Source organism: Mesorhizobium qingshengii, assembly GCF_900103325.1.
Classification (GTDB): domain Bacteria; phylum Pseudomonadota; class Alphaproteobacteria; order Rhizobiales; family Rhizobiaceae; genus Mesorhizobium; species Mesorhizobium qingshengii.
In genome coordinates this window covers 112,839-168,653 of record NZ_FMXM01000014.1, presented here as the reverse complement: position 1 = coordinate 168,653, position 55,815 = coordinate 112,839, and the positions used below count along the sequence as shown (strand labels likewise).

Genomic DNA, 55,815 nt, shown 5'->3' with positions numbered 1-55,815 from the left:
GTACGCCGATCGAACAGGCTTGCGGCCGGGCCCTCGAAAAATCTGAGCGCCTCTGTCGGACTGGTCAAGCCTCGTTCGTCCTTGGGGCATCGAACAGGCATCATGAAAGGACAGGATATGCCCGGCACCGTACGTTTGCACCGTGTTCTGACGACCACCCCGGAGAAGGTCTATCGCGCCTTCGTTGAGGCTGACGCGCTGGCGAAGTGGCTTCCGCCGAACGGCTTCACCTGCACGGTGCATCACCTCGAGGCGGAGGTCGGTGGCACCTTCAAGATGTCCTTCCGCAACTTCACGACAGGCGGCAGCCATGCCTTCGGCGGCGAGTATCTCGAACTCATTCCCAATGAGCGCCTGCGCTACACCGACAGGTTCGACGATCCCAACCTGCCCGGCGAGATCCAGGTGACCGTGATCCTGAAAAAAGTATCGGTCGGCACCGAAATCGACATCACCCAGGCCGGCATTCCGGACGTCATCCCGGTCGAGGCCTGCTATCTCGGCTGGCAGGAATCGCTCCGGAACCTGGCAAAGCTGGTCGAGCCCGAGATCAATCAGTAAAGCTGGTCAAGGAAAAGTGCGCAGCGCTTTTCCGTCCGGAACTGCGTCAAAACAAATAGCTGCGGCGATGGATGCGGCGGCCGGAGGACCGGCCGTCGATTGCCGTCCACGCCAAAGGCAAGCTCCCCGCTCGTTCTTGTCCCTTCAGCGCAGGTCGGCGCGCAAGTCGCGCACGCCGCATGCCGGGCGTTGGCGCAGCAGCGTGCGCGGCAACCTGTCGGTTTTCACCACTTGGTCCGGAAGCCGAGCGTGCCCGTCAGCGCGTAACTGTCACCGAAATCTTTCAGGCCTGTGCGGGCGACGGCTTCGCCAAAGACCGAGAATTTGTCGTCGGCCCAATTTATCGTGCCGCCGATGCCGAGACCGCCCCACAGCTGCTCGTTCCGGCTTGAGAGGCTGCTGCCGGCGAGGTCGACCGACGAGCCATCCTCGAAATCGTAGTAAAGGTTGGCGAGGCCGTAGACATTCGTGCGGCCGCCGCGACCGGTCCGGTCCTGCCACTGCGTCTGGTGGTCGAGCGAGAGGCCGAGGCGGCCGAGCAGGCTGTCGCCACTGCCCAAGGCAACTCTTGCGCCGAAGGCGTCGGTGAAGGAGTCGAAATCGACGGACGACCAAGCAAGCTGCGCTTGCGGCGTCAGTGACCAGCTCGGGTCGAGCATGATGCGCTTGCCCGCTTCGACACCAAGCGCGTAGCCGACGCCGTTGTTGCCGTCGGCAAGCCGCTGTCCGGCGGTCGCCGAGTCGAGATTGCTGTCGTACCAGATCACCTGCGCCTGGCCGTCGAGGTAGAAGCCTTCCGCGCCGTACCAGGTCAGCGAGCCGGAAACACCGGTGCCGGTGGTATCGATCGACCCGCTGCCGAACACCGACGAGACGTCGGCGGACACCGTGCCATACTGGAAGGCGACGCCGCCGATGAGCTGACCGGCCGTGCTGTCGGAGAGGAGCATGTCGGCGCCGGTCTGCAGCCTCCAGGTCGAGGTGTCGTAAGTCGTTGCGGTGGCGGAGCTTTCCGGATCGTAAGAGCCGCTGGTGCCTTCGATCCTGCCCCACAGCCCGATGCCAGCCTCGGCCTTTACCTCATCGGAGATCCCATCGGCGCCTTGCGCTTCGACGGTCCAGGATCGGTTGCCGAGCCGCTGGTCCAGCGTGCCCAGCTGGTTGAAGGTCTGCAATACGCCCGCATAGGCTTCGTAGAGCGGTGCGCCGGCCTGATAGAGTGGAGTTTCGGGTCCGACGTCATCGATCAGGGCGGAGCGCAAATACCAGTCGCCGTCGGCGGGCGTGCTCGTGCCGCCCTGGTACAGCCTGTAGGCATAGGCGCCGCCGACGACCGCCGCATCGCCTTCGAAAGTGTAGTCGCCCTTCAGCGAAAAGGTGCCGTTGGAGACGCCACCGACGTCGACGATCTTGATGCCCTCGGCCGTTTGGCCTCCCGCGCCGCCGAAATTCACAACCTGGAGCGTGCCCGTGCCGGATGTGTCGCCGGCGATGACCAGCATGTCGGTCGCCGAACCGTCGCCACCGAGCGCGGTGTTGAGGATGACGGTGCCGCCATTGCCGGCATAATCACCGCTGATGGTCAGCGTGTTGCCGAGGCCGCCGCCGGCGATGCGCACCGTTCCGGCGTTGGTCAGCCCGGCAAGCGTCTGGGAGGTGCCGGCGAGATCGAGCGTGGCGCCCGAGGCGACGGAAAACTGCGAGGAGGAACTGAACGCGTTCGCCGCGCCCGCGGCAAGCGTGCCGCCGTTGACCGGCGTGGCGCCCGTGAAGGCGGAATTATCCGATGCGAGCACCAGAATACCCAGGCCGTCCTTGACGAAGGTGCCGGCGCCCGAGAGCACGCCGGCATAGCTGGCGTCGGCGACCTGGTCGAAGGTGAAGGAGGCGCCCGCGCCGATCGCGACATCGCCGCCGAAGCGCTCGGCCGCCGAGACGAGGCCACCCTGGTCGATGGTCCAGTCGAGCACGGAGATGCCGGTTAGCGTCAGCGTGCCGGCGCCGTCCTTCACCATCGTGCCGGTGCCGGAGATATCGCCGGCAAAGCTGGCGTCCCCCGTCTGGTCGAACACGACGATGCCGGCATTGCCGATATCGCCACGGATCGAAGCCGCATCGCCGATCAGCGTGCCGGCGGTGATCGTTGTGCCGCCAGCGTAGGTGTTGGCGCCTGTCAAAACCAGCGTGCCGTCGCCGGCTTTCATGAGGCCGCCTGCGCCGGAGATGACATTGGTAAGCGTGAGGGTCGTGCTCGGATCGGTCAGGAACGTTCCGCCTCCCGCCAGCGCGATGGTCCGGGCACTGGTGATGTCGGCGGTGGTTTCCAGCGTGCCGCCATTGAAGGTCAAGCCTCCCGAGGGGGCGCCCAAATTGTTGTCGCTCGAGATCTGCAGAATACCGCCGGTCAATGTCCAGGGCGTGACGGCGGTCGTCGTCCCCGTCAGCGTCCAGGTGCTGTTCCCGGTCTTCTCGTAAAACCCGAACCCGTCATATTTGGCGCCAGCGCCGATCTGGGACACATCGAAACTGGCGTTGCTATCGCCGCCCAGCTTGAAAGTATCGGCAGCGCCGAAAGCGACCACATTGCCCGCGATGATCGAGCCGGCCTGAATTTCCAGCGAATTGACCCCGCCGGTGAACTCGATAGCTTTACCGGCTACCGGCGTTCCACCACCCGCACCGACGGCGCCGCCGCTGATCGTGCCCGCATTGATGATGGCGATGTTGGCGCCCTTGATCCCCGCGCCGCCATCGCCGGCCGTTCCGGCCGCCCCGGCCTGACCGCCAGTTCCGCCAGTGATCGTCGCCCCCGTCCCGTTGATGACCGTTCCGCCCGAAAGCAACAGAACGCCGGCTCCGCCGTCGCCGCCGCCCGCCGCCGCGAGGGTCCTTCCGCCAGTTCCACCAACCAGATTTCCGCTGTTCTGGACTGTCCCGCCGCCGGTCAGGACGACAGCAGCTGCGCCACCACCGCCGCCGCTCTGCGAACTTCCGCGGCCGCCAACGCCACCCGTGACGCTGCCGCCGGCTTCCACGGTAACATTGGCCGATGAAAACACGCCGACGCCACCGCCACCGCCGCCACCATTGGAGTTGGAGCCTCCAAGGCCGCCAGTGCCGCCTGTGACCGATCCGCTGCCGGTAACGACAGTGTCCGCCGTGGCACTGACGCCGACACCGCCACCGCCGCCGCCGCCGCCCCTGACCACGCCACTCACGCCATTGGAGCCCGGGCCGCCAGTCCCACCGCTGACGCTGGTTGAGATTGTTCCGCTTGTCGAAATGACCTGGCCCGTGGCGCCGGTCGCACCGGCAACGCCGTTTGGGGCGTTAAATGTTATTGCTGTCCCACCCGAACCGCCCGGCGCGCCGTTGCCGGTCGTGAGGTCAACGCCGCCACCGCCACCACCGGCTGTCGCGCCGTTGGCGGCATCCTGACCCGTGGCGGTTGAGAGTGCGCCGTCAACGCCACCTTGTCCGGCACCTGCGCCGGCGCCATTGCCGCCATCAGCCCAAGCGGGCGCAACGCTCAGCGCTAGGGCGGCAGCAAGGGTCGTAATGGTGGTAGGCCCGTCGCTCCTCAAAAACCGCCGCGTCATGCCCTGGTCCCCTGATTCCCCGAAGAGCCGAACGCAGCATGAAAATTACTGCCCCCGCAAGGCGCTTATAGCCGGAAGGACTACTAAAAAGCTAACACAGGGGAGTAACGGCAAGTCTGTGACGTTTGCGCGACAGAACAACATCTAAAATTAGTTTGTTTTTATAAATCTAAATTAGAGTCTTCTTAAAAGAGGAAGGGACAACACAAGGATCGTTTGCACGCCGAAACTGAACCGGAATTGCACCCTCTCACCCACGTCATCTCGCCGCCCGAGATCGCCCGCGGAGCACTCGAATGATGGATTCCTGACCTGGTCCGCGCCTTCCCTGGCGCAGAGCGGAATGACCGGTCCTGGCCGGTCCACCCCTCTCAACCATGGCGGCAGTCAGATGGTCGAGTTTTGACAGTGCCCTCAGGCCGTCCGCGCCCTGCCCCCAAAGTCCGCATCAGCCCCTTCGGCAGGAACAGCATCGCCAGGAGGTCCGCGGTTTCCACCCCGTTGACACATCTCGACGGTGGGAATGCGATTGATCGGAATAATTCGGACGGAGGTCTCGTTAATTCCTCAGACGATGCCAGGTTAAGGCAAAGTAGGAACATACTTCATTGAAGCCGCCAGACGGGCTGCGGCTTGCTCTGGCTCAACTCGAAGGAAACCAGAGAGATGAAAACGGCTGTTTCGACCTCTTTCACAAGACGAAGCGTCGTCGCAGGGCTGGCGGTTGCGGCCACATCGACGGCTGTATTGGCCGCAGACAACGCGCAAGCGCAGGCCAAGCAAACCACACCTGAGAAAAGTCTGTACGAGCGGCTGGGAGGCGTGTTCGCCATCGCAGCGGTTGTGGATCACTTCAGCGATGCAGTCGTGAAGAACCCCATCGTCGGCCAGAAGTCCAAGAACCCGCAGCTGCGGAAATGGCACACCAAGAACCTTGGCAGGTTGCCCGGCTTGAAGTTCATGCGCACGCTGTGGGTCTGCGACGTTTCCGGTGGCCCCTTCAAGTTCGTGGCCACCAAGCCCGGAACGACGCCGCTCGGGCTTGAAGAGGCCCACCGGAACCTGCGGATCTCTCCCACAGAATTCGATGAGGTCGCAGCGGAACTCGGGCGGACCCTGGACCACTTCAAGGTTCCGAAGCCCGAGAAGGCCGAGGTCCTGGCAGCCTTCGCCGCCCACAAAGACGAGGTTACCGCCGGCTACGTCAAACAGGGCTGAAACCCAGCCCGCCAGGTGAAGCGAATCGCGGGTAGATGCGGACAGCCGATTATGAGCCCGGCTCGTCTTCCCTGAAATCCTGAAGTGAAGTGTGGCGTAGATCTTCCTCGCCGCGCAGGTGTTTCACGCGGCCCATCACCCCGGCTTGACCCATTGCGTCGCCGGCCGCTTCGGCGCCAGCCCGTGTGCGAGAGGTGGATGGAGAGTGCCGTGCCGACCATGCCTTCCGGCCTGAACATCAGAACTGCCAATAACACGCCATAGGCGATCCCATTGGTCCAGCCGCCGCTGATGAAATACTGCACATAGGCCCGGATGAGACCGCCCGCGAGCGCGCCTGCGTCCGCGATGCCTCGATCAAGCCGCGGCTGACCAACGGCGACACCAACACGCGCCGGTGATCATGGTCGCCGACCGCTGCGCCTCATCCCCGGCGCGCGCGATCGACCGGTATCGACCGGCTGGTCGCGGCCCCTGGATCAATCGACATTCATGGATCGGCGTGAGTCATGATTGGCCCTAAAGGTCGAGAGCGACCGTCATGCCGCGAACCTCGGCCATTTCCAGCAGCAGGTCTTGCAGGCTTTCGTCCAGCACGACGCCGGTCCGCTCCAGAAGTTCCGTGACAATTTCTTTCATCGATATGACCGCGGCGCCGGTTTTCTCGGCAAGCAGCCGTCCGATGGCCGCGCGGATCAGGTCGTCATGACCAGACATTGTCTCACCTCCCAACGCTCCACGTCCTCCCTTGCTCCCGGTATGTTCCTTGACGCGGTGTCCGCCGGTTCACGCAAGCAGGTCATCAGAGCGGCGTCGTCTTCATTAGTTCGCCGGCCAGTGACGGCGGCAAAATCGAGAACGTGCTTGCTGACTGCTCCGGGACGCTCCATCGCAAACCACCCCCAAACGCCGATGCTCGCCGGAAGGTTCCCTCGGTCTGGCATTTCTTCGCGTCGTGGTTGTAGCGCACCATGCTGCTTCTGTCATTTCGGCGGGCCAGCCAAGGCCGCGACGCACAACAACCAAATCACTGCGCATCAATCCGGAAATTGATGCATGTCAAAATTTTCCAAAACATGTGGAAATGCAGGCAAGGCGTCGGCCGGCGCTCCGGCAGGAGCAAATGCCTGACACGAAAGGCGCCTGGACCAGGATTGCGACTCATGGCCCCTGCAATCGGCTTACGCTTGGTCGGGCGGCATCACCAGCAAAAATCACTGCGCACCATTTTAAATCTTGACGCATGTCAATTTTTTCTAAAACATGCGGAAATGCTGGCAGGGCATCCGCCAGCGCTCTGGGAGGAGCAATGCCTGACATGAAAAAGCGCCCGGACCGGGAGCTGCGACCCGCACCATCCGCGGCAGGCATTCGCCGGAAAACTGATGCAACACATCAAACAATCAGGAGGAGGAACAACATGCGCGTGTTCAATTGCCTAAAGCTCGGCACGGGTCTGCTTGGCGCAGGCATGCTTGCAGCGATCGTTTCGGTACCGGCCCACGCCGGGGACGCGGCGAAGGTCGCGGCCATCGTCAAGGGTCTCGACAACCCGTTCTTCCAGACCATGCAGAAGGGTATCGAGGAACAGGGCAAGGCCAATGGCGTCAATGTCAGTGTCCAGGCCGCCGCCAACATGGGTGACGCCACCGGACAGGCCGACCGCCTGACCGCCATGGCTATGCAGGATTTCGATTGCTACCTGGTCAACCCGATCAGCGTCTCCAACCTCGTCCAGGCGCTGGTGCCGGTCGCCCAGAAGAAGAAGCCGATCGTCAACATCGACTCGACCATCGACGCCGAGCAGGCCAAGGCCGCGGGCTTCGCCGTCTCGACCTATATCGGCACCGACAATGTCGCCGCAGGGGCGCTGGCCGGTGAGGAAATGCTGAAGCTGGTGCCTAAGGGCGCCAAGGTCGCGCTGGTTGCCGGCATCGTCGGCGATGTCGGCTCCAATGCCCGCATCAAGGGGTTCAAGCAGGCCGTCGAAGGCAAGCTTGAAGTCGTGGTCATGGTCAGCGCCGACTGGGACCGCGAGAAGGCGTTGACCGCCGCCACCGACATCCTCGCCGCGCATCCTGATCTCGCCGGCTTCTTCGCCGCCAACGACATCATGGCGCTTGGCGTCGAACGCGCCGTGCAGACCTCGGGCAAGGACGTCAAGGTGATCGGCCTCGACGGCATCGTCGACGCGCTGAAGTCGATCGCGGCAGGCGAACTCACGGCCACCGTCGCCCAGTATCCCTATGTCGTCGGCGCCATGGGCGTCGAAGCCTGTGCGTTGGCCGCCAAGGGCAAGGAACTGCCCGCCAACGTGCCGGCGCCGGTGCTGCTGATCAACAAGGACAATGCCGAGGCCTCGCTGAAGAACTTCCCGCGTCCGGGCGGCGACTATCCCGATCCCTTCCGCGAGATGCTGAAGTGAGCAATTCCGTGAACAACGCGCCCGCCGCCCATTCGGCGGGCGCGGAGGAGAGCCGTCCCTCCCTGGCGGCTCTCCTCCTCGATCCGTCCTTCTGGGCCGACTGGGCATCCATCGTCGGCCTGGTCGGCCTGGTCATCGTCTTCGGCATCGCCCAGCCGGTCTTTCTCAGCGTCGCCAATTTGCAGGCGCTGTTGCTGGCGGCGGCGATCCTGGTCGTGCTGTCGATCGGCCAGACTTTCGTCGTCGCGACCTCGGGCATCGATCTGTCGCTGGCGGCCGCCGTCATGCTCGGCGCCATCATCCTTGGCCTCGTCAATGCGGCCGGCCATGGCATCTTCATCGCCTGCGTGCTCGCGCTCCTGGCCACCAGCGCCATCGGCTTCCTCAACGGCCTCATCATCACCGCCGGCAAGATCCCCGACTTCGTGGTGACGCTCGGCACGTTGTCGGGCATCACCGGCCTTGGCCTCATCCTGTCGGGCGGCGAACCAACCATGGTCGGCTCGACCTTCCTGCTCAGGCTCGCCTCAGGCTCCTTCGGGCCGTTCGGCTATCCGGTCTGGGTGGCGATCGCGGCCGTCATCGTGGCGCATGTCGCGCTCTATCACACACGCTTCGGCGTGCATCTGCTGGCGACCGGCGGCCAGGTCGAAAGTGCCGGCGCCCTCGGCATCCGCACCAACCGGGTCAAGATCGCCGCCTACACCATCTCGGGCTTCTGCGCCGGCATCGCGGCGATCCTTCTGGTGGCGCGCATCGGTTCGGCCGAGCCGCAGATCAACACCAGCCTGCTGCTCAATTCGGTTGCGGCGGTGGTTCTGGGTGGCGTCAGCCTGTTCGGCGGCCGCGCCAGCATCCTGGGTCCGGCCATTGGCGCCTTGATGCTCACCGCCCTCGTCAACGGGCTGACGCTGCTCAACGTGTCGGCCTTCTATCAACCGCTCGCCGTGGGCGCCATTGTGGTGCTGGCGGCGCTGATCATGCGGTACCAGAAATGAGTGCCGCCTCCTCCGACGCGATCATCGCCTGCGAAGGCCTGAGCAAGCATTTCGGCGGTGTCCGCGCCTTCACCGATGTCGCCTTCCAGGCACGCCGCGGCGAGGTCACCGCCGTCATCGGCGACAACGGCGCCGGCAAGTCGACCCTCATCCGCTGCCTGGTCGGCGTGCATGTGCCGGATGCCGGTTCCATCGTCTTCGACGGCCGCCAGCACCCCTTCTCCAATCCCGACGGCGCACGCAAGGCCGGCATCGAGACCGTGCACCAGAACCTGGCGCTGATCGACGAACTGACGGTGGCGCAGAACCTGTTCCTCAACCGCGAGCTCGTGCGCCGCATTGGCCCCTTCGCTTTCCTCGACCGCAAGGCGATGAGACGCGAGGCGCGCGCCATGCTGTCGCGCCTGTCGATCAACGTGCCGTCGATCAACCAGCGGGTGCGGCGCCTGTCGGGCGGCCAGCGCCAGGCGATCTCGATCTGCCGCGCCGTCGGCTCTGGCGCCAAGCTGGTGGTGATGGACGAGCCGACCGCCGCGCTCGGCGTGCAGGAGACGGCCAATGTCGAGGCGCTGATCCGGCGCCTGCGCGACCAGTCGGTCAGCGTCATCCTGGTCAGCCACAATTTCGATCAGGTCCGCCGTCTGTCCGACCAGATCTGGGTGATGCGGGCGGGCAAGATGGCGGCGACGGTGCGCGCTTCCGAAACCACCGGCAACGAGCTCGTCGCGCTGGTCACCGGCGCGGCCTGACCGGCCGATCGTGAAATCAGTGCTGGCCGCCAGCTCGGCCGGCATCAGGCTTGAAATCAAGGGGAGTTTGAGAGTGGCACCACTTCGTGTCGGACTTGTGGGTCTTGGAGAGGTCGCGCAGTCGATCCATCTGCCTGTTCTGGCCGACCAGCGCGACCGCTGGCGGATCGCGGGCGTGTACGACGTCTCGCCAAGTCTGGTGTCGCTCATCACCTCCGAATATGCGACGGCAAAAACCTTCGACACGGCCGAGGCGTTGATCAATTCGCCCGACATCGACGTGGTGTTCGTGCTGTCGTCCGACGACACCCACAGCCGCTTCGTGCGCGCGGCCATGAAGGCCAACAAGCATATCCTTCTGGAAAAGCCCGCCTGCCTGACGGTGCGCGAGATCGACGACCTGCTGGCGCTGATGCCGACCTACGACAAGACCCTTTTCGTCGGCTACATGCGCCGCTACGCCCCGGCCTATCTGGCGGCCAGGGATGAACTGCCCGATCACGCCGATATCACCCATGTCCGCATCTTTGACCTTATTTCGGAGGGCCGGCATTTCCTCAAGAAGAGCCAGAACGTCCTCTATCCCAACGACATCGATCCTGCCCTTTTGGCGCGTGGCGCCAAGGAGCGGGACGCGCTGATCCGCGAGGTGGTTGGCGCCGACGCTCCCGCCGACCTGGTGCGTGCCTATCGCGGGCTGACGGCGCTGTCCTCGCATCATATTTCGGCGATGCGCGGGCTGATCGGCGAGCCCGTGGGTGTGGTCGCCGCGCACCGCACCAATGGCGGCGCCAACACCAGCATTACCTTCGACTACGGCCATTTCGCTTGTCTGTATGACGCGGTGGTCGATGATCTCGGCCTGTTCGACGCCATGATCGAGGTGCGCTCCAACACCAGGCGGGTGCGCATCATTTACGACACGCCCTATATCCGCAGCCTGCCGACCCGCCTGGAGGTGACCGACGCCGGCCCGCTCGGCCCGGTGACGAAAACCTTCGGACCGCTCTATGGCGACGCCTTCTCCAACGAGCTGGAGATCTTCCACCGCCACATCACCGAAGGCACGAAGCCGGTGACCGACCTTGCCGATTCCCGCCGCGACCTGGCCCTGATGGCTGACATCATCGAGCGCATGAAGGAGAGCGGCCGGCGCTGAGCGCCGGCCTGGAAGGCCTTTGTAGGCGGCCCGAGGCCGCGGCCTACTTCCCGCAGTGGTGATCGTTGATCTTGTTCAACGCATTCGCGTCAGGACCGACGCGATGGTACGAGCACGCGCCAGCCGCCGTCGTGACCAGCTGCTGATCATAGTAGCGCGGGCCGCCGAACAGGATGTCGATGAGATCGCCATCGGCGGGGACGTAGCGTTCGGATTGGATCCGGTGGCCATGATGCCGCTCGCCGGCGAGCGCCGAGGCGCAAAGGCTTGAGCCCATTGCGAAAGCGAGAGCTAGGATCGCAAAGCGTTTTGTCGTCATCTGGAACCCCTTCTGGCCATCCGGAATCACACCATACATCCAAAATCGCCAGCCCGACAAAAGTTCCCGACGGGGCAGGTTCGCGCGCCGCGCCAGGCCCGGCCGCAAGAACACCAGGTTGCAACAAGGACCGCCGGCAAATCGCGATTGGCTCTTGCCGTCGGCGGCGGCCTCGCCCATCCATGATTTGCAAACGACAGCCTGGGACCAGCAATGACCGATGCCAGCCTTCACCTCGTCGAAGCGACGATCGAACAATTGCGCCGCGCGCTCGACGGGGGCATCGTCACCAGTGTCGAGCTGGTCGGCGCGTATCTGCGGCGCATCGCGCATTTCGACCGCCACGGCATCAGCCTCAACGCTGTCCCCGTGCTCAACCCTGGCATGTTCGAGGAGGCGGCCGCCTCCGACCAGCGGCGCCGCGACGGCGCTGTGCTCGGGCCGCTCGATGGCATCCCCTACACCGCCAAGGACAGCTACAAGGTCGCCGGCCTGACGGTGGCCGCCGGCTCGCCGGCCTTCGAGCATCTCGTCGCCAAGGAGGACGCCTTCACCATCGCCCGGCTGCGGGCCGGCGGCGCCGTGCTGATCGGCCTCACCAACATGCCACCGATGGCCAATGGCGGCATGCAGCGCGGTGTCTATGGCCGCGCCGAAAGCCCCTACAATGGCGACTACTTGACCGCCGCCTTCGCGTCGGGCTCCTCCAATGGCTCCGGCACCGCGACATCAGCCAGCTTCTGCGCCTTCGGGCTCGGCGAGGAAACCTGGTCGTCCGGCCGCGCGCCTGCCACCAACAATGCGCTGGTCGCCTACACGCCGTCGCGCGGCGTCATCTCGGTGCGCGGCAACTGGCCGCTGGTGCCGACCATGGATGTCGTGGTGCCGCACACGCGGACCATGCCCGACATGCTCGAACTGCTCGACATCATCGTCGCCGACGACACCGAGACACGTGGCGATTTCTGGCGCGCGCAGTCCTGGGTCGATCTGCCGAAAAGGTCCGACATGCGGCCGCCGCGCTACACCGGTCTCGCGCTGGCGGGATCGCTCAGAGGTATGCGGCTCGGCGTGCCCGGAATGTATATCGGCCGCGATAGCGAGGCCGATAAGCCTATCGAAACCCGCGCTTCGGTGCTTGCCCTGTGGGAGCAGGCGGCGGCGGACCTCGAGCGGCTTGGCGCCGAGGTGGTGGAAGTCGATTTCCCCGTCGTCTCCAACTATGAGCGCGACCGCCCCGGCGCGCGCACCATGGTCGAGCGCGGGCTGGTGCCAGAAGAGTTCGCCGAGCGCGAAATCTGGGATCTCTGCATCTGGGGCTGGGACGATTTCCTGCGCGCCAATGCCGACCCGGCCCTTCCCGATCTCGCCTCGGTCGACGGCCCGAAGATCTTCCCGCAGCCGCCAGGCACGCTGCCCGACCGCTATGACGGCGGCTTCGACCTGGCGGAGTATGTCGAGCGGGCGAGGTCCGGCGTCACGCCGGTGGCGGATATTCCAACGCTGGAGGACGGCCTGAAAGGGCTGGAAGCGACAAGGCGGATCGATTTCGAGGACTGGCTGGACGCGCGGGGCATCGACGCCGTGGTGCTGCCGGCCGCCGCCGATGTCGGGCCGGCCGATGCCGATGTCAACGAGGCGTCGGCGGAGCTGGCCTGGCGCAACGGCACCTGGGTCGCCAACGGCAATCTGGTCTGGCGCCATTTCGGCATCCCCACCGTCACCGTGCCGATGGGAACCATGGCCGACATCGGCATGCCCGTCGGCCTGACCTTCGCCGGCAAGGCCTATGACGACGAAAGGCTGCTGCGCATGGCCGGCGACTACGAGCGCGCCACACAGCGCCGCACGAGCCCGCCACGCACGCCTGAACTGGCTGATGACGTGTTTTCAGGTCGTCCCAGCCAAGCCGGCAATGGCAAGGCACTACCGCTCGCGATCGCGCTTTCAGCAGAAACGCGCACTTTGGGCGATCAGGACGAGATCACCATCATGCTAGACCTGCCTGTCGGGTCGGCCGAAGCCGAGAACGCCAGCCTCAAGGTGCATGTCAACGGAGAGCCTGTCGCCATGCAACGGAGCGGCGCGCGCTTCAGCGGACGGGCGCTGGTTCCCGCAGCCGAGCATAGGCGGTTCCACAGTGTCTGGCGTGGCCCGTACGGCTCGATCGTCACGGCCGAGGTACGGCTGAAGGATGGCCGCACCGCCGGCGCCTATGCGGTTACCGGCGGGATCGGGTGAGTGCCGGCCGCTAAGACGGCAGCGAAGCCAGCCATTCTTCCCAAAATTGCTGTTGCATATGGACGAAAACCGGAACCACGTCGACGCCATCATCAAATATGTCGACCAGATCGGTCTCCTGGGGAAATTGGCCCGTCTTCACTTTGCAGGCTATCAACCCGCGACTTTTCTCCATCACGGTATTCTCGGGATAAACATTGGCACTTGCCCCGTAACAGAAGGGCAGCAAGCCATCGGCTTCGAGCTCCTGACGGATCTGGAACAGAGCCTCGAAAAAGTCTTCCTCGTCGGCCTTGATAACCTTATCGCGGTAGGCACATGCAAGGCTGCAGACAGCGCCGTCAACATGCAGTGTAAACACGGCTTCCTCGTCTCCGCCCGTGCCCCTCCGACCAAAAATACAGTTCGCTGATGATCCATTCCACCCCCCTTCGCCTGGTAGTTCGCCAGCGGCCGGCTTTCCAGCCATTGCTGGAATGCGGACCGCTACCGCCCACGGTTCCGGCTTGCCTTTGCAATTTGTGACCGACAGAGGCTAGCCCCGCGCCGCCCACACCAACCCGCGCTCGACAATCAGCGCCATTTCCGGCACCGCGAACTCATCCGCTGTGTGTCCAAGGGAACTGTAAAACACCTTCCCCAACCCATAACGCCGCTTCCAGACCACCGGCATCACCACGCCGCCTATCCCCGGGAAATGCGCGTCGGTGAAAGTCGTCGTCGCGAGCACCTCGTTGCTCGGATCGACGTGCATGTAATACTGCTCCGATCGGTAGGCGAAATCGCCGATGCCCCTTGTGATCGGATCGTCCGGCCGGGTGATCACCACCGTGTAGTCGATGATGTCGCCGGGATGCGCGACCCATTGGCCGCCGGTCATGAACTGATAGTCGGGCTCGTTGCGGAAGCTGTCGCCCATGGTGCCGTGAAAGCCGCCGAGCCCGGTTCCCTGGCGAACGGCAAGCGTCAGGTTCTGAAGTTCGGCCTTCTCGATCGTCGACATCGTGATCACGGGTACGATGAGATCGAAGGAGGCAAGCTCCGGGTCGGCGAACATCGCCGTCCCCTCGCCCAGCGTGACCGCGAATCCGTTCCGTTCAAGCAGCGCGCGGATGACGTTGGCACTGCGCTCCGGCGTATGGCCTTCCCAGCCACCCCAGGCGATCAAGGCTTTCTTCGGCATGGTGTACCTCCCTGGAGCTATCCGCCGTGATCGATCCGGCGCGAGCCTCAGCGCCAGCCCAGCGCTGGCGCGACATGGGTCAGGATCGCCTCGATGACATGCGCGTTGTAGTCGACACCAAGCTGGTTGGGCACGGTGAGCAGCAGCGTGTCGGCTTCGGCGATCGCCTCGTCCTGCGCCAATTCCTTGATCAGCACGTCCGGCTCGGCGGCATAGCTGCGCCCGAAGATCGCCCTCGTGTTCTCCTCGATGAAGCCGATCTGGTCGCGGCTCTCATTGCCGCGCCCGAAATAGGCGCGGTCGCGATCGTCGACCAGCGCGAAGATGCTGCGGCTGACCGAGACGCGCGGCTCGCGCTCGTGGCCGGCCGCTTTCCAGGCTTCGCGATAGACGCGGATCTGCTCGGCCTGCTGGATGTGGAACGGCTTGCCGTTCTCGTCGAATTTGAGCGTCGAGCTCTGCAGGTTCATGCCCAGCTTTGCCGCCCATTCCGAAGTGGCGTTGGTGGCGGCGCCCCACCAGATCCGCTCGCGCAGGCCCTCCGAATGCGGCTCGAGCCGCAGCAGGCCTGGCGGATTGGGAAACATCGGCCGTGGATTGGGCTGTGCGAACTCCTCGCCCCGCAGCGTATCGAGGAAGACCTCGGCGTGGTGCCGCGCCATGTCGGCATCACTCTGCCCTTCCTGTGGCGCGTAGCCGAAATAACGCCAGCCGTCGATCACCTGCTCGGGCGAGCCACGGCTGATGCCAAGCTGCAGGCGCCCGCCGGCGATGATGTCGGCTGCGCCCGCGTCCTCGGCCATGTAGAGCGGATTCTCGTAGCGCATGTCGATGACGGCGGTGCCGATCTCGATGCGGTTGGTCTTCGCGCCGACGGCGGCCAGCAGCGGGAACGGCGAAGCGAGCTGGCGGGCGAAGTGATGCACGCGGAAATAGGCGCCATCCGCACCCAGTTGCTCGGCGGCGACGGCGAGGTCGATGGACTGCAGCAGCGCGTCCGATGCCGACCGCGTCTGCGACTGTGTCGAGGGCGTCCAGTGCCCGAATGAGAGGAACCCGATTTTCTTCATGGAAATGCGATATAAGGATGCGGGCCAGGCTTCAATGCAAAAGCGATGGCGCGCGCGCCCGGATCACACTCATCCATCGGCATTTTCATCCGACTTGCATGAAACCCGCGTCCTTGCCCAAGACACGAACGAACACCGGAGGCATGTTGCGCCAGCGAGAAATAGGTCCATTAAGCGAGGTCCGAAACCATCGCCCCGCGTCGCACTCGGATAGCGACTTCCCGCACCTTCGACCATTCGGCGAAGGTGGCTTATTCACCGAGCACGCGTCGGCGCTCTTCGAACTCGTCCTTGTCGATCTCCCCGCGCGCAAAGCGTTCCTTGAGAATGTCGAGTGATGTGCGGCCCGGGGGCGTGTGATGTGGGAGCACTGTTCCCTGCCATGGACCGCCTATCCAACGCAGGAGAACGACTACGGCGGCGATCAGCACCGCAAGCATCAGGATCATGAACAGTGGACCGAAAATCATGGCGTACCAGCCTCCACCCCACCACATCATATGCGGGCCATAAGCGTATCTATCCGTGTCAGCCGGTGCCTGTGCCCATGCTGAACCAGGCAAGAGGACAAGAACCGCAATCGCCGCGGCGAAGTTCCTGGTTGGAAATGTCTCCATTGGCTTGCTCCGTGATGACCGACACTGGCAAATTGCTTCCTTCACAAGTCATGTTGCTATCTTACACCGCCTGGTGGCTCGGTATCTTGCGCGAGATCAAGAAGGCCACCCGAACGCTCGCGCATGATGAGCGCGACGATGGCTCCAGAGACGAACGTCAATGCGGCGATCGATGTGATCGCCCATGAGAGCCCGAAGCGATCAGCGATGAGACCTGCGGAGAGCGCGCCGATCGCGTAGCCGAGATCGCGCCAGAATCGATAAACGCTGAGCGAGCGGGCGCGCCAGGTTGGATGCGAGGCGTCGGAAACGGCCGCGATCAGACTTGGATAGACCATTGCGGTTCCAAGGCCGAGAAGAAGGCTGCCGACAAGCCACCATTCGAACCGGCTCGTGGCGGCGGTGAGAAACAGGCCGCCGGCCTGGGTCCACATTCCGGCAACGATCAGGCCTTTGCGACCCCAGCGATCGCTCAACGGGCCGGTGACGATCTGCAGGATTCCCCATGTCGCGGGATAGATCGCCTTCAGGATGCCGATGCGCTCGACGCCAAGTCCGAAGGACACGAAGAACAGCGGGAAGATACCCCAGCTCATCCCGTCGTTGAGGTTGTTGACGAGGCCGGCTTGCGAGGCCGCGAACAGATTGCGATCCCGGAACGAGGTCAGCGCGAAAACCTCCCGGAAGCTTATCGGCGCGGATTGCTGTGCGTGAGTGGATGCCTCCAGCCGCAGGTGGTCACGCGTGTCGCGGACCAGCAGGATCGATAGCACGGCGCCGATGACCGCGTAGCCGATGCCGAGATAGATCGGCACCGGCCGCAATCCGTATCGCGAAGCAAGATAGCCGGTGAGGAACGCCGTTACGCCGACGGCGAGATAGCCGGCAAATTCATTGAGGCCTACGGCAAGGCCGCGCGACTTCGGACCAACGAGATCGACCTTCATGATCACCGTCATCGACCAGGCCAGTCCCTGGTTGATGCCGAGCAATGCGTTGGCCGCAATCACCCATCCCCAGCTCGGGGCCCAGATGATCATGAAAGGGACCGGCAAGCCGACAAGCCAGCCGAGGACGAGAACGCGCTTGCGCCCCCAGCTATCGGCGAGCTGGCCCGAGACGAGATTGGCAAGCGCCTTGACCACGCCGAAGCTGACGATGAAGGAGACGACGAGTGTCGTTGACGTGATGCCGAACTCTTCCGACCCGATGAGCGGCACGACCGTGCGTTCGATCCCGACCATGCCGCCGACAAAGGCATTCACCAGCATCAGGAGAGCAAATTGCCGCCAGTTTTCCTTGAACCCAAGCCTGACCGTCGAGCCTGCTGACCGCGAAACCGATGCCGCATTGCTCACCGGTCAGGCCGCAGCGGCGGCCAGGCCGGCATTGGCGGCGCGGTTGCGCGCCGCATCCGGCGGCGGGGGCGGTATGTCCGCGATCATCGTCGCAACGAAAGCGTCCTCGTCCTCGATGCGGAATGCCTTGTTGAAGCGCTTTTCGAAGCCAATCGTCGATGTCGGCTTACCGCTGAGCGAGCGCCCGCAGACCGAGCCGGAATAGGCGCCTGGCAGAACCTCGACGTAATCCGGCAGTTGCTTGAGACGGCGTATGCTGGAAAACAGCGTCCGCGCACCGGCCTCGGCGCTGGTTGCAAGTTCGGTTCTTCCAAGATCGCCAACCATGAGCGTGTGACCTGTCAGCACGAACCATGGCTCGGCCGCGCGTGTCCTGTCGGTGACCAGGATCGAGATGTGCTCCGGCGTGTGCCCGGGCGTGTGCATGACGGTCATGGTCACGTTACCCAGCTCGAGCACCTCGCCGTCCTTGGCGCCCCGAAACGGGAAGCCGGCTTCCACGCCTTCGAAGAGCACATATTGCGCGCCGGAAGCTTCGGCGAGTGAGCGCCCGGCGGAAATGTGGTCGGCATGGATGTGCGTGTCGACCACAAAGAGGATGCGCATGCCGGTTGCCTCGGCAACCCTGAGATAAGGCGCGATGTCGCCGACCGGATCGACGACGGCGGCGGCCGATTTGCCGCCGCATCCGAACAGATAGGAAGCGGCGACGGGATCGGAATGGAGGAATTGACGGAGGATCACGGCTTGCGCTCTCTACCTCTCCTGGATAACATTCAATTATTCTGCTGAATGTTCCATCGAGAAGGTCGCATGTCAAGCATCGGGCCAAAACAGGCGATCTTCGCCAGCCTTGCCGAAGTCGCTCAGGCGCTCGGGCATGCGCACCGACTGGAATTGCTGGAGCATCTCGCCCAGGGCGAACGCAGCGTCGAGGGGCTTGCGGCGCGAGCGGGACTCAACTTTGCCAACGCCTCGCGCCACCTTCAAATCCTTCGACGCGCGCGGCTTGTCGAGGCGCAGCGGCACGGCAAGCATGTGCTTTATCGTCTTGCCGGAGATGCCCAGGTGGTCGAATTGATGAAGGCCCTGGGGCGCGTCGGCGAGCGGAACGTCGCCGAGGTCAATCGCGTCATGACCGACTATTTCCACACTCGCGACGCGCTGGAGGCTGTGTCGCGCGAAGATCTTGTCTCAAGGCTGCATGACGGCCTTGTCACGGTTCTCGACGTCCGGTCGGAGGATGAATTTGCGCTCGGACATCTTCCGGGGGCGCTCAACATCCCGCTCACTGAACTCGAGCGCCGGTTGGCGGAGCTTCCCGCGAACCGGGAGGTCATCGCCTATTGCCGTGGTCCTTATTGCGTTCTGTCCTTCGAGGCTGTCGCGGCACTGCGGACGCGAGGCTATGTCGTTCACCGGCTCGAGGACGGCTATCCCGAATGGAAGGCGGCAGGCCTTCCAGTTGAGGCAGCGGCCTGAAGTGGTCCCACATCCATAGTTTCGGACGAACAACATGACGCCACCAATTCCGCGTTCGCCGTCCGGAACGGGCTCCTGGTCGGGCGCGTCACTCTGCCGCCTGAACTCGATTTGCCTGGATGATCGCCCGGATTTCGGCCCGGCAGGAGCCGCAATTGGTGCCGGCCTTCAGCGTACCACCAATGGCTTCGACGCTCGTGCAGCCTCCCGCCACGGCCGCCGCGATCTGGTTGGCGCCGACGCTGAAGCAGGAGCACACGATCGCGCCGGCGTCCGGCCGATCGGCGCCGGCGCGGCCGGCGACGATCCGGAAGCGTTCGCGCTGTCCGGCGTGGATTTCGTCGAGTTGTTCCGCCGCCCAGCCGCGCGACACGGCGACCGGTCCGGGCGCGACGAACAAGGCGCCGGACAGGCGATCGCCGTCGAAAGCGGCGATGCGATGTTGTCCGGCGTCGCGGTCATGATAGGCGAGCATGTCGCCTCCCGGCGGCACGTCGAACAAGCCCGCGGCGAAGCCGGCCCAGTCGATGTCGTCATCGGCAAAGGCGAGTTCGACCCGCCAGCCATCCCTACATTTCGCCACGGCCCAATAGGGCGCGGCAATCGACGCCGGCTTCCGGCGCATCACGGCAAAGCCGAAGGCTTTCGCGGCAAACGTCTCGACGCTGGCCGCGACATGTTTCAGCGCCGGCTGGCCGGAAACCGGATCGGTCAGTGGCGCGGTGAGCGTGTCGAGCCGGCCCCTTGCGGCAAATTGATCGGTCCAGTGCATCGGCGCAAAGAGGCTGCCCTGGCGCTGGCGAGGCGTGACCAGCGCGCGCACCAGCACCTCGCCGCGCAGGCTGGCAACGCGCACGATGTCGGCGTCGCCGATGCCGTGGTGCTGTGCATCCGCCGGATGGATCTCGACGAACGGCTCGGCGATGTGCTGGGACAGCCGCGGACTTTTGCCGGTCCGCGTCATGGTGTGCCAGTGGTCGCGGACACGGCCGGTGTTGAGGACGAGCGGGAAGTCTGGGCTGGTGCGGATTTCCGCAGTGGGACGGATGGCAATGAAGCGCGCCTTGCGGTCGGGTGTGTAGAAATCGCCGTCGGCGAAGAAGCGTGAGCTGGAAGAACCATCGGCCGCCTGAGCGCCCTCCGCTGGGCTCGGCGCCGGCCATTGGAATGGAGCCAGCGCGTCGTAATCTTCTCCATCGATTCCCGCATAGGCACCGATATCGAAATCCCGCGCACCATCATTCTCGTATCCGGACAGCGCGGCGTGTTCGGCGAAGACCTGCGCCGGCGTCTCATGCGCGAACGCCGCGCCAAAACCCATCCGCTTGCCGACGTCGGCGATGATCCGCCAGTCCGGCCGCGCCTCGCCGGGCGCGGGCAGAAATGCACGCTGGCGCGAGATGCGGCGCTCGGAATTGGTGACGGTGCCGTCCTTCTCGCCCCAGGCGGCGGCGGGCAGCCGGACATGGGCGTGGCGGATGGTGTCGGTGTTGGCCAGCACGTCCGAGACCACCACGAACGGACAAGCCTTGATCGCCGCTTCGACGGCATCGGCGTCCGGCATCGAATCGACCGGGTTGGTGGCCATGATCCACAGCGCCTTGATGCGCCCGTCGGCCACCGCTTGGAACATCTCGACCGCCTTCAGGCCGGGCTTGCGAGCAACGGCTGGCGCATTCCAGAAGCGCTGCACGCGGTCGCGATGCTCTGGATTTTCGATCTCCATATGGGCGGCCAGCATATTGGCCATGCCGCCGACCTCGCGGCCGCCCATGGCGTTGGGCTGGCCGGTCACCGAAAACGGCCCCGCCCCCGGTCTGCCGATGCGGCCGGTGGCGAGATGGCAGTTGATGATGGCGTTGACCTTGTCGGTGCCCGACGACGACTGGTTCACGCCCTGGCTGTAGACGGTCACCGTTTTCGCCGTTGCCGCGAACAGGCTGTAGAAGCGGCCAAGCTCGTCCTCGCTCAACCCGGTGGCGGCGGCAACACCGGCAAGGTCGAGCGCCGAGGCGGCGAAAAGCGCTTGCCCGAAGCCGGTCGTGTGCGCCGTGATGTAGGCGCGGTCGAGCGCGTTGTGCTGGCCGAGATAGGCGAGCAGGCCGGTGAACAGAGCGACGTCGCCATCCGGCGCGAGCGCCAGGTGCATGTCGGCGATGTCGGCGGTCATGGTGCGGCGCGGGTCGACCAGCACGATCTTCATCTCCGGCCGCTTTTCCCGGGCCGCCGCGATGCGCTGGTAGAGCACGGGATGGCACCAGGCGAGGTTGGAGCCGACCAGCACGATGAGATCGGCGAGCTCGAGATCCTCGTAGGTGCCCGGCACCGTGTCGGAGCCGAAGGCGCGGCGGTGGCCGGCCACCGACGAGGCCATGCACAGCCGCGAATTGGTGTCGATGTTGGCCGAGCCGACAAACCCCTTCATCAGCTTGTTGGCGACATAATAATCCTCGGTCAGCAGCTGACCCGACACGTAGAAGGCGACCGCGTCCGGCCCATGCTCGGCGATGGTTTGCGAGAAGGTCGAAGCGACGAGGTCGAGCGTCTCGTCCCAGCTTGCGCGGCGACCGTGGATCTCCGGATGAAGCAGCCTGCCGTCGAGGTCGATGGTCTCGGCCAAGGCCGAACCCTTTGAGCAGAGCCGGCCGAAATTGGCCGGGTGGTCGGGGTCGCCGCGGACGGACACTTGCCCGTCCGCGGCGACCTTCGCCAGCACGCCGCAGCCTACCCCGCAATAGGGGCAGGTGGTCCTCACCTCGCGTGCTTCTTCGGTCTCCATGTGTTCAGGCCGCGCGGCTGGCCAGCGCTTCCAGCGCGATGAACAGACGCTCGCCCTCGATCCTGACGGGAATGGTGCGCACCGCGCCCTCGTCGGCGCCAAGCGCCTTGCCCGTCTCCAGCGAGATCACCCAATTGTGCAAGGGACAGGTTACCGCCGTGCCGTGAACGATGCCCTGGCTGAGCGGCCCGCCTCTGTGCGGGCAATGGTCGTCGATGGCATAGACCTGATCGTCCTGGGTGCGGAAGACCGCGACCTTGCCTTGCGGCGTGGCGACACAGCGCGCGCCGCGGCGCGGAATGTCCGAGAGGGAGCCGATCGATATCCAGTTCATCATCCATGTCCTCAACATATTCATGCGCAGCATTCACCGGCCTGGCACCCAACCTCCCCTCGATGGGGAGGGTCGGACCGCAGGTCGGGGTGGGGTGCGGCCTGGCATCCCCACCCGCGGCTTCGCCGCGACCTCCCCCATCAAGGGGGAGGTAAGTCTCCTACTCCGCCGCCTGTGCGAACCCGACAGAAGCCATCGGCCGGAATTCGTGCTTGTCCTTGCCGGAAACGCGTTCCGACCACGGGTCGACCTGGGCGAATTTCTGGCTGAAGACGAAGCGGTCGTAATAGGCCTTGCGCTTGCTCGCATCGTCCATGATCTGGCGCTTGATCTCGGTGATGCCGATGCGCTTGGCCCATTTGTAGATGCGTTCGAGATAGCGGCCCTGCTCGCGGTACATCTGCGTCAGCGCCACGATATGCTCCAGCGCCTCGTCTTCCGTCTTCACAAGGCCGAGCACTTCGGTACCCTTGATGTCGAGACCGGCGGCACCGGCGAAATGGATCTCGTAGCCAGAGTCGACGCAGATGACGCCGACATCCTTGCAGGTCGCCTCGGCGCAGTTCCGGGGACAACCCGACACCGCCATCTTGACCTTGGCCGGGGTCCACGAGCCCCACATGAACTTTTCGATGCGGATGCCCAGCCCCGTCGAATCCTGCGTGCCGAAGCGGCACCAGTCGGAGCCGACGCAGGTCTTCACCGTGCGCAGGCCCTTGGCATAGGCATGGCCGGAGACGAAGCCGGCCTGGCCGAGATCGGCCCACACCGCCGGCAGGTCTTCCTTGCGGATGCCCAGCATGTCGATGCGCTGGCCGCCGGTGACCTTGACCATCGGGATCTCGAACTTGTCGACGACGTCGGCGATGGCGCGCAATTCGGCGGCATTGGTCACCCCGCCCCACATGCGCGGCACCACCGAATAGGTGCCGTCTTTCTGGATGTTGGCGTGGACGCGCTCGTTGATGAAGCGCGACTGGTAGTCGTCGGCGTAGTCGTCCGGCCAGTCGCAGACGAGATAGTAGTTGAGCGCCGGCCGGCATTTGGCGCAGCCGCAGGAGGTCGTCCACTCCAGTTCCTGCATGACGGCGGGAATGGTCTTCAGGCGCTTGGCCACGATCAGCCGGCGCACCTCGTCATGGCCGAGTGTCGTGCAGCCGCACATCGGTTGCACCGCGGCCGGGTTGTATTTGTCGCCGATGGTCAGCACCATCAGCTTCTCGACCAGTCCGGTGCAGGAACCGCAGGAGGCCGAGGCCTTGGTGTGCGCGCGCACGTCGTCGAGCGAGGTCAGGCCCTTGGCCGTGATCGCACCGGTGATCTTTCCCTTGCAAACGCCGTTGCAGCCGCAGATTTCCGCATCATCCGGCAAGGCTGCAACGGCCGCCATAGGGTCCAGCGGGGCACCCCCCTGGTAGGACTGGCCGAAGATGAGCGTGTCGCGCATTTCGGAAATGTCGGTCTGCTTCTTCTTGAGGTCATTGAACCAAGCGCCATCCGCCGTCTCGCCATAGAGCACGGTGCCGATGATGCGGTCGTCCTTCAGCACCAGGCGCTTGTAGACGCCGGCGGCGGCATCACGCAGCACGATCTCCTGGCGGTCCTCGCCTTCTGCGAAGTCGCCGAGCGAGAACAAATCGATGCCGGTGACCTTGAGCTTGGTCGGCGTGTCCATATGGACGAAGGCCGCCGCTTCGTTGCCGGCAAGTTGACTTGCCGCGACGCGCGCCATCTCGTAGAGGGGTGCTACCAGCCCATAGACCTGGCCGTTGACCTCGGCGCATTCGCCCAGCGCGTAGATGTCGGGATCGTTGCTGCGCATGCCGGCATCGACGACGATGCCTCTGTTAACGGCGATGCCCGCTTGCTTGGCCAGCGCCGAATTCGGCCGGATGCCGACCGCCATGACCACCAGCGTCGCCGGGATGATGGTGCCGTCGGCAAGTTCCACCTGGCCGACCTTGCCGTTGCCGGTGATCGCCTGCGTGTTGGCCTTGGTGATGACCTTGATGCCGCGCTGCTCCACCGCGCGCTGCAGGAGATAGCCGGCGGCCGGATCGAGCTGGCGCTCCATCAGCGTCGGCATGACATGCAGCACGGTGACGTCCATGCCCTGCGCATTCAGTCCCGCCGCCGCCTCCAGCCCGAGCAGGCCGCCGCCGATGACCACGGCCTTGGCCCGCGACTGGGCGGCGAGCATCATCGCCTGGACGTCGTCGAGATCGCGATAGGTGAGCACGCCCGGCAGATCATGGCCGGGCACCGGAATGATGAACGGCACCGAGCCGGTGGCGATGACGAGCTTGTCGTAGGGTTCGGTGACGCCATGATCGGAGGTGACGGTCTTGGCCTCCCGGTCGATGGCGATGATCTTGTGGCCCTTGTAGAGGGTGATGTTGTTGGCGATGTACCAGCCGTCGCCGTGGATGATGATCTCCTCATAGGCCTTTTCGCCCGACAGCACCGGCGACAGCATGATGCGATCGTAGTTGACGCGCGGTTCGGCGTTGAAGATGGTGACGGTGTAGCGGCCCGGGGCCTGCTCCAAAAGGTGCTCCAGCATGCGCCCGGGGGCCATGCCGTTGCCGATGATGACGAGTCTCTCGGTCATTGGTCTACTCCGCGGCTTCGACGAAGCGGTGGCGTTCGTAGAGGAACTTCAGCACCGCCTCGCGGCAGCGCAGGAAGGTGCGGTCGGAGGCGAGCTCGATGCGCCGGCGCGGCCGCGCCAGCGGCACGGCAAGCACCTCGCCGATGGTCGCCGCCGGGCCGTTGGTCATCATGACGATGCGGTCGGAGAGCAGCACCGCCTCGTCGACATCGTGGGTGATCATGATCGTCGTCGAGCCGAGCCTGGAATGGATGTCCATCACCGCGTCCTGCAGATGCGCGCGCGTCAGCGCGTCGAGCGCGCCGAACGGCTCGTCGAGCAGCAGGATCTTCGGCTGCATGGCGAGCGCCCGGGCAATGCCGACGCGCTGCTTCATGCCACCCGAGATCTCGGCCGGACGCTTGTCCTTGGCATGCGCCATCTGCACGAGGTCGAGATTGCGCATGATCCAGTCATGCCGCTCGGCCTTGCTCTTCGAACGGCCGAAGACCTTCGACACCGCCAGGTTGATGTTTTCGTAGACGGTCAGCCACGGCAGCAGGCTGTGGTTCTGGAACACCACGGCGCGTTCGGGCCCGGGGCTGTCGACTTCCTTGTCTTCGAGCAGCACCGCCCCGGCGGACACCTTGGTCAAACCGGCGATCAAATTGAGCAAGGTCGACTTGCCGCAGCCGGAATGGCCGATGATGGAGACGAATTCGCCCTTGTCGATGGTCAGCCTTATGTCCCTCAGCACCTCGCTGACCTGGCCGCCACGGGCAAAAGATTTGTCGATATGGTCGAGTTTCAAATAGGCCGTCATGGCGCTTTCCTCACTTTGCCGTTGTGCCGCGGGTGACGAAGGCGCCGACCGCCGCGACCAGGCGGTCAAGGCAGAAGCCGGTGACGCCGATATAGGCGAGCGCGACGATGATGTCGGGCAGCCGCGACGAGTTCCACGCGTCCCAGATGAAGAAGCCGATGCCAACGCCGCCAGTCAGCATTTCGGCGGCGACGATGGCGAGCCAGGACAGGCCGATGCCGATCCTGAGGCCGGTGAAGATGTAAGGCGCGGCGGCCGGCACCATGATCTTGACGAAGAACTCGAACTGGTTGAGCCGCAGGATGCGGGCGACGTTGCGGTAGTCCTCGGGGATGTTGCGCACGCCGACAGCGGTGTTGATGATGATCGGCCAGATTGAGGTGATGAAGATGACGAACAGCGCCGACGGGCTGGAATCGCGGAACGCCGCCAGCGACAGCGGCAGCCAGGCGAGCGGCGGCACGGTGCGCAGGATCTGGAACACCGGATCGAGGCCGCGCATCGCCCAGATCGACTGGCCGACCAGCGCGCCGAGCGCCACGCCGACGATCGCCGCCAGGCCAAAGCCGATGGCGACACGCTGCAGCGAGATCAGCACCCGCCAGGCCAGCCCGATATCCTGCGGACCGTTGTTGAAGAACGGATGCGCGATCAGGTCGTAGGCCTCGTTCCACACTTGGCTCGGCGGCGGCAGGCTTGATGTGGGCGACGAGCAGGCTATCTGCCAGACTACGAGCATGAGGGCGATGACGATGACCGGCGGCACCAGCGTGCTCGCCAGCTTTCCGGCGATGACGATCGGTTCGAAGCGGCGTCTTGCCTTGGCGGTGAAGGCAATCACTTCCGCCGGCTTCGCGGGGAACGCCTTCACCTTGGTGTCCTCGATGGCTTGGATGGACATCTTCTGGAAAAGCTCCTTGGGGGCAGGTAGGGGCGAAAACGGCGCAAAGCGCCGTTTGCTCCGATCAGGCCGATGCCTTGATCTTCAGGCTGTCGAGATAGGCTGACGGGTTGGCCGGATCGAAGACCTTGCCGTCGAAGAAGGTCTCGACGCCGCGCGACGAGGACGCCGGAATGTCGGCGGCCGCCACGCCGAGGTCCTTGGCCGCCTCGCGCCACAGATCCTCGCGGTTGACCTGGTCGACCAGCGCCTTGATGTCGGTGGTCGGCGCGAACTTGCCCCAGCGGATGTTCTCGGCGAGGAACCATGTATCGTGGCTCTTGAACGGGTAGGAGACGCCGCCCTTCCAGAACTTCATGTAGAGGTCGGTGCCGGTGGCCACGCGGCCGTTGCCGTAGTTGATGTCGCCCTTGAGACGGCCGATGATGTCGGCGACAGGCACGTTCATCCACTGCCGCTTGCCGATGATGGCGGCCATCTCGTCCTTGTTTTCCTTGGCTTCGCACCATTGCTGGGCTTCCATGACGGCCATCAGGATCGCCTTGGTGGCGTTCGGGTATTTCTCGATGAATTCAGCGCGCAGGCCGAGCGCCTTTTCGGGATGGCCCTTCCACAATTCGCCCGTGCTGGCAGCAGTGAAGCCGACGCCCTGGTGGACGAGCTGCTCGTTCCACGGCTCGCCGACGCAGAACACATCCATGTTGCCGACCTTCATGTTGGCCACCATCTGCGGCGGCGGCACGACGATGGTCGAGACGTCCTTGTCGGGATCGATGCCGCCGGCGGCCAGCCAGTAGCGCAGCCACAAATCATGCGTGCCGCCCGGGAAGGTCATGGCGGCCTTGATGTCCTTGCCTGCCGCCTTCTTGGCGGCGAAGGCGTCCTTCAGCTTCGAGGCGTCGAGGCCGACACCGGTGCCGGCATATTCCTGCGCCACCGAGATGCCCTGGCAGTCGTAGTTGAGCCGCGCCACGATCGCCATCGGCATCGGCTGGTTGTTCTGCGTCACCTTGCCGGTGTGCATCAGGTAAGGCATCGGCGTCAGTATATGGGCGCCATCAATGCCGTTGGCCGCGCCGCCGAGCATCAGATTGTCGCGCGTCGCGCCCCACGAGGCCTGCTTGAGCACCTCGACGTCGGGCATGCCGAACTTGGCGAACAGCCCCTTCTCCTTGGCGATCATCAGCGGTGCCGCATCGGTCAGCGCGATGAAGCCGAGCTTGGCGCCGGTGACTTCCGGAGCGGTCGTGGCGGCATAGGCGCCAGACGGAAAGAGCTTGCGGGCCGCCATGAACAGGCCGGCCGTCATCGCACTGCTGACAAGAAAATCGCGACGCGTCACATCCCCAAGCGATGTTCCAGTCCCGATCCATTTCTTCATGGTCTTCTTCATCGTCGTCTCCGGTTGAACGCGATTCCAAAACAAAAAGCCGCCGGCCAGGTCTTCGCGTCCGGAAATCCGGATCGCGTCTTGACCTGAGCGGCAGCTTTGCCTGTGGCGCCCGCCATTGGACGCCTGTTCCGTGACCCGCGAAGGGCCCGGCTATTTCAAAGCATGAACCGTGCCAGTTTGAGGCGAGAGGAAAAATGCCAATGGAATCAGCAATACGCGCCGGTCACCGGCGCGCCGGGCGATCTTGCGAACAGGCCAAAGATTGTTCATTGGAGCAATCGCACGCACAATTTTTGTGCAATGCACAAGAATGGCGCGGAAATGATCAGGCTTGCGCGCGGGCCGATTTCTGGGCGGCTATGTAGCCGTCGATCTCGTCCGGATCGAAGATCTGGCCGTCGAAGAAACCATCCGGTCCGAGCATCAGGCCCGCCCCTGTCGCGCCGACCGCCGTGGCCACGCGCAGCGCGCCCTCGACCTTCGAATTGGCGCCGGGAAGTGCGACGCCAAGCGGCTTCAGCGCCGAGCGGTAGAGGTCGGGCCGGTAGCAGTCGCGGGCAATGGCTAGGTTTTCCGGCGTGTGCGCCACATGCCCCCAGCGCACCATCTGCGTGTAGAACCACAGCGCATGGCTCTTCCATGGAAAGTTGGCCGCCTTGTCGAAGGGCAGGAAGAAGTCGTCGATATCCAGCTCCGCGCCGCCGCCCAATTTGAGATGGCCGGTCAGGATCGGCATCAGGACGGCAGGCGGCAGGCCGAGGAAGCCCGGCTGCGCCATCATCGCCGCGAGTTCGCCATGGTTGGCCGGATCCTGGCACCAGCGGGCCGAATGATGCAGCGCGCGCAACAGTGCCGCCAAGGCCTCGGGGGACTGCTCGGCCCAGGCCTTGCGCACGCCGATCACCTTCTCCGGGCTGTTGCGCCATATCTGCGCCTTGACGGTGACGATGTGGCCGGTGCCAGCGGCGACCGCAGCGCTGTTCCAGGGCTCGCCGACACAGTAGCCGTCGATCCGCCCGGTGGCCAGCGCGTCGGCCATGAACGGCGGCGGCACGATGACGATCTCGATCTCGCGCGTCGGATCGATGCCGCAGGCGGCAAGCCAGTAGCGCAGTTCGTAATTGTGCCCGGAATGCGGGTGCACGACAGCGAAGCGCAACGGATCATGGCCGGCGGCAGCACGCTCGCGAATGAGCGCGCCAAGTGCTGCACCAGCGCGCGCCGGATCGAGATCGGGTTTGGCGCCGTGCGCAGCCATGCCGTCCCAGACGGCGTTGGAGATGGTGACGCAATTGCCGCCGAGCCCGAGCGAAAACGGCACGATGGTCTCGGAGGCGAGCGGCGTCAGCCCGAGATTGCAGGCAAGCGGCATGGGCCCCAGCATATGCGCGAGATGGAAGTGGCCGATGGCGATGCGATCGCGGATGTTGGCCCACGACGTTTCGCGGTGCAGCGTGAGATCGATGCCTTCGCGTGCGGCGAAGCCCAACTCGCCGGCCGCGACCAGCACGGCACTGTCGAAAAGCGGCATGAAGCCGGCGGTGATCTGGTGCTCGGCGCCCATGCTCATTCGTCCTCCACCGGTCCCAGCAGCCCGGCGGCGGTCACCAGGCTCTGGGCGATGTCGCTGATCTTGCGGTTCTGGTTCATCGCCGTCTTGCGCAGCAGCGTGTAGGCGGCCTCTTCGCTCAGGCCGCGCGACTTCATCAGGATGCCCTTGGCGCGATCGATCACCTTGCGGCTCTCGAGCTCGCTGCGCGCCTCTTCCAGTTCGCGCGCCATGCGCGAGAAGGCGTTGAAGCGGCTCACCGCCATGTCGAGGATCGGCTTGACGCGCTCCTGCCGCAGACCATCGACGACATAGGCTGAAACGCCGGCATCGACCGCCGCCTCGATCGAGGCCTGGTCGGAGCGGTCGACGAACATGGCGATCGGCCGCTTCACCGCGCGCGAAAGCTGGAACATGTTCTCCAGCATGTCGCGGTTCGGATTTTCGAGATCGATGACGATGACGTCGGGTTCGATCTCGGCGATCTGCCGCGCGATGCCGGTCACGTCGTGGATGACGGTGACCCGCTCATGGCCGGCCTCGCGCAGTCCCGCCTCGATGATCGAGGCGCGGATGCGGTTTTCGTCGATGACCAGGACGGCGAGTGAACTGCGAACCATTCTTGCATTGTGCCCATGCGAAGAATTTGTGCAATGCGGCATGACCTGCTGATCGCAATGGATGGTGATTTGGATGACGACAGGGCGCCGGGGCCCGACGCCAAATGCATCACCCCGCCAGCGCCATTTCGGGGCGTTTTGACCCCTCGCGGATGGCCTTGTGCACGCCGCGTTGCAGATCCATGAAAGCCGGGCTTTCCATCACCTCTTCCCGGCGCGGCCGCTCGATATCGACGTTGAAGGTCTGCGTGATGCGTCCCGGGCCGATTCCCATGACGACGATACGGTCCGACAGGTAGACGGCCTCCTCGACGTCATGCGTGACGAACAGCACGGTGAGCCGGTGTTCCTCCCAGATCTGGGTCAGGAGTTCCTGCATCTGGTGCCGGGTCAAGGCATCGAGCGCGCCGAAGGGCTCGTCCATCAGCAGCATCTTGGGCCGATAGGAAAGCGCACGCGCGATGGCGACGCGCTGTTTCATTCCGCCCGAGAGTTCGGAGGGGTAGCGGTCGGCGCTGTGCGACAGCTTGACGAGGTCGAGATGCTCCAGCGCGATCCTGCGGCAGGTCGCGCGATCGTAACCCGCGGCCTTGAGCGCAAACTCGATGTTCTGCCGCGCCGTCAGCCAGGGAAGCAGCGTGTAGGACTGGAAGACGACGCCACGGTCGAGACCCGGCTGCAGGATCGGCGCGCCGTCGATGCTGAGATCGCCGGCGTCGAAGTCCTGCAGTCCGGCCACGATCGACAGCAGCGTGCTCTTGCCGCAACCCGACGTGCCGACGAGCGAGACGAACTCATTGTCGGCAAGATCGAGGTTGATGTCCCGCAGCACCTCCGTGCGCCGCTCGCCCGTGCCGAAGCTCTTGTGGAGGCCGGCGATCCGCAATTTGGGAGGATTCATCGACCGTGCCTCATTGCGAGTGGCCATCCTGCCGGAACAGCACCTTTTCCAGTGCCTTCATCACCTGGTCGGTGATGAGCCCAAGCACGCCCAGGAGCAGGATGTAGCCGATGATGGTGTTTGTCTGGAAATAGCGCTGCGACACGGTGATGCGATAGCCGAGCCCCGATGTCGCCGCGACGAGTTCGGCCAGCACCAGCCAGGTCCATGCCCAGCCCAGGCTGATGCGCAGCGTATCCCAGATACCCGGCAAGGCGCTGGGCACGACGATGCGCGTCAGGATCTTGCGATCCGACAGGCCGAGCGTGCGCCCAAGTCCGATGAAATCGGTGGGAACCCTTTTCACATTGTCCATGATCATCAGCACCTGCTGGAAGAAGGTGCCGATGAAGATGATCAGGAACTTCTGCGTATCGCCGGTACCCGCCCACAGGATGGAGAGCGGCACGAAGGCGACGACCGGCATGTAGCGGATGAAATCCACCAGCGGCTCGATACCTGCTTCCCAGGAACGGAAACTGCCGATCAGCACGCCGATCGGTATGGACAGTGCCGAGGCGATGAGGAAGCCGATGGAAATCCGGTACATCGAGGCCTTGAGGTCCAGCCACAACGTGCCGTCAGTAGCGAGCTTGGCGATCTGGGTCGCGACGCTGCCCGGCGACGGCAGGAAGATGGGTTTCACCCATTCCAGTCCGGTCGCCGCCCACCAGGCCAGGCCAAGTCCGACAAAGACAGCCACCGCGATCATCAGGAAACGCGACCTGGCGATGGGCACGCCGATCCCGGAGGATCGGCGGCGTCTCGCCTGTTTGGTGACCGGCCCCGGTGCGGGGCGAGCCGGGACCGTTTTCGCCGGGGGCTCCCCGGACATCTGTGTTACCACCGCGATCCGGCCTTCGTCATTCCGCCGCCTTGACGAAGGACGGGTCGATCATCTGCTCCGGCGTCACGTCTGCCTGCAGCAGCTTGGCGTTCTTGGCGGCCGCTTCGACATCGGCGAATGTCTTGGTGGTGAAATCGCCGGTGAGCGCCGTCTTGTTTTCGGCGAGAGAGTAGTAACGCACACCGTCGAAAGCGGTGTTGAGGTCCTTGACGTCCGAACCGACGGCCTTGGCGATGATGGCGCGGCCACCGGGCGTGTCGGCTTTGTAATCCTTGAGCGCCGCGTCCCAGCTCTTGATCATGGCCAGCACCTGGCCGGGCCGCGACTTGATCACCTCGTCGCGCACCACCAGCACGTCGCTGATCAGGCCGGGATCCTCGCCGGCGGTGAACAGCAGCTTGACGTCCTTGTTCTGCGCCATGGCGACGGTGAGGTACGGTTCGTAGGTGACCGCGACCGGCACGCGGCCGGCGATCAAGGCGCCGCCGGCATCGGCGGCCGGCATCGGAACCGGCTTCACATCGTCGATCGACATGCCGTTCTTGGCGAGCGCGTATTTGAGCAGGATGTCGCTCGTCGTACCTTCCTCGAAGGCGACTTCCTTGCCCTTGAGGTCCTTGATCGAGGTGATGTCCTTGCCGGCGATCATGGCGTCGGCCGTCATGCTGACGTCGAGCAGCAGCACGATCTTCACCGGCAGGCCGGCCGCGACCATGCCCATCGCCGTGTGGGTGGCGATGTTGGCGGCGTCGAGCTGGCCGCTCGCGAGAGCCGCGTTGATGTCCTTGTCCTCGGCGAAATTAACGATCTGCACGTCCGTCAGCCCGTTTGCCTTGAACAGCGCCTTGGCGTCGGCGACATGCCACTGGCCGTAGCCAAGCCAGGGCTCGATGCCGATCTTGAACGCTCCGGCTTCGGGCGTGGTGGGGATGGCCGCATCGGCGGCGTGGGCGGCCGGGGCGGCAGCGAGCCCGATGGCGGCAGCCATCACGAGCGCGCGAAATTGTCCTGTTAGGTTACGCATCATCTTGTTCCCCTTGATGATCAGACCGCTTTTTTTCAACCAAGCATCCGGTCTGGTGAGACTGCGGGTTTCTGCTCTTGCGGCACTGTGCCTCGGCGTCATACCTGCCACTTCATGGTGAAGTGCGAGGATATTTCAGCGTCAGCGGAAGCGGATGTCAAGGCTAAAATACATACATGCATATACAAGTTGGATTGACTCAATTTTCCGCCTCGATCAAGCCCATCCGCCTGCTTTTCCGCGACGATCATTCATGCACTTTCAGGATCGATCCGGTCGAGGAAATCAGTCACCACATCGGTCCCGGCATCGGGCTCGCTGCCGACCATGACCGCGACTGAAAAGGCAATGAGCGAGGAGACCGGCGTATGGCTGCGCGCGCCGGCGCGCAGGTTCATGACCAGCGTCGGCGACAGGAAGAGCCCTGAGCGCAGCACCCCGCGCCAATCCGCCGGAAGCATGCCGCGCCGCTTGAGTTCCAGCAGCAATGGCCGCCACAGGGCTGTCGCCTTGACCTCCAGCAGGTCGCGACGGACCGGGCTCAGGCCCCAGTCCGTGTCGACATGAAGCAGGTCTCCGTCCAGCCGCGCCCGCGCGCGAAAAGCCTCGGTCGCGGTGGCCGGATCGTAGAGCCAGAACGGATGGGCGAAGATGTTGTGGAACGTCGCCTTGACCTCCGCCAGCAGCGTGGGGATATGCGAGCCGGCAAAGGCGGGATCGAAGAAGGACAGTTCCGCCCTCCCCGCCTTCGCCGTGTACCAGACATTGGCGTTGTGGGCGTCGCCATGCGCGACCACGCCGCCGGCATCGGCGAGCCTGTCCGGCCGCAGGCGCACTGCCGCGGCATCGAAAAGCTCGCCGACACTGTTGGCGTAGCGCTGTCCGTTGATGACGAATTCCAGCCGCGAAAACCGGTCCCAGTCCAGTTCCACGCCGGGAAAGACAAACGATTTGCCGATATAGAAATCGGCCAGGCGGCCACCTGGCGACGAGCGTGTATCGGCATCAACCAGCCGCTCGTGGAAGAGCCGGTGGATCGGCTCCGCCTCCACCTGCGCGACGGTGACGGGATGCAATGTCTCCAGATAGACCTTGAGCAGCCTGGCTGACAGGTCGCGCTCGGCAAGAACGGCCTCGCGCCGTTTGCCGGCATCGTCCTGCGCGTCCAATGCCCACAGCACATCCGAAAATCTCGGATCCGTGCGGCGCCGATAGACGAGAATCTGCTCGCCGGGCTGGGCGGACATGTGCACGGGTTGGTCGACAGGCAGGCCGGCACGCGACAGGATCTCGGCGCGGTAATACTCGCCCGCCATCGCCTCTTCCCGTTCCTCCTGATGGAACTTGAAGAAGTAGGCCTTGCCGTCATCCTCGAAGAAGCCGTTCAACGAATTGAGGCTGTATTTGTCGAAATTGATGCGGACATTGCAAGGGCTCATCTCGAAGAGATCCCCCAGCAACGCCGACAGCGCGCGCTGCGCCTCGGCGACATCGTGTTGCGCGAGGGCGCGGATCCGCGCCGTGCGGCTCGGTGTCGGCGTCATCTGTCGTTCCTTCTGGCCAGTCCGTCGGCCGAGGGCGAGTCCAATCTCTTCAGTACATGTATATACATTGGGGCCACATCTCCTCGGCTTGCATTCTCGCCACGCCGTCAGTTGGTCCTGGAGGGGGAATAGCGGCTGCCGAGCGAGTAGCGGCTGCCGGCATAGGTCAGCTTGCTGATCGTGGCGACGACCGCGCCCGTCCACGTCCGGCGATGCAAAAGCAGGCAGCAACTGCCGACATCGATGCCCAGATGCCGCGCCGTCTCCTTGTCGGCCGGGATGGCCGAGATGATATGCTCGACCTCGGTCACCGGGGTTTTCTGCATCAGGTAGTCGTAGGTCGCCGTCTTGGTGAAGTCCTGCTTGTCGTAGTCGGGTATCAGGCTCGGATTGACGAAGCGCTCTTCCAGCTGCACTGGCAAATCGTTCTCGAAATTGACGACGACGGAGTGATAGATCGGGACACGCTTTGCGAACTCGAACGACAGCGCGAGCTCCTTTGTCGGCATGATTGTTTCGAGGACGAGGACCTCGGAGCGATGCCTGTTGCCGCGCTCGACGATCTCCGCCGCGATGTTGTTGATCTCGATCAGCGTCGATTGCGGCCGGGGTGGCGCGATGAATGTTCCCACGCCTTGCAGGCGGATCAGGAAGCCCGCCGCGGTCAGTTCCCGCAAGGCCCGGTGAACCGTCATCCGCGACACGCCCAGCGAAGCCACCAACTCATTCTCGGACGGCAGCTTGCGATCCTTGCCCCACCGGCCCGTTCCGATGTTGGTCAGGATGTAGTCCTTCACCTTCTCGTAGAGAGGGCTGGCCGTATCGGGCAAATCGATCATCTCAAAAGTCCTTTCCGGCGATTTATCGGAAGTCACCCGTGCTCGACAGGTTGCCGCATGCGGATGATTGTTTTCAAGCCGTCGCTCTGTCCCGCCAACAGCCGCTCATAGGCAGCGGGAACGTCATCCAGGCCGATCTCGCGGTCGATCAGGGCCAGCAGTGGCTCGCTGAGTTCACCCAGCATCCGCACGGCGTCGGGCAGTTCGTCGGCGAAGGCATGGCACCCCAGCAATGCGATTTCGCGTTCGACCAATGTGTTGGGGTCGATGTCGAGGCGGCCGTGGAAGATGCCGACCATCGCCACCGTGCCGCCGGAATCGAGAACATCGAGCAACTGATTGAATGCCGCGATGCTGCCGGTCGCCTCGACGGCCGCCAGCAACGGGGCATTGGCGGTCGCGGCGGCAATGGCATCGCGGTCGAGATCGACGATCGTCGCACCCGTCACCCGCGCCACGCGGGCGCGGCGACCCTGGTTGCGGTCGGCGACGAGCACGGTGCCGGCGAAGGTTCGGGAGAGCAGCAGCGCGGCAAGACCGCCGATGAGCCCGCAGCCGACGACAAGCACCGAGCCTGCCGTTTTCGGCAGCCGCCGCACCGCGTGCAGCGCCACGGCAAGCGGCTCGGCCATTGCCGCGACCCGTTCGTCGAGCGCGACGTCGATCACATGCAGCAGGCGTGCGGGCAACACCGCCTGTTCGGCAAATCCGCCGTCGCAGACTTCTCCCACGAACCCCAGGGAGCCGCAGAGATGCCGCCTGCCGGCACGGCATTGCGCGCAGTCTCCGCACCAGAAACGGGAATCGGCGACCACCCTGTCGCCGACGGCGACGGTGTCGACGCCCTCGCCGATGGCGGTGACCGTGCCGGTCAGTTCATGGCCGGCCGTCGAAGGCGACCGGCTTATCCATTGGCCGGTGCGGAAATTGTGCAGGTCCGAACCGCAGATGCCGGCGGCATCGACCCTGAGCTTCACCCAGCCCGCATCCGGAGCGCCCGGCGCAGCGATATCCTCGACGCGCAGATCGCCGGGCCCATAGAGTCGTGCCGCCTTCATCGCGATCGCTTCCGCTCAGCCGGCGAGATAGCGGTCGCGGATCTCCGAGACCGCGTTCTCATGCGAGCTGAACCCTTCGTAGCGGGCGAGCCTGCGGGCATGCAGCGCCAGTTCCGGATAGGCGGCCGAGGTGACATAGCCGACCGACGAGCGCTTGACGAAATCCGTCACCGAAAGCGGCCCGTAGGTCCGCGCCCAGCGGCTGGTCGGCAGCACCGCATTGGGCCCGAGGACGAAGTTGGCAAGCGTCACCGGCGTGTGCGGACCCATCAGGATTTCGGCCGCCTCGGTGATGTGTCCGAGATGCGCGAACGGCTCCTTCGACAGGATCTCGAGGTGTTCGGGCGCATAGTCGTTGATGAAGCGGTAGCTGTCTTCCAGCGACGCGGTCAGCACGATGCCGCCGCGCTTTCCAGTCAGCACCGCGCGCGAAAACTCAACCCGCTGTTCGGTCATCCGCGACCAGTGCTCGGGAAGTGCCGCCAAGGCTGCCTCGGCGACCTTGCGGCTGTGCGTCACCAGATAGGCCGAGGAATCCGGGCCGTGTTCGGCTTCGATCAGGAGGTCAAGCGCGGCAAGGCCGCCGTCGACGCTGTCATCGGCGAAGATGATCGCTTCCGATGGACCGGCAGGCAGACCTGTGTTGATGATCGACGACAGCACGCTCTTGGCCGCCACCACCCACGGGCTGCCGGGGCCGACGATCTTGAGCGCGGGCTTCACCGTCTCGGTGCCGTAGGCGACGGCGGCGACGGCTTGCGCGCCACCGCATTTGTACACGGTGCCCACGCCGGCGAGACGAGCAGCGACCAGCGTGGCCGCATCCACGGAACCATCCGATGTCGGCGGCGTCACGATGGCGATCTGCGGCACGCCGGCAATCACCGCCGGGACCGACGTCATCATCGTTACCGACGGGAAGGCGCCCTTGCCGCGCGGCACGTAGAGCGCGACGGAAGCGATCGGCGTGTACCGGTCGCCGGCATAGGCGCCCGGCCGGACTTCCTTGAGCCACATCGTTTCCGGCTTCTGCTCCTCATGGAAGCGACGGATGTTGTCGATGCCGAACTTGATGCTCTCCACGACATCCTTTTCGACCTTGTCGAATGCCGCGTCGAACTCCGCCTCCGACACCTTCAGTTCGCCCTCGGCCACATTGGCCTTGTCGAGTTCCCGGGCGAAGCGGATCAAGGCGGCGTCGCCCTCGTCCTTGACGGCCTGGATGATCGGACGGACTTTTTCGATGAAGACCGTCAGGTCGCCCTCGGCGCGCTTCAGCAGACTGGCGCGCTGGTCGGCGCCGATGGATGACAGGTCGTGGAAGCTGATGTCGGACATGGCTGCTCCTTCTCTTGGAACTCTTGGAAAGCAATGTTGGTTGGCTCTGGTCGGCCACTCTTCTGGAGGTCGACAGATCGACCCGAGACAAGGATTACAGCCCTCACGAGGCTTCTCACGGCGAAAAGTATATACATGTATGTATAATGACCGCCAGCGATTTTTCCGTCATCCTTCCAGCCGAAACTGTCCAGGCAAACCCGCGCATCAGATCGAGGCGAGAAAGCCGCCATCGACCGGAATGGACTGGCCGGTGATGTAGGCTGCCGCATCCGAAGCAAGAAACACCGCGATGCCGTGCAGGTCGCTGAGATCACCGAAACGGCGCTGCGGGATCTTGGCCAGCATGGATTGCTGCCATGCCTCGTTGCTGTAGAAGACATCCGTCATCGCCGTCCTGAAATAGCCCGGGGCGATGGCGTTGACCCGGATGCCAAGCTCCGCCCACTCCGCCGCGAGCGCCCGGGTCATGCCGAGCAGACCCGACTTCGACGAGCCATACGGCACCGCCGTGGGAATGCCGACTTCGGATGTCAGCGAACACAGATTGATGATGGCGCCGGGCCGTCCGGCGTCCCGCATCTGCCGCGCGGCGGCCTGGGCGCAGAAGAATGCTCCCTTGAGGTTCGTGTCGACGATCCTGTCCCACAGCGCCTCGTCGACATCGAGCGAGGGCCGAACCTCTTCCATCCCGGCATTGTTGACGAGGATGTCGAGACCGCCGAGCAGGCTGGCGGCCTCGTCTGTCGCCGTCCGGCACCGCTCGACATCGGTGACATCAAGCGCGATGGCGTGCGCCACCCCGCCGGCCGCGCGGATGGCTGCCGTGGTGTCCTCCAGCGAGGCCAGCGTGCGCGCAGTGACCGCGACGTCGGCTCCGGCCGCGCTCAACGCCTCGGCGATGCTGCGCCCGATGCCGCGGCTTGCGCCGGTGACAAGCGCCTTCCTGCCGGAGAGATCGAAGAGAGAAGCGTTGCGCATGTGATCCTCCTTGCCAGCGTCGGCCTCGGCGCCGGTTTCGAGACTACCAGATCAAGTTCCATATACAAGCATATACAAACTATTTCGGCTGCGGTAGTGATGACAAAATCCGCCGCACGAACGCGCCTGTCCCGGCCTGCCTTGGGAAGATGCCGCGAAACCCGGCGTTTGAGAACCCGGCCGATGAGCTTGTTGGCCAACCGCAGAGGAGCCCGCTTGTGTCGAAAGCCTCGAATATGGTCCGAGCCGAAGTCACGCGCCTGTCCCCTTACAATTCCGGACTGACCATTGACGAGGTCATGCTGCGATACGCGCCCGCCAGGATCTCCAAACTGGGCTCGAACGAAAACCCCATAGGCCCGAGCCCGGCCGTGGCCACGATGATGCATGCCGGCTCCGAGATGTTCCGGCTCTATCCGGACCCAGCCGGACGCAAGCTCCGCCAGGCGATCGGCGACAGATATGCAGTCGCCGAGGATCAGGTCATCCTCGGTAACGGTTCCGAAGACCTGCTCTCCGTCATCAGCCGCGCCGTGTTGCGGCCGGGCGACGCCGTCGTCACGCTCTATCCATCGTTCCCGCTGCATGAAGACTACGCGACGTTGATGGGCGCGACCGTCAAGCGCGTTGCCGTCAACGGCGATTTCACCATCGATGTCGACGCGCTGGTCGAGGCGGTGCGCGAACGGCCCCGCATGCTGTTGTTCTCGAACCCGATGAACCCGGTCGGCAGCTGGCTCTCCGGCGGCGATCTGACCCGGGTCCTGGATGCGGTGGGCGACGAGACGCTGATCGTCATCGATGAAGCCTATGCCGAATACGCCGAGGGCGACGGCTATGCGTCGTCGCTGCCCTACCTCGGCGAGCTCGACCGGTCCTGGATCGTGCTTCGGACATTTTCCAAGGCGTTCGGCCTCGCCGGATTGCGCATCGGCTTCGGCATCGTCGGTGACCCGGAACTGCGCGCGCTGCTCGACCGTGTCCGCACGCCTTTCAACGCCAACGGCATGGCGCAGGCCGCCGCGCTGGCGGCCCTGGCCGATGAGGAGCACCTCGCCAGGGTTGTCGCGCTGGCCAGGGCGGAGAGAGCACGCGTCGGGAATTTCCTCGCCAGCAAGGGCCTCGAGGTCGCTCCCTCCAGAGGCAATTTCCTGTTCTTCAACTGCCGGCAAAATGCCTCCGGATTCGCCGAAAGCCTGCTGCGCGAAGGCGTCATCGTCAAACCGTGGAAGCAGGAGGGCTTCGACACCTATGTGCGCGTCAGCATCGGCTCGGCTTCGGAGAACGACCACTTCATGGCCGTCCTGTCCAACCTGCTGTGAGCGCACGCCTGCCGGCGCCGAGCCACGGCGCGGCGTCAGCCAACGAACTGAGCTTCCTAGGCTTTCTTCAGGAATTCCGTCCTGAGAACCAGATCCTTGACCTTTTCGGCCCGACACTCGACCTCGTCCTCGTTGCCCGTGAGACGGATGTTCTTGATCAGCGTTCCACGTTTCAGGGTAACGGAGGTGCCCTTGACTTTGAGATCCTTGATGAGCGTGACGGAATCGCCTTCGTTCAGTGGCGTGCCATTGCTGTCTTTGACCTTCATGATCCTGTTTCCCGTCTTTGTGCGTCGAGTTTGCTGAGAAGATCGGCGATTTCCTCGGCATCCTGCTGGTTCATCCCAACGATGGTTCGGCTGCCCATCTCGGCGGGCCGCCCGGTGAGAGCATCGTTGACGGCCCAGGTGCCAGCCGGCTCCCGACATAGTTTGTAGCGTTGAGTCATGCCGGCACCATAATCGCGGCGTCTCGCCATGCCAAGGGAGGGTCAATATTTTTCGGTTTGTATTGATGTTCTGCACATCAATGATACGATCGAGATTATCATTTCTCATACTCAGACACTGATGCCTCAATGATCACAGCCTTCCAGCTTCGTGCCGCCCGCGCCCTCCTCATCATTGATCAGAAGACCCTGGCGGAAATGGCGGGCGTCTCCGTGCCAACCATCCAACGAATGGAGGCCAGCCACGGTAATGTGCGAGGCGTTGTCGATAGTCTGACGAAAGTGATCAATGCGCTCAACCGGGCCGGCATCGAACTGATCAGCGAGCATGTACGCAGCGACGACGGCGGCCGTGGCGTCAGGTTCCGGCATCCCGATGCGCTGACAAGCATACCAAACTAAGCCCCAAGCACCCACCTTCGCTCACGCCAGCACCATGCGTTGGCCGATCCCTTGTTTTCGCGTCCAGAACCTGTTGATGAACCCGCCCCGGCACCCCCACTCTTGGTCACGACTTGCCGCGTCAAAAGGCAGGATACGCTCATGATCGTGTATCTGCGCCGGTTGACCGGAAAGGAACGAAGCGAAAGAACTGACCGGCACCTCGCTCGTTTTCTGACGTTCATCGCAGGAGCCGCCAACGCTGGCGGCTTTCTGGCGGTTCAGCAGTACACGTCCCACATGTCCGGCATCGTTTCGTCGATGGCCGACCACGTGGCACTCGGCAATATCGGGCTGGCGCTTTCCGGATTGGGGGCCTTGCTGTCATTTGTCGCGGGCGCGGCCTGTTCAGCGGTCCTGGTCAACTGGGGAAGGCGGCAGAGCCTGCAGAGCGAATACGCGTTCCCGCTTGTCCTGGAAGCGGTCCTGCTGATCTGTTTCGGTCTGCTCGGCAGCCATCTCGCACGTCACGAAGCGCTGTTCGTGCCTATGACGGTGATGCTGCTTTGCTTCATCATGGGGTTGCAGAACGCCATCATCACCAAGCTGTCGGAAGCCAGAATCCGGACGACGCATGTCACTGGCCTGGTGACCGACATGGGCATCGAGCTCGGCAAGCTGTTTTATTGGAACATATCGGGAAATGACTCGGACGAACTGTTCGTGAAGGCGGATCGAAGGAAGCTGAGGCTGCTTGCGTCGCTTGTTGCATTGTTCTTCATCGGCGGCGTCATCGGCGCCATGGGTTTCAAACACGTTGGCTTTGCGGTGACGTTGTTCCTCGCTGCCATTCTCCTCGTGCTGGCCTCCATGCCGGTCCTGGAGGATGTCTCCATTCGCATGAGGCGGCTCTGGCAGTAGCCCCATGGAGCTTTGCCACGTGCCGGGTTTGGCGTCGGCAATCCGGCACCATATCGGCGACAGCAAATTGTCTCTTGGCGTCACCCGACATGCCTTGTACAGAATCTTCCTCTTTGGTGCCCCTCATCCTGTCGGGGGGAAGAGCCTGTTTCAAATGCAAGGAGCGTTGCGTGCGTAGACACCCGCTCATCAACGGCGGGAGGTCGCGTTGCGCTGGTTGAGCCGTCGCTCGGTGGAGCAGAAGCCGGCAACTCCCGTTTCCTCGATGCGCAGCTTCTCCGGCTTGATGGCCGCTTACTGGCGATCGAAGAAATGGCTGGAGGCATGGGGGCTGACATCGGTCATCATCATACTTACAGCCTTGTCGGCCCTGGCCAGTGTCTGGTTTGCAGAAGTGTCGGGCCAGCTCGTCAGCGCGATCGCTCTTCTTCACCGTCCTGAAAATCCCGCGACGCTGAGGACTATCTTGGAAAGCGCCGCGACGCTTGCCGCGATTGTGGTGCTCAAGGATGTTGGTTTCATCGCCGTCCGCCACTATTTCTCGACGACGCTGCACCGCAGGTGGCGTGCGTGGCTTGATCAGCGGTTCAACGATGCCCTGCTCGACAGCAACCATACGCACTATCACATCCAACATGGCGCCACCCATGCCATACCGCCCAAGATCTCGGTTCCCGACAATATTGATCAGCGTGTCCAGGAATCGATCAAGGGAATGGCCGGCGGTGCCATTGGCGTCGCCATGGGTATCGCAGGGGTGCTGCTGTCACTTGTCTTTGTTGGCCGCAAGATCGTCGAAACGTCCGCTCCGATTGACGGGCTGCCCTTCTTCGGCGGCTATGGCAGCGCCTTCCTGACGCTTGTTGCCGTCATTGCCTACGTCCCGATTGCCACCTTCGTCGCGACGAAGCTGGGAGGTGTGTTGCAGGTGCTGGACAACACCATGCAGAGGGCCGAGGGCAGTTACCGCGGCGCGCTGAACACGCTTCTCCACAACAGCTTCTATACCGCCGCCGCCTCGGGCGAGATTGCGCAGAAGGGCATCCACAAACGCCGCTACCTCGACATTGATCGTACCTGGGCGAGGCTCAACAAGCTGGTTTCCGGATATATGGCATTTGAGCTCTTCTATAATTTCCTGGGCTCTCGGATTGTTGCCTACGCGCCGGGCCTGTTGCCCTATGTCGACAACGAGATCAGCCTGCAAGTCTACATCACGGGGGCCGAACTGGCGAACGCCCTGATAATCGATTGTTCCTGGTTCATCCACGTCATGCCGGACATATCGACGCTCAAGGCGAATTCAGGTCGCCTGACCGAGCTTGCAAGGGCGATCGAGGATGTGCAGCGGCCGCGCGAGTTCTATGCGCGAACCGGCCTTTCCGAACTGCGCTACAGCACGCAGGACCCCAAGCTTGGCCTGACCCTCAATGATCTGGAACTGATGCATGAGGGCGATGATGTGCCCTTTGTCAGGACCGGCAAGCACCACTTCAAGCCAGGAGAATGGACCTTGCTCGTCGGAGAGTCGGGCAGCGGCAAGTCGTCTCTGTTCAAGGCCATCAATGGCCTCTGGCCGCATGGTCGCGGCACGACAATTCTGCCCGAGGGCGTGCGAAGTCTGTATGCCGCCCAGGATGTGAACCTACCCCCCGTATCCCTCAAGGAACTGATTTGCATGCCTGATCTTGTTGAAGCCCATTCGGATGTCGACGTCGCCGTCGCGCTGACCAAGGCGGGCCTTGCCGAGTTCGCTAGCGACCTCGACCAGGAGGGTCGCAACGGGCATAGCTGGGACCAGCTTCTTTCCGGCGGTCAGAAGCAGAAGATCATTCTCGCACGGATACTCCTGCTCCGGCCGGGCCTGCTGTTTCTGGATGAGTCGACGAGCGCCCTCGACCCAGACGCCACGGTTGCCTTCCACCAGGCGATCAAGGATGCTTGTCCGAGCGCGACGGTGATCAGCATCATGCATGATGCGACACCACCGATATCCTCCACCGGCAAGAGCTTCTACGACAGCGTGATCACCATCGCAGACGGCACCACCAGAAAGGAGCCGCTCGCGGATACGAAAGGCGGTCCCGTGGGTCCGGCGCGGGTAAAGCCGGCGGCCAAGACAGGGGAGCGCGAAGATGTGCGGCCGCGGTCCAGCGGACAAGGATAGCTCCGCACCTCAATCACGCGTCCGTCATACGCTACCTGCAGCCGGCCGGTGCTCGGCCATTCATCCTGGCTTTCATTCTGGCGCTGGATGGAACAAAGCCGCCCTTTGAGTAATCCACCGTCACGATACTTCCCTGTAACGGGTGCTCTCTTATCCCCATTTGCGATCTATAGAAGAAAGCTGCTGCAGCGCCATTCCCCTACGGCTGGGGTAGCGCCCGCCAAAGGATGCGCAACAGCCAAGGCAGCCTCTATCACCTTGGCCGGCGCTTCCAGCCCCTTCATGGCCTTGTGCAGGGCGATGGTCGCGGCTGTGAGATGATCTTCAGGCTTGCCGTTGTCATTCGCGGTGTCGGCTGGCACTGGTGGCTTCATGGCCCGAGTATAGACCCGATAAGCCGGACTGGCTAGTTCGCACGATCCAGTCCACGACGTCGAGATCGACCATCATTTTGCCCGTGAAGTCACGGATCATTTGGGCCGCGTAATCGCATTGATCCTCAAGTATACCATTCTCGATGACCGACTTCATGAAGGCACTGCGAAGGATATCGGTGTCGAAAGCCGATATAGGAACATCCAGCTTAGCCATCAGCATTGCGGCGAGGCTCATTTGCACCGCTACCTTGCCGAGTTCGATTTCCGCTACAACCGCCGCACGGCGCTTAAGGTGACAGACACCGAATGCCACGACCAGTTGCTTGCCATGATCGAAGGCAAGCGCCTTGCCTATCGGCGGATTGGGGAAGCCCGTCTCGCCTAAGCAGAAGGCGAAGCGCCTTTTGCTTTTACGTCAGAGACATAAGGGAAATCCGCGCCGTTGAACTCCCACCAATAACGATTGAAGCTTTGCCAAGAGGTCACGTAGATACGCTTTGCCTTGTCGCTGCCAAGGCTTTCAGCTGCAGCGTTATAGGCTATTGCGTCCATTGCGCGCATCGGTGGCGGTTCCTCAGCGTAGAGGCGCTTGAGAGCCGCCTCCCAGTCTCTGATCTTTGATGGGGTAGGTTTTTCGGCCTGTGCGATTTCGGCCGTCAGTTCATAGAAACGCCGTTGCAAAAACTCATGTGTGCGCGCCTTCCCTCCGAAGTCGAACACCAACTGAAATAGTCCCGCCATAGTAGCCACAAAGGCCAGAAGCGCTGGGGACGCAAAGAACCTCTCAAAATCCGCGACGGCGCCAGCACCCGCTGCGACAACTAGCAAGCTCATAAACCGGTTGAGGAAATCGTAATAGTTGCGGCGCGCAGTGTGGTAAATCGCGTTCCTGAGAGCATCAAAATTGATTTTAGACGGTTCGCGCATCGCATTTGCCATCAGTTTGGGGGCGGCTTAACTCCCGGTCCCGCCATCCGTATGTAGATCTTGTTTCCAGCCGGCGCAAATATGAGAGGTTTGATACTCTCGTATCCGAGCTTGTCACTTATCGCCCCAAGCGCATCGACGAAGCCCGATTTATAGGCGTCGAAATTGTCAGATTTTAGAATGGCGCGAAAACCGGACGCTGCCGCATCTGGTGAAACCTCGATATATGAAATCTGCCCAGCCTTGGCGTCCACCAATGCGCCGGGCTGACCCTCAAGCGTCACTTGGTACTCTCCAGGCGGCACCCTGTATTGCCTTACGAGGGGAAACCCTGGCGCATTCCATTCAAACTTATCAAGAGAATTGCCATTGGCATCGGTGGCGGAAATTGAGAGTTTTTCAGACGGATTTTGGACATAGACGGCGATACCGCTCTGATTTGGCGGCACCGTAATCCAATTTTCCAAGTTCCCTGCCACAGATGGAAACGCTGCCGATGTTGTTGCAAGAAAAATCAATGCGGCCCGCAACATCGGTTCCCCTCGCTCGATGAAGTGAGGGACGACAATGACATAACTACAAGTCGATTGCTATCCGCGCTCTTTTGACTTGCGCAAGCTTGCGGCTTCGTCTTTTTGGGGTGTCCTCGTCTTGCTGTCTCCGGTGCCCGAATGAGGCTTCGGCGGCGTCTTGAGCATCCGCTGTAGCGTATCGTTGAATTTCTTTTCGTCGGTCTCCTTTTTCGGTATCAGCCATGCCAGACAACCTATCAGAAATCGATGGCATTCTACATGCCTTTGGCGAGATGAATGCGGCATGGGGACATTATGAAGATGCCCTTTTCATGCTCCTGTTTACGGTACTCGATATCCGAAACGGGACCGCCGAACACGCCATCCGAAATGAAATCGACCTGAAAACCGCAGCGGCGATTTTGAAGAGTGCCGCCGTGATCGATGAAAAACTTAAAGTTCGCGATCATGTCTTGCAGCTCGTAAAATGGACGGACCGTCCAATGCGCGAGGATCGCAACCGCTTCGTTCATGATCCCATATACGGAGGCGGGCCAGGATTTGAGCAGTTCCAGTATGTCACTCGAACCAAGCGCCCGCAGTCATTCAAGCCGCTCAAAGTGTCGGTGATATCGGCGCGACCCATCACGAAGGAATTGCTTCGATCATTCACAAACGCGATACGAAAGGCCGAGTCGTTTTCGGGCGCAATCCAGCATCATTTATCTGAGGAGCCTGACGATTTTCTCCCGCTCACCGTAGTCGAAGAGAGACAAGAGGAGCTAGCCAAGGCCATAGCCTCATATATGGACCTGACTAAATCTCCCGCCTCATAGATATGGATGTCCTCTGGCGAGACCGCAAACGACAGCACGCTCTCGCCCGCCGCAATCATCTCCGGTGTAACTTCAATTTCCTCAGTGTTTTCAGTGCCGGCCTGTCGCCGACCGCATGAACGCTCCAGGACAAGCCGACGGAGCATCGATCGCTATCTCGGCTTCTCGCGAATGCCGAAGGTCCGCCCCGAGGCCCAGCTCCGCGATCACGGCTCCAGGAAATAGGCACTGGCCATGTCGGCTGCCGACGCCCTGCTCTCTCCCCCCAATCTCGTGCCTTGGCATAGGCGCGCTGTGTCCGCCGTTCGCTTGATCGAAATCAAGGACAGCTGGTGCATTGCTCTCTCTCATACACCCGAGGGGGTAATTGTCCCTTCCGTCCCTTCCAGGAGAAGATCATGAACAAGATGATGTCGAGCATACTGGCCGGCGCATTGTCGGCTTCGTTCGCGGTTTCCGCCGCCTTGCCGGCCAATGCCGTGCAGATGTTCGTACCCCAGGCGCCGTCAGCTTCAAGCGACGTTCAGACTGTGGAAGCCCGCAACGGCGACCCGCGGTGGATACGTCGCCACGGCAACCGAGTGCATCGCCGTGTCATACACAACGACGGCATGTACTGGAACGGTCACCGCGGCTACCGCGAGTACCATCGCGGCTATCGCCGGCACGGCGACTTTTGGTTCCCGCTTGCTGCCTTCACCGCCGGTGCATTGATCGGCAGCGCAATCGTCAACAGCGAGAACAACCGTGTCTATGCGGGCAACGCCCATGTGCAGTGGTGCTACAACCACTACAGGTCGTATCGCGCGTCGGATAATACCTTCCAGCCTTACAACGGCCCGCGTCGGCAGTGTCATTCGCCCTACTGAAGTTCCGCCGCCTGCTATTCGTTGGGCTGGTCCTGAAGCACACGATAGGACCAGCCTCTAACTGGCGCCCCGCCCTGCGCCTTGCGCTGCTCGGCGTGGCACATGCCAGGGCCTGAACGCCAGGAGGCTCAGGTCATGCGCGATCTCGTCAGCGCCAACCGATGGCGGTACCAGCAACGTCGGCTGGACGAGATCACGCACCTTGCCTGCCATGACGAGTGCGTTGCGGTCCGAGGCGCCGCGAGTATCGAGCAGTCTGACATTCGCCCAGATATTGCTGAGCTTCGCGGCAACGCGATCCGGCATGGTGTCAAGGTCGTGGCGAGCATGAACATTCCCGATCAGCATGCCGGATGAGTTTTTGAGACGTGTCTGCGCCAGACCGAAGAATGTCTCGGCGCACAAATGATCCGGAATGCGCCGCCCGGAATATGCGTCGAGAACGATGGCGTCGTAGCGATGACGGTCGGCGCGCAAGAAATCCCGCCCGTCGGAAGTGCAGCAGTGAACGCCCCGAGGCAGCCCAAAATATTGCTGGGCGATCTGGAAGGCCTTTGGGTTGATGTCGACGATGGTGACACGCACGCCAACCCTGTCCAGCATCGTGCCCAGGCTGCCGCCGCCGCAACCGATCATCAGGACGTCGGACACTTCCGCTTGCGCGAGAAGACCAAAGATCGCGTGTATATAGGGCACGACGCTAATGCCATTCGGGTCGCACTCGCTTTGGTAGCAACCGCCTTGGCGATAAATGAACGAACCGGAATCCTTGGTCCGCAGAACCTCGATGTTGCCGAAATCGGTATGATATTTCGCAACCCGGATCATGACCTGGTCACCACAGTCAAATTCCTAAATCCGCCGCTCAACTCGTCTCTCGAACGGCCTTTTGCCAGGGCGTTTCGCGGCCTCCGTCATTGCAGGCCCGCCTTGCACTTGCCTGGCACCGGGGAGCGTCCAAGGCAATCCCGGCTCATGTCGCGCGGTTTCCCATGGCGCAGGGATAGATGTGTCACGCATCATTTGTTGAACGCACCGCATTTTAATATATGCTGCAACCGGCAGAGACAATATCTCAAAGTTGACAATGAGGGATGCAACCCGTGATAACTGCTCCACAGTTGCGTGCCGCGAGGGCGCTCCTTGGCGTTGACCAGCGCAGGCTGGCCGAATTGTCCGGCCTTTCGGTGCCGACCATTCAGCGCATGGAAGCCAGCGAGTCGATTATCCGGGGCAACGTCGATTCCCTGATGAAGTTGATTGGGGCCCTTGACCTTGCCGGCGTCGAACTGATCGCCGAGGGCGCCTCCAGCCAGATCGGTGGACGTGGCGTGCGGCTCAAGGCAGATTTCGACCCCGCCAAGGTTCTGGGCGGGGACGATGCGGGCGCCAAACTCGCTGCGAGGAGCGTGGCGTGATTTCAGACGCCGCAGTCCTTCTGTGGGGCGTTGCTTCGCTCCTGGGGACAGCGGTGCTCGCGATTGCGGTGAGCCGCACGCCGGGCTCGGGAACACGCCTCGTCTACGGCTTGACGCTCGGTATTTCGGCCGCCGCGCTCCTGGTTCTCGCGGGCCGCATCCTCGAAGACCCCGTGACGCCGTCGACTGCCGTGTTGCCGGTCGGGCTGCCCTGGATCGGGGCTCATTTCCGCCTGGATGCGCTCTCGACTTTCTTCCTCGTCGTCATCAATTTCGGCGGCGCCATGGCCAGCCTCTACGGTCTCGGCTATGGCAGCCACGAGCCCTCGCCGCACCGGGTGCTGCCGTTCTTCCCCGCCTTCCTCGCCGGAATGAACCTGGTCGTGCTCGCGGACGACGCCTTCACCTTCCTGCTTTCCTGGGAATTCATGTCGCTCTCTTCCTGGGCGCTGGTCATCGTCCACCATCGCGAACGGGAAAATGCACGGGCGGGTTACATTTATCTCGTGATGGCGAGCTTCGGCACGCTCGCGCTGCTGCTTGCGTTCGGCTTGTTGTCAGGACCGGGCGGAAACTACACGTTCGAAGCGATGCGTGCCGCGGGGCCCACCCCGCTCGTCGCCACTTTCGTCCTGGCTCTCATGTTGCTGGGCGCCGGCTCCAAGGCTGGTCTCGTTCCGCTGCACGTTTGGCTTCCACTCGCTCACCCGGCCGCGCCAAGCCATGTCTCGGCTCTCATGAGCGGCGTCATGACCAAGGTCGCCGTGTATGGCTTCATCCGCGTTATCTTCGACCTGCTCGGTGAACCGACATGGTGGTCCAGCATCATCGTCCTTTTCTTCGGAGGCCTCACCGCTGTCTTGGGGATCCTTTACGCGTTGATGGAAAAGGACCTCAAGCGGCTGCTTGCCTATAGCACCATCGAAAACATCGGCGTCATCTTCGTAAGCCTTGGTCTCGCGCTCGCCTTCAAGGCGAACGCCATGCCATCGGCCGCAGCGCTGGCGCTTACCGCCGCGCTGTTCCACGCTCTCAACCATTCATTCTTCAAAAGCCTGCTTTTCTTCGGCGCGGGCGCCGTGCTCACGGCAACCGGCGAACGGGACATGGAGAAGCTGGGCGGTCTTATCCATCGGATGCCGCAGACCAGCTTCGTCTTCCTCGTTGGCTGCGTGGCGATCTCCTCGCTTCCGCCCTTCAACGGCTTCGTCTCCGAATGGCTGGCTTTCCAGGCTGTCCTGCAGAGCCCGGATCTCCCGCAATGGGGCCTGAAGGTGATGGTGCCCGCCGTCGGCGGCCTGCTGGCGCTATCGGCGGCGCTGGCCGCGGCCTGCTTCGTAAAGGCCTTCGGAATTACGTTTCTGGGCCGACCGCGGACCTCGGCGGTGGAACACGCGCACGAAGCCGACCGCTACTCGTTGGCGGCAATGTTCATCCTTGCCGCACTCTGTCTGCTTGCCGGCATCCTGCCAGGCTTTGTCATAGATGGCCTTTCCCCCGTGACGCTTTCGCTCATCGGCAGCCGCATGCCGGTGCAGATGGCGCAGCCTTGGCTTTCGATCGTGCCTATCGCCGAGAGCCGCAGTTCCTACAACGGCCTGCTGGTGTTTGTATTCATCGCCATTTCCGCATCCGCCGCGGTCTATGTCATCCATCGCTTCGCGTCGCATGCACTGCGTCGCGGTCCCGCCTGGGGTTGTGGCTTCGCGGATACCGTCCCAGGCTCGCAATACACGGGCGTCAGCTTCGCACAGCCTATCCGCCGGGTCTTCGGCACGTTCGTGTTCCGTGCGACCGAAAGGGTCGAGATGCCGGCACCCGGCGAGACCCGTCCGGCTCGTTTCAATCTGGAAATCCATGATGTGATCTGGGAGACGCTGTATCTGCCCATCGGCAAGGCCCTCGACTTCGCGACCGACCACCTGAACCATCTGCAGTTCCTGACGATCAGGCGCTACCTGACCCTTGTCTTTCTCTTCCTCATTGTCTTGCTCCTGGTGCTTGCACTATGGCCCTGATCCTTGATTTGACGGTCCAGGGCGCGCAGATGATGCTGGTGCTTTTGCTGGCGCCGCTCCTGACTGGCTTCATCCGCAAGGTGAAGGCAAGACTGTTGCGCCGCCAGGGCCCTCCTCTCATCCAGCCCTATCGCGATCTCTTGCGGCTCATGCGCAAGGAGGTCGTTCTGGCCGACAACGCATCCTGGCTGTTTCGCGTCATACCCTATCTGATCTTCGCCGCCACCTGGGTCGCCGCCGCGCTGGTCCCGACATTCGCCACCGGCCTCAAGTTCAGTTGGACCGCCGATCTCATAGCGATCGTCGCGCTGCTTGGAAGCGCACGCTTCTTCCTGGCGCTGGCGGCGATGGACGTCGGCACGAGCTTTGGCGGCATCGGCGCCAGCCGCGAGGTGATGATCGCTTCCCTGGCCGAGCCCGCCATGCTCCTGATCGTGTTCAGCCTGGCACTCGTTGCCGGAGCGACGCAACTGTCGACGGTGGCGGCTTTCATGGGCTCGCCGCAGGTTGGCCTGCGGGTATCGCTCGGAATGTCGCTGATCGCTCTCGTCATGGTGGCGATCGCGGAAAATGCCCGGGTGCCGGTGGATAACCCGGCGACGCATCTGGAGCTGACCATGATCCACGAGGCGATGGTCCTGGAATATTCCGGTCGCCATCTGGCAATGATCGATTTCGCTTCCTTCCTGAAGCTTCTGCTCTACGTCTCGCTGATTTCCTGCGTCTTCGTTCCCTGGGGGCTCGTGACCGCCGGGGCCGGGCCCTGGTCCTACGTTCTGGCTGTCGTCTTCTACATCGGCAAACTTGCCGCGAGCGGCGTTCTCCTCGCTTTGTTCGAGACTGCCATCGCCAAGATGCGTGTCTTCCGCGTCCCGGATTTCCTTGGAGCAGCGCTCATGCTGGCCCTGCTCGGCACGCTCCTGCTGTTCGTCTCACGGAGCCTCTGATGAACGGCCTCACCTTCGACATCGCTCATCTGCTCGCCGGTGGCCTGGTGCTGGTCAGTTTCATGATGCTGTACCAGGATCGTCTCTTTGCGCTGATCAACGTTTTTGCGGTTCATGCCATCGTGCTCGCCCTGTCTGTGGCCTGGCAGGCCTACATCCAGGACGCGCATCATCTCTACGTCACGGCGGCGATTGCCCTCATTTTCAAGGCGATCGTCATTCCCGTCGGGCTTCATCGCATCATTCAACGGCTCGGCATCCATCGCGATATCGAGACCGCCGTCGGGATCGGTCCGACCATGCTCGCGGGAATTGGTCTGGTGACCCTGTCCATGGTCCTGATGCTGCGGGTCACTTCCGGCGCCGACCCCCTCGCCCGCGAGGACCTGGCCTTCGCGCTGTCCATCATATTGCTGGGGCTCCTGGTGATGGTCACCCGGCGGAATGCCGTCAGCCAGGTGGTGGGATTCATGTCGCTCGAGAACGGCCTGGTCCTTGCCGCCACGGGGGCCAAGGGCATGCCGCTGGTCGTCGAGATCAGTGTCGCCTTCTCGATCCTCATCGCCTTCATCGTCATCGGAGTCTTCCTGTTCCGCATCCGCGAGAGGTTCGACTCGGTCGATGTCGGCGCGCTCGACGACTACAGGGGAGAACACCGTTGACCGCGTTTTCCCTCGATGCGGTGGCCGCCATCTTGCTGATACCAGTCGTCGCGGCCGCGCTTCTGGCGGCGCTGCCGAATTACCGGCTGGCGGCTGGCCTCAATGTCGCCGCGAGCTTGCTGACCCTGCTCGCCGCACTGTCGCTTTTCGTGACGGATCGGCCACAGCCCGGGCAATACCTGCTCGTCGACGACCTCAACATCGTTTTCATCGTGCTCAATGCCTTTGTCGGCTTCACGACCAGCGTCTTCAGCGCCTCCTACATTGCGCACGAACTGGATACCGGACGGCTGACCGCGTCGAACCTGCGGTTCTACCATGCTATGTACCAGATCATGATGTTCGGCATGAACCTGGCGTTCGTGTCGAACAATATCGGCTTGATGTGGGTGGCGGTGGAGCTTGCCACGCTGACCACCGTGCTCATGGTTGGCATCTATCGCACGCATGAAGCGCTGGAAGCCGCCTGGAAATATTTCATTCTGGGCAGCGTCGGCATCGCGCTTGCACTGTTCGGCACCATCCTCGTCTACATGGCCGCGCAACCAGTTGTTGGCGAGGGCACGAATGCCATGGTCTGGACAGTGCTCATCGCACACGCGGCACATTTCGACCCGGCCTTGCTGAATGTCGCCTTCGTCTTCCTGCTGCTCGGCTACGGTACGAAGGTTGGCCTTGCGCCCTTGCATGCCTGGCTGCCCGACGCGCACGCGGAGGGCCCGACGCCGATTTCCGCGGTGCTGTCGGGCTTGCTGTTGAACGTTGCGCTCTATGCCGTGCTGCGTTTCAAGATGTTGCTTGCGGCAAGCCCGGAAGCGATCGCGACGGGGCCATTGATGATCACGATGGGGCTGACGTCGCTTGTTTTCGCGGCCTTCATGCTCTACCGCCGCCGCGACATCAAACGTCTGTTCGCGTACTCCTCCATCGAGCACATGGGCATCATCGTGTTCGCATTCGGCATGGGTGGCCCGCTCGCCAACTTTGCCGGCCTGCTGCACATGGTGATGCACAGCCTGACCAAGTCGGCGATCTTCTTCACGGTCGGCCACATTGCGCAGGTCAAGGGAACACAGAACATAACCGAGATCAGGGGGCTGACGGAGACGCATCCGGCGCTTGGCTGGGCGCTCGTCATCGGCGTCGTCGCCATTGCCGGCCTCCCTCCATCCGGCATCTTCATGAGCGAATTCCTGGTTGTGAGTTCGACATTTGCCAGGCACCCCTTTCTGGCGGTGCCGCTGGTATTCGGGATTCTGCTCGCTTTCGGCGCCCTGCTGCTTCGGCTGACCGGCGTCGCTTTCGGCGAACCGCGCGGCAGCACCGCGCCCGCCGAGGCGTCCTACATTCCGATGTATTCCCACCTGGCGCTGGTGTTTGCCGCCGGCATCTATCTGCCGCCACCACTGGTCGCATGGTTCCAGCATGTCGCCATCCTTCTGGGATGAAGGAAGGGAGAAAGAAGCATGCCCGCTCTGATCGACCTCATCCTTGCTGGCCAACGTGTCGACAACCATTTTCCGTGGCCGCGCGCCGTGGTGGCTCCCAAGATATGGAGCTTTGCCGTTGACCAGCTGGTCGAGGGCCACTGGGGCTTGCTCGGTCTCTGGGGTGAGCCAGGCGTCGTCCACATGGCGCTCCTCGATGAAAACGCCAGGGAGATCGGCGTTGTCAGCCTGGTATGCCCGGACGGCCGCTACCCATCAGTCGGCCGGCTACATCCGCCCGCATTGCGCCTCGAACGTGCGGCCGCCGACTTGTTCGGTCTCTTGCCGCAGGGCGCGCCCGATACACGACGGTGGCTCGATCATGGCCAGTGGGGGGTCAGCTATCCGCTGGGAACCCAGCGGTCGTCGTCTTCGACGGCATCCCCCTATCATTTCCTGCCTGCCGAGGGGGAAGGTCTGCACCAGATCCCGGTCGGGCCTGTGCATGCCGGCATCATCGAGCCGGGGCATTTTCGATTCACGGCGAGCGGCGAAACGGTTGTCCGGCTGGAAGAGCGCCTCGGATACACGCACAAGGGCATAGAAGGTTTGATGGCGGGATCCGACATCGATCGTGCCGCCAGGCTGGCAGCCAGGACCTCCGGCGACAGCACCGTGGCGTACTCCCTCGCCTTCGCCCGCGCGATCGAAGCGGCGCTCGGTGTCGAGATCCCTCCACGCGCGGTCTGGCTGCGAGCGCTCATGGCCGAACTGGAACGTCTGGCCAATCATCTGGGCGATATCGGCGCCATCTGCAACGACGCCTCCTTCTCGCTCATGCATGCCCACTGCGGGGTGCTGCGTGAGCGCGTATTGCGAGCAAGCGATGCCGCTTTCGGCCATCGTCTGATGCGCGACTGCATCGTGCCTGGAGGCGTGACAGGCTTCCTGAGCGACGAAGGAACGACAGCGGTTCGGTCCCTGCTCGCCGAGATCAGGCAGCGGTTCCCCAAGCTGATCGACCTCTACGACAATACGGCGTCGCTGCAGGACCGGACGGTCGCAACCGGCCGGCTCAAGGCAGAGCTCGCCCGACAGTATCGCGCCGGAGGCTATGTCGGCCGAGCCTCTGGCCGGGACTTCGATGCACGGCGCGGTCTGGCCTATCCGCCCTATGACGAACTCGCCTTTGACATCCCCCTCCTCCAGGAAGGCGACGTGAACGCGCGCGTCTGGATTCGCATCCAGGAGGTTAAACAGAGCCTTTCGCTGATTGAACAAATCCTGGGAAAACTGCCCGGCGGCCCGATCCGTGTGGATTTCGCGCCGACAGACGGACCGCATGAAGGCATGGCGCTCGTCGAGGGTTTCCGCGGCGACATTCTGGCCTGGCTGCGCATTGGCAAGGGCGGCCTTGTCGAGCGCTGTCACCTGCGTGACCCGTCATGGTTTCAGTGGCCGCTTCTTGAAGCCGCCATCGAGGGCAACATCGTCGCCGACTTTCCGCTCTGCAACAAATCGTTCAACTGCTCTTATTCCGGGCACGATCTCTGAAGGCACGCTGTCATGCGCAAGCTCCTCTTCGAAAGCCTGATACGCCCCGCCCTCACCGAGCGACCACCATTGGCACGCGACTCGGCGGTCGAGGAATTGGCGCGCGCCCTCGACGGGTCCGCCCGCAAAAGGCTGGGGAGAAGCCTGGCCATTCGGGCTGTCGACGCCGGTTCCTGCAATGGCTGCGAACTCGAGATGCATGCGCTCAACAATGCATTCTATGACATCGAGCGTTTCGGAATCCGTTTTGTCGCCTCGCCGCGTCATGCCGATATCCTGCTTGTCACAGGACCGGTGACCAAGAACATGCGCGAAGCGTTGAAGCGAACATACGACGCGACTCCCAACCCCAAATGGGTGGTTGCACTCGGGGATTGCGCCAGGAACGGCGGCTGTTTCGCTGGCAGCTATGCCGTGGTGGGGGGAGTGTCGGAGGTGCTGCCGGTCGATCTGCACATCCCAGGTTGCCCGCCGCCACCAATCGAAATTC

53 protein-coding genes and 2 pseudogenes (1 of these 55 cut by a window edge) are annotated in these 55,815 nt (G+C 63.2%); 23 read left to right on the top strand and 32 right to left on the bottom strand.

Annotated elements, in window-relative coordinates:
- Positions 1 to 117 precede the first annotated feature (117 nt).
- On the top strand, positions 118 to 561 hold the full coding sequence (locus tag BLS48_RS22075; RefSeq protein ID WP_091582126.1) for an SRPBCC family protein: 444 nt from the start codon (positions 118 to 120) through the stop codon (positions 559 to 561).
- Between the two features lie 224 nt (positions 562 to 785).
- Here the strand turns inward: BLS48_RS22075 and BLS48_RS22070 are convergent, their stop codons facing one another.
- Positions 786 to 4,160 (bottom strand): autotransporter family protein, encoded by a 3,375-nt coding sequence (locus BLS48_RS22070; RefSeq protein WP_091582039.1) that lies wholly within the window; start codon positions 4,158 to 4,160, stop codon positions 786 to 788.
- Between the two features lie 666 nt (positions 4,161 to 4,826).
- Between BLS48_RS22070 and BLS48_RS22065 the strand changes: the two genes are divergently transcribed.
- Positions 4,827 to 5,378: a group I truncated hemoglobin gene (locus tag BLS48_RS22065; RefSeq protein ID WP_091582123.1), complete on the top strand. Its 552-nt coding sequence runs from the start codon at positions 4,827 to 4,829 to the stop codon at positions 5,376 to 5,378.
- A 519-nt stretch (positions 5,379 to 5,897) separates the two neighbouring features.
- Here the strand turns inward: BLS48_RS22065 and BLS48_RS22060 are convergent.
- Positions 5,898 to 6,095 carry a hypothetical protein gene (locus tag BLS48_RS22060; RefSeq protein WP_091582035.1) on the bottom strand — a complete coding sequence of 66 codons (198 nt, stop codon included), beginning with the start codon at positions 6,093 to 6,095 and terminating at the stop codon, positions 5,898 to 5,900.
- 446 nt (positions 6,096 to 6,541) lie between these two features.
- On the opposite strand from BLS48_RS22060, the gene BLS48_RS35735 reads away from it, so the two are divergent.
- The 5 genes from BLS48_RS35735 to BLS48_RS22040 all read left to right on the top strand — a co-directional run bounded on the left by BLS48_RS35735 (position 6,542) and on the right by BLS48_RS22040 (position 10,709).
- Positions 6,542 to 6,700 carry a hypothetical protein gene (locus tag BLS48_RS35735; protein ID WP_167365186.1) on the top strand — a complete coding sequence of 53 codons (159 nt, stop codon included), beginning with the start codon at positions 6,542 to 6,544 and terminating at the stop codon, positions 6,698 to 6,700.
- Positions 6,701 to 6,798: 98 nt separating this feature from the next.
- The gene (locus BLS48_RS22055; RefSeq protein ID WP_091582033.1) at positions 6,799 to 7,803 is read left to right on the top strand and encodes a sugar ABC transporter substrate-binding protein; all 1,005 of its coding nucleotides are present in this window, start codon (positions 6,799 to 6,801) and stop codon (positions 7,801 to 7,803) included.
- The gene (locus BLS48_RS22050; protein ID WP_091582030.1) at positions 7,800 to 8,801 is read left to right on the top strand and encodes an ABC transporter permease; all 1,002 of its coding nucleotides are present in this window, start codon (positions 7,800 to 7,802) and stop codon (positions 8,799 to 8,801) included. Before BLS48_RS22055 ends, BLS48_RS22050 begins: the two co-directional genes overlap by 4 nt.
- Positions 8,798 to 9,550: an ATP-binding cassette domain-containing protein gene (locus tag BLS48_RS22045; RefSeq protein ID WP_091582027.1), complete on the top strand. Its 753-nt coding sequence runs from the start codon at positions 8,798 to 8,800 to the stop codon at positions 9,548 to 9,550. The genes BLS48_RS22050 and BLS48_RS22045 overlap by 4 nt, the downstream gene beginning before the upstream one ends.
- Before the next feature lie 73 nt (positions 9,551 to 9,623).
- Entirely contained in the window at positions 9,624 to 10,709 is a 1,086-nt protein-coding gene (locus BLS48_RS22040; protein WP_091582121.1) for a Gfo/Idh/MocA family protein, read from the top strand.
- Between the two features lie 43 nt (positions 10,710 to 10,752).
- Here BLS48_RS22040 and BLS48_RS22035 read toward each other — a convergent pair whose 3' ends face one another.
- Positions 10,753 to 11,028: a hypothetical protein gene (locus BLS48_RS22035; RefSeq protein WP_091582118.1), complete on the bottom strand. Its 276-nt coding sequence runs from the start codon at positions 11,026 to 11,028 to the stop codon at positions 10,753 to 10,755.
- A 213-nt stretch (positions 11,029 to 11,241) separates the two neighbouring features.
- On the opposite strand from BLS48_RS22035, the gene BLS48_RS22030 reads away from it, so the two are divergent.
- Entirely contained in the window at positions 11,242 to 13,269 is a 2,028-nt protein-coding gene (locus BLS48_RS22030; protein ID WP_091582025.1) for an amidase, read from the top strand.
- A 10-nt stretch (positions 13,270 to 13,279) separates the two neighbouring features.
- Here BLS48_RS22030 and BLS48_RS22025 read toward each other — a convergent pair whose 3' ends face one another.
- From BLS48_RS22025 to BLS48_RS22000, 6 genes are all read right to left on the bottom strand, one after another.
- Positions 13,280 to 13,630: a hypothetical protein gene (locus BLS48_RS22025; protein ID WP_244529754.1), complete on the bottom strand. Its 351-nt coding sequence runs from the start codon at positions 13,628 to 13,630 to the stop codon at positions 13,280 to 13,282.
- Positions 13,631 to 13,804: 174 nt separating this feature from the next.
- Positions 13,805 to 14,452 (bottom strand): ThuA domain-containing protein, encoded by a 648-nt coding sequence (locus BLS48_RS22020; RefSeq protein ID WP_091582022.1) that lies wholly within the window; start codon positions 14,450 to 14,452, stop codon positions 13,805 to 13,807.
- 47 nt (positions 14,453 to 14,499) lie between these two features.
- A complete protein-coding gene (locus BLS48_RS22015; RefSeq protein ID WP_091582020.1) occupies positions 14,500 to 15,522 on the bottom strand; it encodes an LLM class flavin-dependent oxidoreductase in 1,023 nt (340 codons plus the stop codon).
- Between the two features lie 251 nt (positions 15,523 to 15,773).
- On the bottom strand, positions 15,774 to 16,139 hold the full coding sequence (locus tag BLS48_RS36600) for an SHOCT domain-containing protein (protein ID WP_091582017.1): 366 nt from the start codon (positions 16,137 to 16,139) through the stop codon (positions 15,774 to 15,776).
- A 56-nt stretch (positions 16,140 to 16,195) separates the two neighbouring features.
- Entirely contained in the window at positions 16,196 to 17,410 is a 1,215-nt protein-coding gene (locus BLS48_RS22005; protein WP_244529758.1) for an MFS transporter, read from the bottom strand.
- A gap of 90 nt (positions 17,411 to 17,500) precedes the next feature.
- Positions 17,501 to 18,241 (bottom strand): MBL fold metallo-hydrolase, encoded by a 741-nt coding sequence (locus BLS48_RS22000; RefSeq protein ID WP_091582011.1) that lies wholly within the window; start codon positions 18,239 to 18,241, stop codon positions 17,501 to 17,503.
- 69 nt (positions 18,242 to 18,310) lie between these two features.
- Here BLS48_RS22000 and BLS48_RS21995 point away from each other — a divergent pair, with 69 nt between their 5' ends.
- On the top strand, positions 18,311 to 18,979 hold the full coding sequence (locus BLS48_RS21995; RefSeq protein ID WP_091582009.1) for an ArsR/SmtB family transcription factor: 669 nt from the start codon (positions 18,311 to 18,313) through the stop codon (positions 18,977 to 18,979).
- A gap of 88 nt (positions 18,980 to 19,067) precedes the next feature.
- Here the strand turns inward: BLS48_RS21995 and BLS48_RS21990 are convergent, their stop codons facing one another.
- The 16 genes from BLS48_RS21990 to BLS48_RS21910 all read right to left on the bottom strand — a co-directional run bounded on the left by BLS48_RS21990 (position 19,068) and on the right by BLS48_RS21910 (position 38,539).
- The gene (locus BLS48_RS21990; RefSeq protein ID WP_091582006.1) at positions 19,068 to 21,758 is read right to left on the bottom strand and encodes a nitrate reductase; all 2,691 of its coding nucleotides are present in this window, start codon (positions 21,756 to 21,758) and stop codon (positions 19,068 to 19,070) included.
- A gap of 4 nt (positions 21,759 to 21,762) precedes the next feature.
- Entirely contained in the window at positions 21,763 to 22,092 is a 330-nt protein-coding gene (gene nirD, locus BLS48_RS21985) for a nitrite reductase small subunit NirD (protein WP_091582115.1), read from the bottom strand.
- 160 nt (positions 22,093 to 22,252) lie between these two features.
- Positions 22,253 to 24,703: a nitrite reductase large subunit NirB gene (gene nirB, locus BLS48_RS21980; RefSeq protein ID WP_091582003.1), complete on the bottom strand. Its 2,451-nt coding sequence runs from the start codon at positions 24,701 to 24,703 to the stop codon at positions 22,253 to 22,255.
- Between the two features lie 4 nt (positions 24,704 to 24,707).
- Positions 24,708 to 25,505 (bottom strand): ABC transporter ATP-binding protein, encoded by a 798-nt coding sequence (locus tag BLS48_RS21975; protein WP_091582001.1) that lies wholly within the window; start codon positions 25,503 to 25,505, stop codon positions 24,708 to 24,710.
- A gap of 10 nt (positions 25,506 to 25,515) precedes the next feature.
- On the bottom strand, positions 25,516 to 26,406 hold the full coding sequence (ntrB, locus tag BLS48_RS21970) for a nitrate ABC transporter permease (RefSeq protein ID WP_091581998.1): 891 nt from the start codon (positions 26,404 to 26,406) through the stop codon (positions 25,516 to 25,518).
- A 64-nt stretch (positions 26,407 to 26,470) separates the two neighbouring features.
- Positions 26,471 to 27,787 carry a CmpA/NrtA family ABC transporter substrate-binding protein gene (locus BLS48_RS21965; protein ID WP_091582112.1) on the bottom strand — a complete coding sequence of 439 codons (1,317 nt, stop codon included), beginning with the start codon at positions 27,785 to 27,787 and terminating at the stop codon, positions 26,471 to 26,473.
- Positions 27,788 to 28,124: 337 nt separating this feature from the next.
- Complete coding sequence (locus BLS48_RS21960) at positions 28,125 to 29,363, bottom strand: CmpA/NrtA family ABC transporter substrate-binding protein (RefSeq protein ID WP_167365192.1); 1,239 nt, start codon at positions 29,361 to 29,363, stop codon at positions 28,125 to 28,127.
- 2 nt (positions 29,364 to 29,365) lie between these two features.
- Complete coding sequence (locus BLS48_RS21955) at positions 29,366 to 29,968, bottom strand: ANTAR domain-containing response regulator (RefSeq protein ID WP_091581993.1); 603 nt, start codon at positions 29,966 to 29,968, stop codon at positions 29,366 to 29,368.
- Positions 29,969 to 30,077: 109 nt separating this feature from the next.
- Positions 30,078 to 30,869, bottom strand: coding sequence for an ABC transporter ATP-binding protein (locus tag BLS48_RS21950; RefSeq protein ID WP_091581990.1), 792 nt, complete (start codon positions 30,867 to 30,869; stop codon positions 30,078 to 30,080).
- A 10-nt stretch (positions 30,870 to 30,879) separates the two neighbouring features.
- A complete protein-coding gene (locus BLS48_RS21945; RefSeq protein WP_167365185.1) occupies positions 30,880 to 31,647 on the bottom strand; it encodes an ABC transporter permease in 768 nt (255 codons plus the stop codon).
- Between the two features lie 124 nt (positions 31,648 to 31,771).
- Positions 31,772 to 32,779 (bottom strand): ABC transporter substrate-binding protein, encoded by a 1,008-nt coding sequence (locus BLS48_RS21940; RefSeq protein ID WP_091582109.1) that lies wholly within the window; start codon positions 32,777 to 32,779, stop codon positions 31,772 to 31,774.
- 251 nt (positions 32,780 to 33,030) lie between these two features.
- Positions 33,031 to 34,323: a hypothetical protein gene (locus BLS48_RS21935; protein WP_091581985.1), complete on the bottom strand. Its 1,293-nt coding sequence runs from the start codon at positions 34,321 to 34,323 to the stop codon at positions 33,031 to 33,033.
- A 107-nt stretch (positions 34,324 to 34,430) separates the two neighbouring features.
- Positions 34,431 to 35,162 carry a histidine utilization transcriptional repressor HutC gene (gene hutC / locus BLS48_RS21930; protein ID WP_091581982.1) on the bottom strand — a complete coding sequence of 244 codons (732 nt, stop codon included), beginning with the start codon at positions 35,160 to 35,162 and terminating at the stop codon, positions 34,431 to 34,433.
- Between the two features lie 32 nt (positions 35,163 to 35,194).
- The gene (locus tag BLS48_RS21925; protein ID WP_091581979.1) at positions 35,195 to 36,220 is read right to left on the bottom strand and encodes a zinc-dependent alcohol dehydrogenase; all 1,026 of its coding nucleotides are present in this window, start codon (positions 36,218 to 36,220) and stop codon (positions 35,195 to 35,197) included.
- Between the two features lie 15 nt (positions 36,221 to 36,235).
- Entirely contained in the window at positions 36,236 to 37,558 is a 1,323-nt protein-coding gene (gene hisD / locus BLS48_RS21920; protein ID WP_091581976.1) for a histidinol dehydrogenase, read from the bottom strand.
- Positions 37,559 to 37,765: 207 nt separating this feature from the next.
- Positions 37,766 to 38,539, bottom strand: a complete 774-nt coding sequence (locus BLS48_RS21910; protein ID WP_091581973.1) for an SDR family NAD(P)-dependent oxidoreductase — start codon at positions 38,537 to 38,539, stop codon at positions 37,766 to 37,768.
- 218 nt (positions 38,540 to 38,757) lie between these two features.
- Here BLS48_RS21910 and BLS48_RS21905 point away from each other — a divergent pair, with 218 nt between their 5' ends.
- A complete protein-coding gene (locus BLS48_RS21905) occupies positions 38,758 to 39,861 on the top strand; it encodes a histidinol-phosphate transaminase (RefSeq protein WP_091582107.1) in 1,104 nt (367 codons plus the stop codon).
- Between the two features lie 56 nt (positions 39,862 to 39,917).
- Here BLS48_RS21905 and BLS48_RS21900 read toward each other — a convergent pair whose 3' ends face one another.
- Positions 39,918 to 40,130 carry an alkylphosphonate utilization protein gene (locus tag BLS48_RS21900; protein ID WP_091581971.1) on the bottom strand — a complete coding sequence of 71 codons (213 nt, stop codon included), beginning with the start codon at positions 40,128 to 40,130 and terminating at the stop codon, positions 39,918 to 39,920.
- Complete coding sequence (locus tag BLS48_RS35065) at positions 40,127 to 40,309, bottom strand: hypothetical protein (RefSeq protein ID WP_143019462.1); 183 nt, start codon at positions 40,307 to 40,309, stop codon at positions 40,127 to 40,129. Before BLS48_RS35065 ends, BLS48_RS21900 begins: the two co-directional genes overlap by 4 nt.
- A 129-nt stretch (positions 40,310 to 40,438) precedes the next feature.
- On the opposite strand from BLS48_RS35065, the gene BLS48_RS21895 reads away from it, so the two are divergent.
- The 3 genes and pseudogenes from BLS48_RS21895 (at position 40,439) to BLS48_RS21885 (ending at position 43,778) form a co-directional block, all read left to right on the top strand.
- Positions 40,439 to 40,711 carry a helix-turn-helix domain-containing protein gene (locus BLS48_RS21895; protein WP_091581969.1) on the top strand — a complete coding sequence of 91 codons (273 nt, stop codon included), beginning with the start codon at positions 40,439 to 40,441 and terminating at the stop codon, positions 40,709 to 40,711.
- 141 nt (positions 40,712 to 40,852) lie between these two features.
- Positions 40,853 to 41,599: pseudogene (locus BLS48_RS21890) on the top strand (YoaK family protein); the annotation flags it as partial.
- Between the two features lie 220 nt (positions 41,600 to 41,819).
- On the top strand, positions 41,820 to 43,778 hold the full coding sequence (locus tag BLS48_RS21885) for an ABC transporter ATP-binding protein/permease (RefSeq protein ID WP_280142538.1): 1,959 nt from the start codon (positions 41,820 to 41,822) through the stop codon (positions 43,776 to 43,778).
- A 167-nt stretch (positions 43,779 to 43,945) separates the two neighbouring features.
- Here BLS48_RS21885 and BLS48_RS35060 read toward each other — a convergent pair whose 3' ends face one another.
- Positions 43,946 to 44,140, bottom strand: a complete 195-nt coding sequence (locus tag BLS48_RS35060; RefSeq protein ID WP_143019461.1) for a hypothetical protein — start codon at positions 44,138 to 44,140, stop codon at positions 43,946 to 43,948.
- Positions 44,118 to 44,390, bottom strand: coding sequence for a hypothetical protein (locus BLS48_RS35730; RefSeq protein WP_167365179.1), 273 nt, complete (start codon positions 44,388 to 44,390; stop codon positions 44,118 to 44,120). Before BLS48_RS35730 ends, BLS48_RS35060 begins: the two co-directional genes overlap by 23 nt.
- Between BLS48_RS35730 and BLS48_RS21880 the strand changes: the two are divergent.
- Positions 44,367 to 44,540: pseudogene (locus tag BLS48_RS21880) on the top strand (IS1595 family transposase); the annotation flags it as partial. The gene BLS48_RS35730 and the pseudogene BLS48_RS21880 sit on opposite strands and share 24 nt — an antisense overlap.
- Here BLS48_RS21880 and BLS48_RS21875 read toward each other — a convergent pair.
- Together BLS48_RS21875 and BLS48_RS35055 are read right to left on the bottom strand one after the other, a co-directional pair.
- Positions 44,537 to 45,082, bottom strand: coding sequence for a hypothetical protein (locus BLS48_RS21875; protein ID WP_143019460.1), 546 nt, complete (start codon positions 45,080 to 45,082; stop codon positions 44,537 to 44,539). The pseudogene BLS48_RS21880 and the gene BLS48_RS21875 overlap by 4 nt on opposite strands.
- A gap of 11 nt (positions 45,083 to 45,093) precedes the next feature.
- Positions 45,094 to 45,615 carry a hypothetical protein gene (locus BLS48_RS35055; protein WP_143019459.1) on the bottom strand — a complete coding sequence of 174 codons (522 nt, stop codon included), beginning with the start codon at positions 45,613 to 45,615 and terminating at the stop codon, positions 45,094 to 45,096.
- A 221-nt stretch (positions 45,616 to 45,836) separates the two neighbouring features.
- On the opposite strand from BLS48_RS35055, the gene BLS48_RS21865 reads away from it, so the two are divergent.
- Both BLS48_RS21865 and BLS48_RS21860 read left to right on the top strand, forming a co-directional pair.
- Complete coding sequence (locus tag BLS48_RS21865) at positions 45,837 to 46,430, top strand: hypothetical protein (protein ID WP_091581955.1); 594 nt, start codon at positions 45,837 to 45,839, stop codon at positions 46,428 to 46,430.
- A gap of 398 nt (positions 46,431 to 46,828) precedes the next feature.
- A complete protein-coding gene (locus BLS48_RS21860; RefSeq protein WP_091581953.1) occupies positions 46,829 to 47,299 on the top strand; it encodes a BA14K family protein in 471 nt (156 codons plus the stop codon).
- Between the two features lie 57 nt (positions 47,300 to 47,356).
- Here BLS48_RS21860 and BLS48_RS21855 read toward each other — a convergent pair whose 3' ends face one another.
- Complete coding sequence (locus BLS48_RS21855; protein ID WP_091581950.1) at positions 47,357 to 48,127, bottom strand: spermidine synthase; 771 nt, start codon at positions 48,125 to 48,127, stop codon at positions 47,357 to 47,359.
- Between the two features lie 275 nt (positions 48,128 to 48,402).
- Between BLS48_RS21855 and BLS48_RS21850 the strand changes: the two genes are divergently transcribed.
- The 7 genes in view from BLS48_RS21850 to BLS48_RS21820 are tightly spaced (at most 18 nt apart) and all read left to right on the top strand, a layout consistent with a single transcriptional unit that may run on beyond the window.
- Positions 48,403 to 48,717, top strand: a complete 315-nt coding sequence (locus BLS48_RS21850) for a helix-turn-helix domain-containing protein (RefSeq protein WP_167365184.1) — start codon at positions 48,403 to 48,405, stop codon at positions 48,715 to 48,717.
- Positions 48,714 to 50,735, top strand: coding sequence for a hydrogenase 4 subunit B (hyfB, locus tag BLS48_RS21845; protein WP_425284728.1), 2,022 nt, complete (start codon positions 48,714 to 48,716; stop codon positions 50,733 to 50,735). The genes BLS48_RS21850 and hyfB overlap by 4 nt, the downstream gene beginning before the upstream one ends.
- Entirely contained in the window at positions 50,726 to 51,682 is a 957-nt protein-coding gene (locus BLS48_RS21840; RefSeq protein WP_091581943.1) for a respiratory chain complex I subunit 1 family protein, read from the top strand. The genes hyfB and BLS48_RS21840 overlap by 10 nt, the downstream gene beginning before the upstream one ends.
- Positions 51,682 to 52,344 (top strand): hydrogenase-4 component E, encoded by a 663-nt coding sequence (locus BLS48_RS21835; RefSeq protein WP_091581941.1) that lies wholly within the window; start codon positions 51,682 to 51,684, stop codon positions 52,342 to 52,344. Before BLS48_RS21840 ends, BLS48_RS21835 begins: the two co-directional genes overlap by 1 nt.
- Positions 52,341 to 53,792 (top strand): hydrogenase 4 subunit F, encoded by a 1,452-nt coding sequence (locus tag BLS48_RS21830; RefSeq protein ID WP_091581937.1) that lies wholly within the window; start codon positions 52,341 to 52,343, stop codon positions 53,790 to 53,792. Before BLS48_RS21835 ends, BLS48_RS21830 begins: the two co-directional genes overlap by 4 nt.
- Positions 53,793 to 53,810: 18 nt before the next feature.
- Positions 53,811 to 55,325 carry a hydrogenase large subunit gene (locus tag BLS48_RS21825; RefSeq protein ID WP_091581934.1) on the top strand — a complete coding sequence of 505 codons (1,515 nt, stop codon included), beginning with the start codon at positions 53,811 to 53,813 and terminating at the stop codon, positions 55,323 to 55,325.
- A gap of 12 nt (positions 55,326 to 55,337) precedes the next feature.
- On the top strand, positions 55,338 to 55,815 hold the 5' portion of the coding sequence (locus BLS48_RS21820; protein WP_091581931.1) for an NADH-quinone oxidoreductase subunit B family protein. 56 nt of this gene lie beyond the right edge of the window; 478 of the gene's 534 nt are visible here — the first part of the coding sequence; the start codon lies at positions 55,338 to 55,340; the stop codon falls past the right edge of the window.

What these genes read in the sequence shown, in the direction of transcription:
- BLS48_RS22075 (WP_091582126.1), top strand. Translation starts at nt 118, where the DNA reads ATGCCCGGCACCGTACGTTTGCACCGTGTTCTGACGACCACCCCGGAG.
- BLS48_RS22070 (WP_091582039.1), bottom strand. Translation starts at nt 4,160, where the DNA reads ATGACGCGGCGGTTTTTGAGGAGCGACGGGCCTACCACCATTACGACC.
- BLS48_RS22065 (WP_091582123.1), top strand. Translation starts at nt 4,827, where the DNA reads ATGAAAACGGCTGTTTCGACCTCTTTCACAAGACGAAGCGTCGTCGCA.
- BLS48_RS22060 (WP_091582035.1), bottom strand. Translation starts at nt 6,095, where the DNA reads ATGTCTGGTCATGACGACCTGATCCGCGCGGCCATCGGACGGCTGCTT.
- BLS48_RS35735 (WP_167365186.1), top strand. Translation starts at nt 6,542, where the DNA reads ATGGCCCCTGCAATCGGCTTACGCTTGGTCGGGCGGCATCACCAGCAA.
- BLS48_RS22055 (WP_091582033.1), top strand. Translation starts at nt 6,799, where the DNA reads ATGCGCGTGTTCAATTGCCTAAAGCTCGGCACGGGTCTGCTTGGCGCA.
- BLS48_RS22045 (WP_091582027.1), top strand. Translation starts at nt 8,798, where the DNA reads ATGAGTGCCGCCTCCTCCGACGCGATCATCGCCTGCGAAGGCCTGAGC.
- BLS48_RS22035 (WP_091582118.1), bottom strand. Translation starts at nt 11,028, where the DNA reads ATGACGACAAAACGCTTTGCGATCCTAGCTCTCGCTTTCGCAATGGGC.
- BLS48_RS22030 (WP_091582025.1), top strand. Translation starts at nt 11,242, where the DNA reads ATGACCGATGCCAGCCTTCACCTCGTCGAAGCGACGATCGAACAATTG.
- BLS48_RS22020 (WP_091582022.1), bottom strand. Translation starts at nt 14,452, where the DNA reads ATGCCGAAGAAAGCCTTGATCGCCTGGGGTGGCTGGGAAGGCCATACG.
- BLS48_RS22015 (WP_091582020.1), bottom strand. Translation starts at nt 15,522, where the DNA reads ATGAAGAAAATCGGGTTCCTCTCATTCGGGCACTGGACGCCCTCGACA.
- BLS48_RS36600 (WP_091582017.1), bottom strand. Translation starts at nt 16,139, where the DNA reads ATGGAGACATTTCCAACCAGGAACTTCGCCGCGGCGATTGCGGTTCTT.
- BLS48_RS22005 (WP_244529758.1), bottom strand. Translation starts at nt 17,410, where the DNA reads ATGCTGGTGAATGCCTTTGTCGGCGGCATGGTCGGGATCGAACGCACG.
- BLS48_RS21995 (WP_091582009.1), top strand. Translation starts at nt 18,311, where the DNA reads ATGTCAAGCATCGGGCCAAAACAGGCGATCTTCGCCAGCCTTGCCGAA.
- BLS48_RS21990 (WP_091582006.1), bottom strand. Translation starts at nt 21,758, where the DNA reads ATGGAGACCGAAGAAGCACGCGAGGTGAGGACCACCTGCCCCTATTGC.
- nirD (WP_091582115.1), bottom strand. Translation starts at nt 22,092, where the DNA reads ATGAACTGGATATCGATCGGCTCCCTCTCGGACATTCCGCGCCGCGGC.
- nirB (WP_091582003.1), bottom strand. Translation starts at nt 24,703, where the DNA reads ATGACCGAGAGACTCGTCATCATCGGCAACGGCATGGCCCCCGGGCGC.
- BLS48_RS21975 (WP_091582001.1), bottom strand. Translation starts at nt 25,505, where the DNA reads ATGACGGCCTATTTGAAACTCGACCATATCGACAAATCTTTTGCCCGT.
- ntrB (WP_091581998.1), bottom strand. Translation starts at nt 26,406, where the DNA reads ATGTCCATCCAAGCCATCGAGGACACCAAGGTGAAGGCGTTCCCCGCG.
- BLS48_RS21965 (WP_091582112.1), bottom strand. Translation starts at nt 27,787, where the DNA reads ATGAAGAAATGGATCGGGACTGGAACATCGCTTGGGGATGTGACGCGT.
- BLS48_RS21960 (WP_167365192.1), bottom strand. Translation starts at nt 29,363, where the DNA reads ATGGGCGCCGAGCACCAGATCACCGCCGGCTTCATGCCGCTTTTCGAC.
- BLS48_RS21955 (WP_091581993.1), bottom strand. Translation starts at nt 29,968, where the DNA reads ATGGTTCGCAGTTCACTCGCCGTCCTGGTCATCGACGAAAACCGCATC.
- BLS48_RS21950 (WP_091581990.1), bottom strand. Translation starts at nt 30,869, where the DNA reads ATGAATCCTCCCAAATTGCGGATCGCCGGCCTCCACAAGAGCTTCGGC.
- BLS48_RS21940 (WP_091582109.1), bottom strand. Translation starts at nt 32,779, where the DNA reads ATGCGTAACCTAACAGGACAATTTCGCGCGCTCGTGATGGCTGCCGCC.
- BLS48_RS21935 (WP_091581985.1), bottom strand. Translation starts at nt 34,323, where the DNA reads ATGACGCCGACACCGAGCCGCACGGCGCGGATCCGCGCCCTCGCGCAA.
- hutC (WP_091581982.1), bottom strand. Translation starts at nt 35,162, where the DNA reads ATGATCGATTTGCCCGATACGGCCAGCCCTCTCTACGAGAAGGTGAAG.
- BLS48_RS21925 (WP_091581979.1), bottom strand. Translation starts at nt 36,220, where the DNA reads ATGAAGGCGGCACGACTCTATGGGCCCGGCGATCTGCGCGTCGAGGAT.
- hisD (WP_091581976.1), bottom strand. Translation starts at nt 37,558, where the DNA reads ATGTCCGACATCAGCTTCCACGACCTGTCATCCATCGGCGCCGACCAG.
- BLS48_RS21910 (WP_091581973.1), bottom strand. Translation starts at nt 38,539, where the DNA reads ATGCGCAACGCTTCTCTCTTCGATCTCTCCGGCAGGAAGGCGCTTGTC.
- BLS48_RS21900 (WP_091581971.1), bottom strand. Translation starts at nt 40,130, where the DNA reads ATGAAGGTCAAAGACAGCAATGGCACGCCACTGAACGAAGGCGATTCC.
- BLS48_RS35065 (WP_143019462.1), bottom strand. Translation starts at nt 40,309, where the DNA reads ATGACTCAACGCTACAAACTATGTCGGGAGCCGGCTGGCACCTGGGCC.
- BLS48_RS21895 (WP_091581969.1), top strand. Translation starts at nt 40,439, where the DNA reads ATGATCACAGCCTTCCAGCTTCGTGCCGCCCGCGCCCTCCTCATCATT.
- BLS48_RS35730 (WP_167365179.1), bottom strand. Translation starts at nt 44,390, where the DNA reads ATGAGCCTCGCCGCAATGCTGATGGCTAAGCTGGATGTTCCTATATCG.
- BLS48_RS21875 (WP_143019460.1), bottom strand. Translation starts at nt 45,082, where the DNA reads ATGCGCGAACCGTCTAAAATCAATTTTGATGCTCTCAGGAACGCGATT.
- BLS48_RS35055 (WP_143019459.1), bottom strand. Translation starts at nt 45,615, where the DNA reads ATGTTGCGGGCCGCATTGATTTTTCTTGCAACAACATCGGCAGCGTTT.
- BLS48_RS21865 (WP_091581955.1), top strand. Translation starts at nt 45,837, where the DNA reads ATGCCAGACAACCTATCAGAAATCGATGGCATTCTACATGCCTTTGGC.
- BLS48_RS21860 (WP_091581953.1), top strand. Translation starts at nt 46,829, where the DNA reads ATGAACAAGATGATGTCGAGCATACTGGCCGGCGCATTGTCGGCTTCG.
- BLS48_RS21855 (WP_091581950.1), bottom strand. Translation starts at nt 48,127, where the DNA reads ATGATCCGGGTTGCGAAATATCATACCGATTTCGGCAACATCGAGGTT.
- BLS48_RS21840 (WP_091581943.1), top strand. Translation starts at nt 50,726, where the DNA reads ATGGCCCTGATCCTTGATTTGACGGTCCAGGGCGCGCAGATGATGCTG.
- BLS48_RS21835 (WP_091581941.1), top strand. Translation starts at nt 51,682, where the DNA reads ATGAACGGCCTCACCTTCGACATCGCTCATCTGCTCGCCGGTGGCCTG.
- BLS48_RS21825 (WP_091581934.1), top strand. Translation starts at nt 53,811, where the DNA reads ATGCCCGCTCTGATCGACCTCATCCTTGCTGGCCAACGTGTCGACAAC.